Genomic DNA, 48,506 nt, shown 5'->3' on the forward strand with positions numbered 1-48,506 from the left:
TTGTAAGACGGAAGCAGTTTTCCCCTTAATCATAGGTGCCAATGCTTTCTTATCTTTTGCTAATTGTTTTTCCCAATGTTTTAGCCATTGGTTTGCTTTATGTTGCTCGTTAACAAGTTGTGCTAATTTTTTAGTAGTGTCTTTATAAGATGATTGATTCGCATCGAACACATAGGTTGGGGCAATTTTTTTCAATTTCCCATAATTTTTATCGCCTTTTGACGTAATAATTAAATCGGGTTTTACTTTGGCAACTTGCTCTACACTAGTATTATCTATACGTTTAATGCCTTTTGTGGCCTTGTTTAACACTTTATTTTTAGCAACAAATTTTGGTACGGCAATCGGTTTATGGCCAAATTTTACTAAAGCACCTACATATGTGGGATGTAATACAGCGATGCGCTTAGGATTTTTAGGTATTTTAACTTTATTGCCGTCATCCATCGTTACTGTTCGCATGGCTTTCGTATTGCTATGATCTTTAGCGCGCTCATGATTATCATTTGAGTTACAAGCAGCTAAAAATAATATGGTACATAACGTTAATATGATAAATCTTTTCATTTCATCACCCTTTATTTAAAAAAATATGTATTGATAATCGTTATCAATTATAGCATAATTTTAAATATATTTAACTTTTAAATAAATTTAATTATTAGAATTTTAAAGGGGAGTTATCATGAATAAACGTCGACAGGTCTTTCAAATGGATGGCTTTGAAATTACCATTCAATTACCAAAGGATTATGGTAAGCAGAAGGTTAAAAGATATGCTGCACTCATTGTTCATGATGGCGATATGTTATTTAAACGGTGTAATAAAGATATGATTTTTATCGGCATTCTTTCTAAAGAACGTACAAAAGACTTTACACCGTGGCCGGCAAAAGTTGGCACAAGACTTAATCAAGGCCAAGCGTCTAGGTATCTCACTTGGTTAACGACACAATTGTTACCTTATGTGAGAGAACAGTATCGTGTATCATTAAATAATCAGGATATTGGCATTGCTGGTGCATCTTATGGTGGACTTGTGTCACTTTATGCATTGTATACCATGCCGCAACAATTTGGGAAATACATTTTGATTTCCCCTTCAGTATGGTATCCGGAATTCATAGATTTTATGAAGCAACAGCAGGCGATTAATGCGTCAGTACATGTCTACTGGTATGTAGGGATGAAAGAAGGCATTAAGCATACACAGATTGTTAAAGACATGGTTGGTAACAGTTTGTTGGGAAAAGCAATATTAGCGAATGATTTAGCAAACGAGACGTCGACATTTAAATTTCAAACAGCTAAGCGTGGTATTCATCGGCAGCGATACTTTAAAAAGTTTTTCAAACGTGGTTTGAAGGAAGTGTTTTAACATGAGTAAATAGTTAATATCACAGCACTGTAAATTTAGTATCGTTTCTTATTGAGCTTGTCAGACATGGATATTTAACTTGTGCTATTATAATGAGAATAGTAAATAAAGGAGTTAATATATGGAAAGACAACCAATACAACGACATTTAGAAGAGAAACGCGCAGGCTTTCATGAATTGTTTTTTGACTTGATTTTTGTCTATGCGATTCAAAAAATTGCGCATGTTATTTTACACACACATGGCGGTACCATTTCTGCCGATTTGTTTTTTAAATATATTATGATGAGTTTAATCTTATGGATATTATGGTCACACCAAACATTCTTTACGAACCGTTTTGGTAAGACGTCTAAGACCGATGTGTGCTTCATGATGTTTAATTTGTTTGTGCTGATTTTTCTATCGAATAGTTTATATCCAAGTTTTGAAAAGACATTTTTCCCATTCTTTTTATGTGTCACAATCATGTATATGAGCATTGGGTTACAATATCTAGTGCAGCTAAGATATACGCGTTATCCTAATGACTACCAAACGTGTAAAGCTTTTGCTATCGTCGCATTTACGGTAGCAGCATTGTCGTGCTTATCACTTATTTTACCGACACATATTCACTATTATAGTGCCTTTTTAGGTGTCTTTGTAGCTGGCACAGGCTTAATTCCATTTAGAAAATATTTATATCAATCACCAGTCAATATGATGCACTTAGTTGAACGTTTTTCATTACTAACGATAATTATTTTTGGAGAAGTGCTTGTCGGTTTAGCATCTACCTTTAGTATTAAACATTTTGACATTATTTATATATTTCAATTTCTAATTTTGGTTAGTCTATTTGGGATTTATTGGCTAGTCACTGAAAACTATATCAATCACCAGCATAAGTCGATAGGATTTTTACTTGTGTATACACATTTGGTGATTAATATTGCATTAGGTATGTTAAATACAGCACTTGTATATAGTAATAGTAACGAGCTGTATCGTTTCTTTGAAATCAACTTATTATATGTAAGTATAGTGCTATTTTTAGCAGGACTATGGTTTAATTCATCATATTTTCACGCACATTTAAAAATAGTAAAACCAATTGTCTATCAAATTATAATTATTATTGTGGCATATATGATGAGTATCGTGTTTATCAATGTAGGACATGTCTTTGTAATTGTTACAGCAATTGCGACGTGTTTAATTTTAGCGATATATTATTTAAAAGTAGCCGAATAGTACGCATACTCAAAAACTGACGAAGTCTTTAAGGGCATTCGTCAGTTTTTTCATTAATAGATACGATTATGGCTTGCGTGAGTGGTTAGATAGATAAAGTAATTAGAAAAACAAGGGTAGTTGTATCCTTTTTAAATGGTGTCACAGCATATAACATGATATTTTAAAGAAAAGAGATAAAAAAGGTGGATTTAAACGGTGAGACAAATAAAAGGCTTTGTACTTCTATTATGCTTATGTATGATGTTTAGTCCATTAACTACCTATGCAGCAAAAACGCCCACACAAATCGCTGAAGCGGAAAAGCAACATATCGCTCAGCACTACAATCCTAAAAGTATGATTGTAACTACGCAACAAGGACAAATTCTTTACGACTATCATCAGCATGACAACGTAGATCCAGCATCAATTACCAAGCTAATGACTATTTATTTAGTATTAGACGACATAGATAAAGGTAAAATTAAATTAACTGATGAAGTAAAAGTTTCAGGACGATATGCCAAAATGTCACGCATACCGGGATTAACAACCTTTCCATTGATTAAAGGTAAAACATATACGATTAAGCAATTATTAAAACAAGGTGCATTAGCGTCAAGTAATGCAGCAATGTTGGTGTTGGCAGAACATATTGATGGCAACTCATCTGATTTCACACATCGTATGAATCGTAAGGCGCAAGCATTGCACATGAGACATACGCATTTTAATAATCCTAGTGGTGCAGATAATAGATTAATAAAGCCCTTTGCACCGTCAAAATACAAGCAACAACATTTCTCTAAAACGACTGCGAAAGATATGGCTGTATTAACACAACAATTAGTAAAGCAACATCCTAAAGTGTTGAAGATTACAAGACTGACGTCCGATAAACAACATGGTCATATGCTTAAAAACACTAATTTATCATTACCCGCACAAGCTGATGGTTTAGCGGGTGCTGATGGTTTAAAAACAGGTACCAGCAATCACGGCTATAACTTAGCGTTAACAGCTAAACAAAATAACTTAAGAATTCATTCAGTGCTATTTCAAGTACAGCCATTTGCTGATGAACGAGCAAAACATGTGCGTCAACAACTTTCTAATATCATGGTTCGACGTGCTTTCAAAAATTATGATTATCGCAAAGTGCTTAGTAAAGGTCAGCATCGTATTCAAGGGAAAATGTATTATGTGAAGAAAGATTTATATGATGTTGTACCTAAAGATCACAAAGGTTATCAGTTCAAAATCAATCACGGTAAATATGTGCATTTAACGTATCAACGTTCATTTTTACCGGGAACACACCCGCCAAAAGTAGAAGTGGTTAAAGTATCCGGGATGAAACGGCCCATAGTCATCAGTCTATGTATAAGTGGTGGACTAATTATAGCGTTTATCTTTACAATTACTATGATCAAAAATAGAAAAAGAATATAAAGTAAAATAAACAAACACAGCAAGTTGGGGTGGGGGCCCCAACAAAGAGAAATGCAACAAGCATTTCCACGAACAACGAAAGTTGGGGTTGGCCCCAACAAAGAGAATTTCGAGAAGAAGTTTACCAGGCAACGCAAGTTGGGTGGCTGAAGTTCTCTCCCTAAGAAGCCAATCATACAAAGTATTATCAATAAAGAAACCAGAGTCTGGGACAACATTATGTTTTAGGCGCTGAATGCTATATTGGCAGTAGTTGACTGGAGTGCAAATACGCTGGATACCAAGCTTTTTCACTCCTAGTCAACTTGGCAGGAGCGGGACTACGAATTCATCATGAATGCTGTTCCGCTCCTTGGTTTTTCTAAAAAGGATGTTCTATTCTCTGTTTCTTTAGCGCTCTTCTAGTTCTGACTCGATGCCTAATAGCTCAAAAGGATTAGTGTTAGCTATTTCAAGCATGACTTGAGCGATATAATGTGAGCTATATTGAACATTGTCATTAATCCAACGTTCAATAACGCCTAAATGCCCATGAATAATAAAGTTTAATGCAATTTCATTTTTAAACGTTAATGAAACATGATTTTTCTCTAATAAAGGTAGGAAAATATTTTCTCGTACCTTTTCAACTAATAGTGAACGGAATCTTGTATTATTCATATTGATAAACAGAACACGAATAAACTCATAATTCATTTCAATGTATTCTAATAACTTATAAAATGATACTTTAAATTCTGAACTGAAAATGGCATCTTCTGAGGATGAATCTCGTTTTACATAATCTAATAACTCTGTAATTGTTTCATCAATGATTGAAACAATAAAGTCATCTTTACTTTGATAATGTAAGTAAAATGTACTGCGGTTGATATGTGATGCTTCAGCAAGTTGTTGTATGGTAATGTCTGAATAGTTTTGAGTGCTTAATAATTGTGTTAAGCCTTTTTTTAAATAGTTATTCGTCCGTTTTTGTCGTTTGTCCATGTTGTTTTCCTCCTTATTCGTCTATCATTTGGAATTTAATCAACACAAATTTTAAAAACGTCTATTATAGTGCAAATCTAGAAATTTTTAATGAGAAATATCAAATGTTTTGTGGTATCTTACATAATAGACAATTTGTCTATTAAAAGATAAACGAAAATACTACAGAAAGCAATGGTTAACACTTAGTTAGATAATGACCTTGCTAAAAAATAAAAAGGGAGTAAGAGATAATGAAGACAATTTTGAGATTTAAATGGCCGATTTCAATATTAGTAATCATTGTAATTGTGTTGTCACTTATTTTTGCACCAAATTTGTCTCAATTGGCAAAAGAAAAGGGTGAAATTAAGCCTCCTGATAGTACATCGTCACAAAAATATGAACATATGTTGAAAGACGTAGGAGCAAATTCTAATTCCATAGTTGCAGTCATCAAAATGAAAGAACCATTAAGTGAACAAGGCAATGACAAAGTAGAACATTTTATTAAAGAAATTAAAAAGATAGATGGCGTTAATCATGTTATATCACCGTATACCAATAAAGATACCTTCAAAAAAGTTGTCTCAAAAGATAAAAAAACAATAATGATTCCAGTTGAAATGACAACAGGTGATTCTGTCAAAGTGGCTGATAAGATTAATAAAATTGACAATCACCCTGGAAAAGTGTACTTAACTAATAATGATTTAGTTACACATGATATTAATAAAGCGACAGATAAAGGGCTACAGAAAACAGAAATTGTAACAGTTGCTTTAATTCTGATCATTCTATTTGTAGTATTCCGCTCTGTTGTCACACCATTTATTCCATTGTTTATTGTAGGTTTATCTTATTTATTTAGCTCTGCAATTATTGCATTCTTAGTAAAATATTGCGATTTCCCAGTATCAGTATATATTCAGCCGTTTTTAGTAGCTTTATTGTTTGGTATTGGTACAGATTATTGTATTTTATTATTGAATCGATACAAAGAAGAGCTGGCCGCGCATGATGATAAGACGAAAGCGGTTTATGAAACATTTGTGAGTGGCGGTAAAACGATACTCATTTGTGGAAGTACAATTTTTGTCAGCTTCTTAGTGATTTTGTTTGCACAATTCGATTTATTCCGCTCTGCAGTGGGTATCGGCGTAGGTGTAGTATGTTTATTAATTATTATGTACACATTACTTCCACTTATCATGGTGTTATTAGGCGAAAAAATATTTTGGCCAAGTAAAAAAGCAACATCGCACAAAGAAAATCGATTTTGGGGTAAACTTGGAAATTTATCTAGTAAACACGCATTCGTTGTCATTTTAGTGATTTTAGCTGTATTTTTACCACTTATTTACTTCACACCAAATAAAATCACATACGATAATACAAATGAAATAAGTAATCATTATGGCTCTGTTAAAGCATTAGATATTATCAAAGATAAATTTGAATTAGGAGAAGCTTTCCCGGTAACCATTGCCATCAAAGATAATGATAAATTAACAACATCTAAAGGGTTAAGTGATTTAGAAACGTTAACGAAAAGTATAAATAAAATCGATAATGTCAAAGGTGTTAATACGATTACTCGTCCAACAGGCACCCCAATTAAGCAATTATCTGCCACAAATCAATTAAATGAAATTCAACAACAATTGACGAAAGCCAATAAAGGATTAGGACAAATTAACAATGGTTTAGGTACAATGCAACAAAAGGTTCAGCCATTGACACAAAGTCAAGTTGTACAGCAACAAATGCAACAAGCAAGTCAAAATCCACAGGCTGGTGTTCAAAGTATTACACAGCAAGCAAGTCAATTATCCCAAGGCTTGCAACAAGCACAACAAGGTAATGAACAAGTCATCGATGGTCAAAAAGAAATACAAAGCTATTTGAAAGGTATGTCACAAGACGATAGTGTTAACCGTTCAGGTATGTATATTTCACAAGATATGCTGAATAATAAAGATATGAAACGCTCAATTGACCAATATAGTGCAAACCACGGTAATGTTGTCTTGCTCAATGTAGAATTAAAACAAAATCCTTATTCTAAGTCAGCCTTTAAAACGTTAAATAACATTAAAAATACAGTAGATAATCAGAAAAATGGTACTGTATTTAAAAATAGCAAGATTGAATACGGCGGTGTTACCTCACAAAACGCAGATTTAGACCACACGATTAATACGGATATGACGAAAGTGATTATATTAATGTCTCTAGTTACATTCTTAGTACTTGTCGTCTTTAAACGTTCTATTATTATGCCGTTGTATATGATGTTCTCAATACTCATTACGTATTACGTTTCTATGGGTATCGCCAATGTGCTATTTGATTATTCGTTTGGTGAAAAAGGCGTACTTTTAGTAGCACCATTCTTTAGCCTAGTTATATTATTCTCATTAGGTATTGATTATGCAATCTTCTTACTCAACCGCTTTAATGAGGAAGTACGCACACATGATATTCATAATGCATTAATAACTGCGATGAAGAAAATGGGTACGGTTATTGTCACAGCATGCATTATTATCGTTGGTACCATTGCGGCATTGTACACATCAGGAATGCTCACACTGATGCAAATTGCGACAATACTCATTTTGGGGCTACTTATATATAATTTATTCATCTTACCATTGTTTATTCCAGCCGTAGTAAGCACGCTAGGTAAAGGAAATTGGTGGCCATTAAAAGGTCCTAAAAAACAGCAACATAAATAGATGAAATAAAAAAAGATACCTCTTAATTGATATGATGCTTGGTCATGTTGATTAAGGGGTATTTTAATAAGATGAGCTGCTAAATAAACAGTGAATTAAGTTATTTTATTAACGTTATAATGTGATAAGCTGTTAAAATTTACTCTTAAAAAGAAGTAGCCAGGAGGTTATGAGCATGGATAGTAAAGTATTAGTGACAGGTGGTACCGGCTTTTTAGGCATGCGTATTATTTCGGAACTATTGAAACAAGGTTATGACGTACGTACAACTGTGCGTTCTATCAATAAACAAGCAAATATTTTAAATACAATGAAAGCCAATGATATTCCAACAGAACGACTCACATTTGTCGAAGCAGATTTATCTAGTGATGAACATTGGGATGATGCGATGCAAGGCTGTCAATATGTGCTAAGTGTCGCTTCGCCTGTCTTTTTTGAAATTCCTGACGATGAGTCAGAAGTAATACGTCCTGCAATCGAAGGTGTGCAACGTATTTTACGTGCTGCTGATCATGCAGGTGTGCAACGTGTTGTGATGACATCAAATTTTGGTGCGGTTGGTTTTAGTAATAAGGATAAATCAAGTATAACGACGGAACGTAATTGGACAGATGAACATGAACCGGGCTTATCCGCTTATGAAAAATCTAAATTATTGGCTGAAAAAGCTGCATGGAATTATGTTGAAAATGCGACGCGTAAAATAGAATTTGCAACAATCAATCCAGTAGCAATGATGGGCCCATCTTTAGATGCCCATATTTCTGGTAGTTTTGATTTAGTCAAAAATTTAGTTAATGGGTCAATGAAGCGCATCCCAAATATTGCATTAAATATTGTTGACGTGAGAGATGTCGCCGATTTGCATATTCGTGCAATGACGCATAATGAAGCAGACGGTAAACGCTTTATTGCCACTGCAGACGGTCAGATTACTATGCCGGAAATCGCAGCGCTTATTAAGAAAGAACGCCCAAATCTAGCACAGAAAGTATCAACAAAACGCGTGCCTAATTTTATATTATCGTTAGGTGCAAAAGTGAATAAGCAAGCGAAAGAGGGCAAATTATTACTTGATATTAATCGTAATGTTAGTAATGAACAAGCTAGGAAATATCTTGGCTGGACACCAATAGCGACACAAGAAGAAGCGATTTTAGCAGCACTTGACAGCATCGTACAATATGATTTGTTAAATAATTAATGATTCATACAACGCTGTAATATAAATTCAAAGATAATGGCACAAAGATGATTTGAAATTAAAGGCGTCTTTGTGCCTTTTTATATTTAATGATTTGTATTGTATGGTTTCACTTTCACAGTGTGCTGTCTCAGTCTAAACAAATATATTGGTAGTAGTTGTCTAGATTGAAAATACATTTATCCCTAGCTTTTTTCAATTCTAGTCAACCTTGCTGGAAGCGGGACTACGAATTCAAAATGAGTGCTATCACGCTCCCATTTGTTTAATATCTAATGTATAAAATTTCTTAAAATGTGTTTTGTTCGATGTTCAGCGGGAAACGTCTATTAACACATAAAAAGGAGTGCAACAACATGAAAAAAGAGAAAACAATCACATTGATTACAGCATCGGTACTATTTTTAGGTGCTTGTAGTCAATCAGATAACCATACCACGACATCGAACCATCAAAAAGATAGTCATCAGGGGACAATTGTATTAAAAGAAGTTAAAACGAAACCTGAAGACGCGATTAAAAAAGCTCAGAACAGTTATAAAAATCAGCAAGTGACCGAAATCTCTTTTGAAAAATCAAATGGAGAATGGGTTTACAAAGTCGAACAGCAAAACCCTCAGAACCATAATGAATCTGAGGTTATAGTTAACGATAAAAGCCAACGTGTCGAGCATAAAAAATCAGAAAAAGGTGATCAAGATCATTCAGATGACCAAGACACGTTTAAATATAGCGAAGTGAAAAGCTATAAATCAGCTATTAAAGCAGCACAACGAGCATTTGATGGTGAGATTAAAGAATGGTCACTCAGTAAAGATGATGGTAAGTTAGTCTATGATATCACGTTACAAAAAGGTAAAGAACAACGTGATATCACAGTAGATGCGCAAACAGGTAAAGTAATAGACAACCAACAAGACGATTAAAAGTTGGCAATCAAAAATAGAAGTTAAAGCTGACATAAGAAACGCGGAGCAAAAGTCAAATTTGATTATTGCTTCGCGTTTCATGCTTGATTATATGAATGATTGATAGTTCAAAACTACATTTTATACATTGCACAATACAACTGTTGCATAACACAACTAAATGAACATTAAACTGTTTTACAAACTAATACAGGTTTACGATTTAGACAAATATTTGATGAAAATTAGTCATAAATCATGTGAAAAAAATCACAATAACCATGCTACAATGCTCTTGAAAACACTTACAACAGAAATGGAGGGCAACTGTATGAAAGAAACATATAAACATACTGATGCTTGGCAAGGTTTTAAAAATGGTCGTTGGAACAAACATGTAGATGTAAGAGAATTTATCCAATTGAATTACAATTTATATGAAGGAGACGATGCGTTTCTAACAGGACCTACAGAAGCAACCCAAACATTATGGCAACAAGTGATGCAACTGTCTAAAGAAGAACGTGAACGTGGTGGCATGTGGGATATGGACACTAAAGTTGCTTCAACAATAACTTCTCATGATGCAGGCTATCTTGATAAAGATTTAGAAACTATAGTGGGTGTACAAACGGACAAACCGTTTAAACGCTCTATGCAACCATTTGGTGGTATTCGTATGGCTAAAGCAGCTTGTGAAGCTTATGGTTATGAATTAGATGCCGATACAGAAAAAATATTTACAGAATATCGTAAAACCCATAACCAAGGTGTTTTTGATGCGTATTCTAAAGAAATGCTTGCTTGTCGTAAAGCAGGTGTCATTACAGGATTACCAGACGCTTACGGACGTGGACGTATTATCGGTGACTACCGTCGTGTTGCACTCTACGGTGTAGACTTCTTGATGGAACAAAAACTACATGATTTCCATACGATGTCTACAGAAATGTCAGAAGATGTTATCCGCTTGCGCGAAGAATTATCAGAACAATATCGTGCATTAAAAGAGTTAAAAGAATTAGGTCAAACGTATGGCTTCGATTTAAGTCGTCCAGCTGAAAACTTTAAAGAAGCAGTGCAATGGTTATACCTTGCTTATCTTGCAGCAATTAAAGAACAAAATGGTGCAGCAATGAGTTTAGGTAGAACATCAACGTTCTTAGATATTTATGCTGAACGTGATTTAAATAATGGAACAATCACAGAAAGTGAAGTTCAAGAAATTATCGATCATTTCATCATGAAATTACGTATTGTAAAATTCGCACGTACACCAGATTACAATGAACTATTTTCAGGTGACCCAACTTGGGTAACTGAATCAATCGGTGGTGTAGGCATTGACGGACGTCCGCTCGTAACGAAAAACTCATTCCGTTTCTTACATTCATTAGATAACCTTGGACCAGCGCCAGAACCAAACTTAACTGTGCTATGGTCTGTACGCTTACCTGATAATTTCAAAACGTATTGTGCTAAAATGAGTATCAAAACAAGTTCAATTCAATATGAAAATGATGATTTAATGCGTGAAAGCTATGGCGATGATTACGGTATTGCATGTTGTGTATCTGCCATGAAGATTGGTAAACAAATGCAATTCTTCGGCGCGCGTGCTAACTTAGCAAAAACATTATTATATGCGATTAATGGTGGTAAAGATGAAAAATCTGGCAATCAAGTAGGACCGGAATATAAAGGTATTGATACAGAAATATTAGATTACGATGAAGTATATGATAAGTTTGATAAAATGATGGACTGGCTTGCAGGTGTCTATATTAATTCGTTAAATATCATCCATTACATGCATGATAAGTACAGTTATGAACGTATTGAAATGGCTTTACATGACACGAACATTATTCGTACGATGGCAACAGGTATTGCAGGATTATCTGTCGCAGCTGATTCACTTTCAGCAATTAAATATGCCCAAGTGAAACCAATTCGTAATGAAGATGGTTTAGTGGTTGATTTCGATATTACAGGCGATTTCCCTAAATATGGTAATAATGATAGTCGCGTTGATGATATTGCTGTCGAACTCGTTGAGCGCTTTATGACTAAGCTACGTAGTCACAAAACATATCGTGATTCTGAACATACGATGAGTGTCTTAACAATCACTTCAAACGTTGTTTACGGTAAAAAGACTGGTAACACACCAGATGGTCGTAAAGCAGGAGAACCATTTGCACCAGGTGCTAATCCAATGCACGGACGCGATCAAAAAGGTGCATTATCATCATTAAGTTCGGTTGCTAAAATCCCATATGATTGCTGTAAAGACGGTATTTCTAATACCTTCAGTATTGTGCCAAAATCACTTGGAAAAGAAGATGACGATCAAAATAGAAACTTGACAAGTATGCTAGATGGTTATGCTATGCAACATGGACACCATTTAAATATTAACGTATTTAACAGAGAAACATTAATGGATGCAATGGAACATCCTGAAGAATATCCACAATTGACGATTCGTGTATCTGGATACGCGGTAAACTTTATTAAATTAACACGTGAACAGCAGTTAGATGTTATTTCTCGTACATTCCATGAACAAATGTAATAGAAGTAGGGTGGGAGTCAAATGATTAAAGGACACATACATTCCGTTGAAAGTATGGGCACTGTCGACGGACCTGGATTAAGATATATATTGTTCACGCAAGGTTGCTTATTACGCTGTTTATATTGCCATAATCCTGATACGTGGAAGATTAATGAGCCATCAAGAGAAGTGACTGTTGATGAAATGGTTAACGAAATATTACCATATCAGCCATACTTTGATGCCTCAGGTGGTGGTGTGACCGTAAGTGGTGGAGAACCATTACTTCAAATGCCATTTTTAGAAGCGCTATTTAAATCTTTAAAAGCATATGGTATTCATACATGTATTGATACATCAGCAGGTTGTGCCAATGATACCATTGCTTTCAATCGTCATTTTGACACACTACAGCAGTATACGGATTTAATCTTATTAGATATCAAACATATTGATAATGATAAGCATATGGCTTTAACAGGAAGACCCAATACCCATATATTGAAATTCGCTCAAAAATTATCAGAAATGAAACAACCCGTGTGGATTCGTCATGTACTTGTTCCAGGTTACTCAGACGATAAAGAAGACTTGATACGACTAGGAGAATTTATTAATTCGCTAGATAATGTAGAAAAGTTTGAAATCTTACCTTATCATCAGCTCGGTGTTCATAAATGGAAGACGTTAGGCGTACATTACCAATTAGAAGATGTTGACCCCCCTGATGAGGAAGCGGTAATGGCAGCATATCGGTATGTGAACTTTAAAGGTAAAATCCCAGTACAATTATAATGAATGATGACCTCTCTATATTGCCAATATTTGGTAATGTAGAGAGGTTTAATTTTATGTAAAATACATATAGACCTCTATCTATATAGATGTTAATCTATATATGGATAAAGGAGGATAGCCATGTCATATCAATCGTTAGCAGTAAAATTAAAGGTATGTGCAGATGCGACACGCTTAGAAATCTTAGACTTACTATCATGTGATGAGTTGTGTGCAGACAATATTTTAAAATACTTTAATATTTCGCAACCAACACTGAGCCACCATATGAAAGTGCTAGTTGCACATCATTTTGTAGAAGTACGTAAAGAAGGTAATAAGCGAATGTATCGCTTAAATCAAGAACATTATCAACAGTTAATACAGCAGCTAAATCAGATTCACCAATCTAATCCGATGTGTATTTGTAATGATCTTGAGCGAGGTGGAAGTCAATGATAACTATGCTAGCGATCCTTATATTTATAGTGACGATTATTTTTATTATTTGGCAGCCAAAGGGCTTAGATATTGGTATCACTGCATTGATGGGTGCCATCATTGCTTTATTAACAGGTGTGGTCAGCATTGGAGATGTTGTTAAAGTTACTGATATTGTATGGAATGCGACGTTAACTTTTGTCGCATTGATTATCATCTCGTTAATTTTAGATGAAATTGGCTTTTTTGAATGGGCAGCATTACATATGGTACGTGCTTCTAATGGTAAAGGGGTAAAGATGTTTATCTATATTTTACTTTTAGGTGCAATCGTTGCAGCTTGCTTTGCTAATGACGGTGCAGCCCTCATTTTAACGCCTATTGTCTTAGCTATGGTACGTCATCTTGGCTTTAAAGAAAAAGTCATTTTCCCATTTATTATTGCATGTGGTTTTATTGCAGATACGACATCATTGCCTTTTACCGTCAGCAATTTAGTGAACATCGTTTCAGCTGATTTTTTTAGTTTGAGTTTTATGGGTTACGCAATTAGAATGCTAATACCGAATTTCTTTTCCCTTTTTGCAAGTATCATTGTGTTGTGGCTTTATTTTAGAAAAACAATTCCTAAACATTTTGATCATTCACAATTAAAAGAACCTACAGCAGTGATTAAAGATTATCGATTATTTCGTTGGTCATGGCTTGTACTCAGTGTGCTATTTATAGGTTATATACTAAGTGAATTTTTACCTATACCGATATCATTTATTGCTGGAACGATTGCACTTGTTTTCTTAGCATTAGCACTGCAATCGCATGTTGTTAATACAACAAAGGTGGTCAAAGGTGCACCATGGAATATTGTTATCTTTTCCATAGGAATGTATTTGGTTGTTTTTGGTTTGAAAAATGTAGGCATTACAACATTATTATCACATGTATTAGTGACGATAGCACATCATGGCCTCTTTACAAGCATTATGGGTATGGGCTTTATGTCAGCAATATTATCTTCTGTGATGAATAATATGCCTACCGTGATGATTGATGCGATAGCTATCGACCAAGCAGCTGTAGTAGGAATAGTTAAAGAAGGCATGATTTACGCTAATGTGATTGGTTCTGACTTAGGACCTAAAATGACGCCTATTGGTTCCCTTGCCACATTGTTATGGCTTCATGTCTTAAGCCAAAAAGGGATGAAAATTTCTTGGTGGACGTATATTAAGACAGGGGTTGTGATTACATTACCTGTCCTCTTTATCACATTAATAGGTTTATACATCACTTTGAAGTGGCTATAATCTCAAAAATGATGTCATCTCTGTATAATTCGTTTATCGTGTTGGAATGCTTGTATATGATTGTCAAACACGATAGGATAATAAATTTGATTCAAGAAAATGATGTTAAGCTTACGTTATAAAGACAGAAACAAATAAGGAGACAAAGGTATGATGGACTTAGCTATTAAAGGGAAATCTCTCACTAAAGTTATCAATGGACAAGTGATTTTTAGTGATATGACGATTGAATTTCCTAATCAGAGCATTATCCAAATCGTTGGGGCTAATGGTTCGGGTAAAAGTGTTACTTTAAAGATGTTAGCACAAATATATAAACCAACAGTGGGAAATGTAACTATTAATGGGCAAGTGAGTTATGCACCTGATCATTTACCTAAATCCATAACATTAACGGTACAACAATATCTATTATTTGTTGAACAACTTTATGAAGTGCAACATAGCTGTTTCGCTTTAGATGATTTAATTCAACGTTTCCATATTGAGGCATTTTTATCACAACCGATTAAACAATGTTCAAAAGGGACGCAACAAAAATTAAACCTAATACAATGCTTATTAAAACAAGCAGACATTTATATTTTGGATGAACCTTTTTCAGGATTAGATAAACAATCTGTTTCAGTGCTAACATCTATATTGAAGTATTTGAAACAATATGCAACAGTAATATTAACCTCACATGATGAAGCGCAGCATTACGGATTAGTCACACACCAATTTAAATTAAGTACACAGCGTCTCATGAAACTAACGGAACAGGCTCAAGTAAGTTATAAAATAATTGAAACACAATTTGTTAGCCAAATAGACTTAAATGAATTAGTAAGAGAGTTTGATATGGAAATCATTGAACAGCACTCAACGTGTACTTTAATAAAAGTTAATCAACAACAATGTAATCATCTTCTAAAAATATTAATAGATAAACAATATGATATAACAACAGTGAAGGAGTGGACATAATGGGCGGTCTTGTCATCTATCAATATAAGAAATTTATTACAGCATATCAATACATTGCCCCTTGTATGTTCTTTCTAACTGCGCTTATCATGCTTTATTTTTATTCAGGACAGCCTATTCTCTCAAGCTTTGCTAGCAGTGCTATTATTTTATTGTTCATCATGACATGGTTAACTACAATAATTTTAAATTTAGAAAATATCGAAGAACAACAATTGTTGTTTGTCCAATTGAATGGGAAAAGGAAATACATTTTGGGTAAATTGGTATTTAGCTGTCTAGTGTCTATACCTTTCATATTATTTGCTGTGGCATATCCAATTGTGACGATGAGGTTTGAGCAACATCTTTCAGTTTCTAATATTCTTTTAGGAATATACATTCACATAGCATTAGCGCTATTAGGAATTGTTTTTACATTATTGTTAAAAGTTATTCAAGGTTTATCTCAAAAGTATCGCTGGTTAGTACTGGTGTTGATATATTTAATTTCAATTTTGAAGATACCTCTGATACAAAATTTTTCAATATTAAAATTTATCTTATGGGTCTTTCCACCCGTGAGTGAGTTATTATCCGTTTATAACAAAGATGTATCTCAATTATTGAATATGCCCTTTGCCATTCTGAATGTTTGGTTTGCTTTATATATTTGCGTGCTAATTACTTTAATCTTTGTGTTTGTAAGTCGCACAGAATACCGTTAATAATAGATATCCAGATTAGAGAGCGGGTTATATTCATTGATTGTGCGTAACATGTCAACTTGTGGGAAATAGTGACCACCAATTTTCATGATGATGAATAAACCCAAAGCCACCATTGCGAGACAGAAAAGTGTTGAAATGATATTTTTCAATATTGTCATAGTACTTCACCTCAAATGATTTATTATAATTTGATTATATAAATGGTTATATGTATGAGCCTTTATCTAATCTTTCAAAATATTAGTTTCAGCTTACAAGTTTGAAAGATATGTTAAAATGAGCTGGTTTTTATGCGTATTTATTGTAATTTTACTTCTTAAGGCTAAACTAGTAAGTGAGAGATAGATTAATAATCTTAAGGAGTTGTTTATTATGTCAAAAACAGCAGTAGTTACAGGTTCAGCAGGTGGATTAGGTAAAGGCATTGCAGAACGCTTAGCGAATGATGGTTTTAACGTAGTTATCCAAGATATTAATGGAGATGTTTTATTAAAAACAGAAGAAGAATTCAAAGGTAAAGGCTATAACGTTGTTGCTTTTAGAAGTGATGTATCAGTGAAAAAAGAACAACAAGAATTGGTTAGATTTGCAGTAGCTGAATTTGGTCAATTAGATGTGTTCGTAAACAATGCTGGTGTTGATGCAGTAAGTCCATTTTTAGAAGTTGATGAAGCGCAACTTCAACGTGTGTTTAATATTAATGTTTTTGGTATGGTTTATGGCACACAAGCAGCAGCAGAACAATTTAAAAAACAACATACTAAAGGTAAAATCATCAATGCCTGCAGCATTGCCGGACATGAATCTTATGAAATGTTAAGCACATATTCAGCTTCAAAACACGCGGTGCGTTCATTTACACAAGCAGCAGCAAAAGAGTTAGCGCAAGATCATATTACAGTGAACGCTTATTGTCCAGGTGTTGCTAAAACAGAAATGTGGGATCGTATCGATGCTGAAATGGTACGCTATAACGACGAGTTACAACCAGGTGAAGCTTTTGCTGAATTTTCAGCTGCAATTAAATTAGGACGTTATCAAGAACCACGAGATGTGGCTAATCTAGTATCATTCTTAGCATCAGATGATTCAGACTATATTACAGGTCAAGCTATTCTTACAGATGGTGGATTAGTATATAGATAAATTATAAGTTACAAAGTGAAGCGGATAACTGTAGGATTTAGTAGGGTTTTACCAGTTGAAAATAAAAATAACTAAAACTTATAATTATTTATTTTAGTAAAAAGCTTTACTTATCATGAAATATACGTTATAGTTAGTCTATCGTAATAAAAGTTCGTGAAATTGTAGTGTGTTTATCTAGAATACTCTCTTTTTTATACATGATTTTGTTACAAATATTAGTGCAAAAGCACACGGAGGTATTCTATATGAATAACGGTACAGTAAAATGGTTTAACGCAGAAAAAGGTTTTGGTTTCATCGAAAGAGAAGACGGAAATGACGTATTCGTACATTTCAGTGGTATCGCTGGTGAAGGTTACAAAACTTTAGAAGAAGGTCAAAAAGTTGAATTCGACATTACTGAAGGTCAACGTGGCGACCAAGCTACTAACGTTGTAGTAATGTAATTAACCATTATAGAAAGAGCCTAGAACATTCAATGTTCTAGGCTCTTTTGTGTTTTTATGAGTCAAATCGAATCATAATTGCTGCACCATGGCTAACAATTTGATAAAAGTGATATTCAAGTTGTGCTTTGGCTATAGGATGCGGATCTTGAATCCAATGTTTGACTAAAGAAATTCCTGCACCTGAAACATAGCTCATATAATAAGAAAATGGCATGCCTTCAATCGTATCATCTTCATTTTTATATTGACTTAAATGATTATAAATAAGGTTATAAAGTTTTTCTTGAATCATTGATGCTTTACCAATTTTAAATAAGATGCTAAATACATCTCTATGATTATCAATGTGCTCGATTAAATAGGTGATGATGTTTTTAAGCATGATGTTGTGTTGTTGTTGATGTTGTTCAGCAATAAAATATTGTAAATCTTGTATGAGTTTATTCTCAATTTCTTCTAATAAATCATATTTATCTACGTAATAACTATAAAACGTACTACGATTAATATCAGCAGTTTCAGTTAATTGTTGTATAGTTAGCTTATCAAACGACGTTTCTGTTAGTAATTGTAAAAAGGCATGGTGTATCGCTTGTTTAGATTTTCTAATTCTACGATCTTGTGCCACATACTCCCTCCTCATTCCAGTCTAATTATAAACAGTTTTGACTCCTATGTTGATTTTCAAACAAATTGCGATGGTCTGCTTGTTGTTAAAAATGATACAGTGGTTAGAATGAAATTGTAATTAAAATGCAGAAACATGAAAGGGATGACAAACGATGGAAAAAGATATGTTAGGTAATCCACAATTAACAGTTACACCATTAGAACAGATTAAAGAAGGAACTAATCATATAGTCGTTGATAGTGTTCAATATGGAAATCAAGAAATGATAATGGAAAAAGATAGACCAGTGACAATGGAAGATGGTACACAATTATATGTGAATATATTTAGACCAAATAAAGAAGGGCAATTTCCTGTTGTTATATCTGCAGATACCTATGGAAAAGATAATAAACCTAAAATCACAAATATGGGACCTATGTGGCCAACAATAGGTACAATTCTAACGTCAAGCTTTACACCTGAAGAATCACCGGATCCAGGCTTTTGGGTACCTAATGATTATGTTGTTGTAAAAGTAGCTTTAAGAGGTAGTGCTAAATCAGTTGGTGCACTTTATCCTTGGGGATTATCAGAAGCTAAAGATTATGCTCAAGTCATCGATTGGGCTGGCAAACAACGATGGAGCAATGGCAATGTAGGGACGAATGGCGTATCTTATTTAGCGGTGACGCAATGGTGGGTTGCTTCTCTAAATCCAACGCATTTAAAAGCTATGATACCGTGGGAAGGATTGAACGATATGTATAGAGAAATCGCCTTTCATGGTGGTATTCCAGATACAGGATTTTACCGTTTTTGGTATCAAGGTTTAGTGCAAAGATGGCCAGACATGGATATTGAAGATTTAATTGCTGCACAACAAAATCATCCGTTGTTTGATGAATACTGGCAAGCTAAACAAGCGCCATTAGCTCACATTCAAATACCTATGTTTGTCTGTGCGAGTTGGTCTACACAAGGCCTCCATAATCGTGGCACATTTGAAGGATTTAAACAAGCATCATCACAGCATAAATGGTTGAAAATTCATGGACGTAAAGAATGGGAAACATATTATGCACGTGAATCACTAGAACAACAAAAATCGTTCTTTGATTACTACCTTAAAGGTATTGATAATGATTGGCCTGAAACACCACGTGTAAGTTATGAAGTACGTGATAAATTTTATCAGGGTTATCACAACACAGCGACAGCATATCCATTACCACAGATGAGTGAAAAGCCGTTATATTTAAATGCACAAGATATGTCATTACAAGCGCAGTTACCAGAAGAAACAGTTTCAGTAAGCTATTTAAGTGATGATTCACTTGATGATGAAGTGAGATTTAGTAAACGTTTTACTCACAATACTGAAATAACTGGAAATATGAAACTCAAGTTATGGGTAGCAACAGAAGAAGCAGATGATATGGACTTGTTCATTGGCATAAAGAAAATCAATCGTCAAGGAGAAGAGGTACATTTTCCTGATTTTAATCATATTGAAAATGGACAAGTGGCAACTGGATGGTTACGTGTATCACATCGAGAATTAGATATTGAAAAATCAACAGCACTACAACCTTGGCATCACCATATGAAAGAACATAAACTTGCACCTCAAGAAATTGTTGCTGTTGAAGTAGAAATTTTGCCATCTAGTACGCTATTTAAAAGCGGAGAACAATTACAAGTTGTGATAAAGGGTAGTGAAGTCGTTAAAGGCACAAGCACACCAGTACCAGGAATGAAGACACGCTATGAACATCAAGATACAGTCAATCATGGTTTAAATCACATATATACAGGTGGCAAGTATGACTCGCATCTATTAATTCCATATCAATTATTAGAAGATTAAGGGATAAACATAAAATAAAAAAAGGGCGGGACAGCATTCATAACGAATTCGTAGTCCCGCCCCGGCAAGGTTGACTAGGATTGAAACAAGCTTGGTATCAGTGTGTTTTCAATCCAGTCAACTACTGCCAATATATAGTTCATAGCCTAATACATAATTTTGGCCTAAACTTTTTTTCTAGGAATGATGTCTCGCATGTTTTTTCTTGCCGACACGTAATTGCCAATAGGTAAACATACGTAATAGATATTCCATTGGTCCATACCGCCAATGACGTTGATACCAAGAAGCAACTAGCACTTGAAGAACATAAAGAATAATAAAGATACCAAACATCATTGTTACATGGTCGCTGCCGAATTGTCCTAAGCCATAGCCATAAAAAATCATAGTGCCAATCACACTTTGTATTAAGTAAAAGGTCAGTGACATTTTACCAATATGTTCTAAACCTCGGAATGTAAAATGTTGTGGTAATTTTTGATACATATATTTAAATAAACTCATATAACCAAATGCGAGTATGATACCGAACACTTCCGTGAAATTTTCAGCAATTGTTGGATGTTGAACCCAGAGTACTGCTGATTTGCCGATAAGTGCTAGGGGTATAATCCATATCCATAATTTAGAGGACCACCAATCAAGCGCATCTTTTTCGAACCAACCACTTTTAGATAAATAGACACCTAATGTAAATAATGGCACTTCCATTAAAGGAATAAGAATAAAAATGAGTAGGAAAAAGATTGACCCTAGTTGATCTTCGAATAAAGCAAATTTTGGATCTTCAACTGTTTCATCAACATGACGAATATCTGAATAACTACCTTCACTGTAAATCTTTGTAATCTTTGATACATAATTTGCTGTGTCATGTTTGCTAGGTGTTGTTTGCATACCATTATCACCGGAAAATGGCATGACAATAAATAGTACGAGCAATAATCCAAAAATAATGAGCGTAAAGTATTTAAAAGCACGTTTCCCCATATGAATGAAAGGAATGACAAATAGCATAGAGAAGCCATAACCAAATAATATATCTCCACCCCATATGTAAGATGCATGTAAACCTCCAATAATCATCAGGAAAAAAGCACGACGAAAGAGTTTTAGTTTCGGACGTTTAACACCTTTTCGTTTCATGGATTGGTATAATTTATCCATAGAAAAGCCAAAAAGCATAGCAAAGATAGGCATAAAACTACCTACAAAAAGAATATTAATAATATTAAAAACACCGTGGTTGAATGGACTTAAATGAAAATGATCAATATATAATTGTCCAGTTAAATCAAATTGAAATATAAGTAAATTAGCTATAAAAATCCCTAATAAGCTAAATCCCCTTAGCGCATCTGCAACTTTAATTCGTTTCAATATTATTCACCTCTCCCATACCATAACGTACACACATAAAAATAAAACTAAATGCAGCTTAATTCTTCCTTAAATATTAAAAGGACCAATTTGTTATATAGTGGTTAATGCATATCTTTTAAGGGAATAGGTAAATTATTAACTAAATGTAATTAATTCTTTTATAAATTTACGTTATTCAACATAAAGGAGGATGTGAAGATGAACGGTATCAAAGTGAGCAAGAAGCTGTGTCGTATTGCTTTACCTTTAATCGGTGGTCAAATTATTGGCAAAATCACCGTAAAAAATGCACGTCGGGATTATAGTAAAAATGTTAAACCACCATTATCACCACCGGGCTATGTTTTTCCGATTGTCTGGCCAACACTTTATTTAAGTATGGGTATTGCTCATGACATCATTTCACAACAAAAACAGCATCAAGCAGCACAAGCCACATATTACTTGCAGTTAGGTTTAAATTACTTATGGTCATTACTTTATTTTAAATATAAATTACGTGGTGCAGCCCTCATTGACAGTTATATTTTATTTAGTGCAGTTGTTGCGACCGCCGTCCAATTCTATCAAAAACATCGAATTGCGGGTTATTTATTAATTCCTTATATTTGTTGGTCAGCGTTTGCTTCATACTTGGCGACAGGTAATTGGTTACTCAATAAAGATAATCCAGATTATACGGCAGGACACCATGCGTAAAAAATCCGTTATTTGGCTCATCATAGGCAGTGGTATTTATTGGTTTGTGCTTCAGATGTTGGTTGCCGTGTGGGGAACACGTTTAAGTACTACATTTTTAATGAAGTGTGATTTCTGTTTTAAGTCATTCGCATTCGAACGTGAAGGAGATTTTTGGAATGATGTCTTTCAAGTCAAACGCTGGAAAGATCATTTGCCAAAGGGACATCGTTTAAATCCGGCAATTTATAATAAATCGACTCTAATGGCGCAACCGTCAGCGCAAGATATATATGATTTTATTATAGAAACACGGCGTGCAGAATTTGTTCATGGAATAGCGATGTTACCAATGTTTGTATTTCTTGCTGCGCCGAAATATATAAAAATACCACATATGACATATGCTTTATTAGCAAATTTACCATGTATGATTGTGCAACGTTATAATCGCCCTAAGCTCGAGCGTTATTATCATAAATTGAAAAACAGATAGGAAGTGAGTGTATGCCAATTAAAAAAGTAGTTGTGATTGGTGGCGGTCTTGGCGGTATTTCCGCTGCGATTCGGATGGCACAGAGTGGCTACCGTGTCGATTTATATGAACAAAATGACCATATCGGCGGAAAGGTTAATCGTCTAACTACCTCTCAATTTGGTTTTGATTTAGGACCATCTATTCTTACTATGCCTTATATTTTTGAACAGCTTTTTCAACACAGTGGTAAAGAAATGAGAGATTACGTAGATATAGAGCGATTGCCATTGCAATGGCGTAGTTTCTTTCCATCTGGGGAAACGATAGATTTATATGATAATGTTGCTGATACTATTGATAATAATTCAACTCTGACAGCACAAGATCGACAAGAATTAATGTCATTTTATGATTACGCAGAACGCATTCATCGTTTTACGGAACAAGGCTATTTCCGCTTAGGTTTAGATACCTTACCAGAAATTTTGACTTACCACGGGCCGTTTAAAGCATTGCGTGGCTTTGATTATTTTTCTACTATGCAACAAGCTATTAATAGACGTGTATCAAATCCACAATTGAGAGATATGTTAGGGTACTTTATTAAATATGTTGGTTCATCTTCATATGACGCACCAGCCGTGTTATCAATGCTTTATCATATGCAACAAGAACAAGGCTTGTGGTATGTCAAAGGAGGAATGCATCATCTGGCTCAAGCACTTGAAACGTTAGCGCGTGAAGAAGGCGTTCATATTCATACTGGTGTAGGTGTAGAAAACATTCAAACGTCATTTGACAAAGTTGTAGGTGTGAGACTAACAACTGGAGAAAGCGTCGAAGCGGACTATCTCATTTCAAATATGGAAGTTATTCCGACATATCGTGAATTACTGCATTTTAGTGATAAAAAGATTGAACGTTTAGAAAAGATTTATGAACCTGCAAGTTCAGGTCTTGTACTACATTTAGGTATTGATAAGTACTTTCCACAGCTTGCACATCATAACTTTTTCTTCACAGCAGATTCAAAGCGTAATTATCGTGAAGTCTTTCACGACAAAATATTACCGTATGATCCAACAATTTATTTAGTGAATGCGAATAAAACCGATCCAACTCAGGCACCTCAAGGTTATGAGAGCATTAAAGTTTTACCGCATATTCCATATATTCAAAATCAACCTTTCTCTCAGGAAGATTATCTGCAATTAAAAGAACGTGTTTTGGATAAGTTAGAAGCTATGGGATTAGATGATTTAAGAGCGCACATTGTGTTTGAGGATATGTGGACGCCTGAAGATATAGAACATCATTATCGTTCTAATCGTGGTGCTATTTATGGCGTTGTGGCAGATAAAAAGAAAAATAAGGGCTTCAAGTTTCCAAAGCAATGTGCTTATTTTAATAATCTATTTTTTGTTGGTGGTTCTGTAAATCCGGGTGGGGGCATGCCTATGGTTACTTTAAGCGGGCAACAAGTAGCGGATAAAATTAATGCTATCGAACACGGTGAAAGGAGAGACTAAAGTGAAATGGATTAGTTCATTAACTATGCTATTTACGTTCTTTTCTATCATTAGTGGTAAAGTTATGTATGGTCGACGCCATCCATTGACACATAGTAAGATTCATTCATCAAAACAATTGGAATTATCCGTTATTGTTCCAGCGCGTGACGAAGCGCAACGCTTACCACGCTTATTAAAGTCATTAGCACAACAAACCGTTTCTGTAGAAATGATTGTGATGGATGATGGATCCACAGATCAAACTGCTGAAATCGCACGCGCAGCTGGAGCTTCTGTCTATTCAGTTCAAGCTGATAAACCGTCATTATGGCAAGGTAAGTCATTGGCTTGTTATCAAGGTGCGACCTACGCATCAACTCCACTATTGTTGTTTGTTGATGCCGATGTGACATTAACATCCCCTAGAGCAATTCAAGCACTCATCGATACTTACTACCAACAAGATTACCGAGGTTTGTTAAGTGTCCAACCTTATCATTCTACTATACGACCTTATGAAAGTTTATCGGCGCTATTTAATACATTGACAGTAGTTGGTACGAATCAATTTTCATTAATAGACGGACAGCAGACTACGCGCATGGCCTTTGGGCCTGTTGTCTTGACTAATTCAACTGATTATAAGTCCACACAAGGACATCAACAAGCTAAACATCATATTATTGAAGGGTTCGCATTAGGTCAAGCATATTCACAACAAGGCTTACCAGTAAATTTATATGAAGGACAGCAAGATATTCAATTCCGAATGTATGAAGATGGCATTCAGTCACTCGTTCATGGATGGGTTAAACATTTTTCTGTTGGTGCTACTGCAACTTCGCCAAAGGTTATGACAAGTATTGTTATATGGTTAATGGGATCGATTATTACAGCATCAGGCTTAATACTTAGTTTGTTAGTAAAGCCGATATCTAAAGTTAACATGGGGATATTATATATTCTTTATACAATGCAATTTATACGCATACATCGACGAGTAGGTCATTTTTCACGTTGGATGTTATGTTTGCACCCTATCTTATTTATCTTTTTTAGTGGTGTGTTTTTATCATCATGGATACAGTCTTACTGTAAGCGAAGCGTTATATGGAAAGGCCGAACGTATCATTTGTGATGTTATAAATATTTAATACAAGGAGGGTGCACGAGATGACACTAGATGACCATTTTCAGTACTGCCATCAACTGATGAAGCATCATTCTAAAAGTTTCTCCTATGCCTTTGATTATTTACCAGATAGAGAAAGACGTGCAGTATGGGCGATTTATGCTGTATGCCGTGTGATTGATGATAGTATCGATGTTCATCATGATCCACAATATTTGCAGTACATACGACAAGATATTATGGCCATTGAACAACAACAGTTGCATCCTGAATTTCAAAGCGATGCGCGAATCATGCACGCATTTTCAAATGTCGCACATACATTTAAAATGGAATACCCAGCATTTTACAAGCTTATTGATACAGTACGCAAAGATCAATATTTTGAGCAATTTGATACCGATGAAGCTATGTTAGATTACTGTTATGGGGTTGCGGGAACTGTTGGAGAAGTATTAACACCTATTTTAGCACAACAGCCAACTACAGAAACGTTTAGAGTCGCACGAAAATTAGGAGAAGCTTTACAATTAACTAATATTTTACGTGATGTTGGAGAAGACTTTGAACAGGGACGTATTTATATTAGTAAAGAACGGTTGGCGCACTTTAATATTGATATTAAACAACAATATCAGCAAGGTGTGACATCGAATTATATTAAGATGTGGGAAGCATTAGCTTATATAGCAGAACAAGCCTACCATGATGCGCTGTCGAATATTCATGTGTTTAATAAGCAAGCGCAACCTATTATTGAGCTAGCTGCAGTGATTTATGCGAGCATTCTTGATGAAGTTAGAAAGGCAGGGTACACATTACATCAACGCGTGTATGTATCCAAAGTAGATAAGGCAAAATTTTATCGACGTATAAAAAAGAAATATCAAGGACAGGTGGAATAGCAATGAATATAGCAGTAATTGGTGCAGGCGTGACTGGTTTAGCATCCGCGGCAAGATTGGCAGCAAAAGGTCATCAAGTGACATTGTTTGAGAAAAATGATCAACTTGGTGGGCGTATGAGTCAGTTTACTAAAGATGGATTTACTTTCGATATGGGCCCTACAATTGTGATGATTCCTGAAGTCTATAAAGCAGTATTTGAAGCATGTGGCAAAAACTTTGAAGATTATGTAGAGATGACACAATTACCTTATATTTATGATGTCTATTTTGCTAAGGATGACAAAGTTCGTGTACCTACTGATCTAGCTCAATTACAACAAATGTTAGAGCACATCGAGCCAGGTTCAACACATGGCTTTATGTCATTTCTTACTGATATTTATAAGCGTTATGAAATTGCACGCAAATATTTTTTAGAGCGTACGTTTCGTAAGCCTAGTGATTTTTATAACTTAACGTCATTAGTGCAAGGTGCTAAATTAAAGACATTAAATCATGCAGATGATTTAATTGCACAATATGTTGATAATGATAAAATCCAAAAACTCTTAGCTTTTCAAACGTTATATATTGGCATCGATCCCAAGCGTGGGCCATCACTATATTCTATTATACCGATGATTGAAATGATGTTTGGTGTGCATTTTATTAAAGGCGGCATGTACGGCATGGCGCAAGGTTTAACACGTTTAAATCAAGATTTGGGTGTCGATATTCGTTTAAACGCACAAATCGATGAAATTATTATAGACCCAAAATATAAACGAGCCGATGGAATAAGAGGCAATGGTCTTGTTGAGCGCTTTGATAAGGTATTATGTACTGTTGATTTTCCATATGCAGCACAACATCTTATGCCTGAACATAGCCCTGTTAAAAAGTATCCGCCACAAAAAATAGCACAATTAGATTATTCATGTTCTGCATGCCTAATGTATATTGGTATAGATCAAGACTTGAGAGACAACCTGTTATTACATAATGTGATTTTTTCGGCAGATTTTGAACAAAATGTGAAAGAAATATTTAATGGTCAATTGTCAAAGGATCCATCATTATATATTTATGTTCCAGCAGTAGGTGATACGACGCTAGCGCCTGAGGGACAAACAGGTATATATGTACTTATGCCTACTGCAGAGTTGAAAACAACAAAAATAGATTGGCAGGATGAATCGATAGTAGCTCGCATCAAGGAAATCATTTATCACAAGTTAGCAACGATAGAAGCCCTTGAAAATATTAAACAGCATATCGTATCAGAAACAATTTTTACACCGTTAGATTTTCAACGAGACTATCATGCGCAGTATGGTGCAGCATTTGGCTTAATGCCAACGCTCGCTCAAAGTAATTATTACCGACCGCCAAATGTTGCTCGTGACTATCACGATCTATATTTTGCAGGTGCAAGTACACATCCAGGTGCAGGTGTGCCTATTGTTTTAACCAGTGCAAAGATTACTGTTGAAGAAATATTGAAAGATATTGCAGCAGGTATATAGTAAAAGAATTAGAGCGGGCTAGAATTCATTGTGAATTCGTAGTCCCGCCCCGGCAAGGTTGACTCGGATTGAAAAAGCTTAGGATAAGTGTATTTTCAATCCAGTCAATTACTGTCTATATAGAGTTCAGAGCCTGAGACATAATTATGCCCCAGACACATACCATTGTTAATTAATAGCGTTTAGTTTTAGGTAGAAAAAGTGCAACACAAAGAGAAATGATACCAATACAAGCGATAATAATAAATTGAAGTGAAAAGCTTTGTATGCGTGCTATATAAATATTAATAATTGGTGCAAGTGCAGTTCCTAAAAATAAAATAAAGGTATTTACAGATAAAAAGAATCCTTGATTACCGTTGACTACAATACCTACATTTGAGATGACGGAAGGGACACAAAATGCAATTCCTGCAATAAACATGACACTCCACATCACAAGTAAAGTAACATTTGTAGTACATGCCATACCTAATAACGATATAATACTAATCATTAATGATGTGAGGATGACATTTTTGACGCCGATACGATCGCTTAAACGTCCTGCAAGTAAAGCTAATAGCATGCCGAAGATGCCGTATAGCTTTGCATTAATCGCAGTTGTTTGGTTCCCGCCGACAATATCTGAAGTGATATAGGCATTAAATATATCATACATACTAATAAACATCGTTAACAAGGTTAGTGATACAAAATAACATAGTAAGACCATTTTGTTCGTTTTAAAGGCTTTAAAATTAGTGAAAAAGCTAAGTAAACGAATATGAGGGTGGTAGACTGGACTTTCAGGAACTTTTTTATAAATGGCCACAGCTAAAATGAGATAAAGTATTGTTAAGGTAAAATACACGCTATGCCAATGTGTATAACGTACAATAATTTCACTTAAGTTTTGACCAATTACACCAGATAACATAAAGCTTGTACTAATAAAACTAATGGCTGTTACACGCTTCACTGGTGAATAGTTCTCAGTTACATAGGTAATAGATACTGGAGAAAATGCTGCAGCACAGATGCCTTGCAGTGCGCGTAGAATAATTAATAAGATAAATGACCGCACAAAGCCAATCAGACAGCAAATAATGACTAAGCCCACTAAGCCACATAAAATGGTACGAATACGACCAAATTTTTCTGAAATAGTGCCATAAAATAAGCAGCTTACAGAATAGGTAATTGAGAAAACAACACCATTTAATGTAGCAATCGATTTTGGAATATCGAAGTCTTTAGCGAATGCTACGGTTAAAGGAAGCGCTGTATATAAACTACACATCACAGCGATGCCGGTGATGAAGAAAATAGTTGTAATTTGATTATATTTCAATGATGGTGTCATCATTTAACTCCTTTCAAATATTAAATTGTTCGCAATGTTCATATTATCCCACGTTTCATGACTTTTCTAAAGGCCACATTAAAAAGAGGCAATAGTAAAAAAATTCAAAGAAGTAAGTAAATCTTAAAAGAAGAAAACTGACAACAAAGTCAATTTAGACAATTCATCTCCATCTTGCATTGTTTGTAGAAATGTTTATGATATTTCTTTGTTCTGTGCGCTATTCAGTTTTTTGTATATAAAGTGTTTGAATTCGTTGTTTCTTGTTCAGTTTCAACTTTGACATACGTTTGCCGTTCGAAGTTATGTAAAGTAGGTTGAATTAAGCGCGTAGGATGTGAAGCATATACCATATTTTTTTATAATACATTTTATGATATGTTTAAAGTATAAGTTAATTATATATTTTAAAAAGTGTTATTAAACAAAGAAAGGATGAGGAATATGAAAAAAGTATTTCTAGCAAGTTCGGTGGCACTCATGTTATTGACGGCTTGTCAAAACAGTGATTCATCACAACAAGAAAATCAAAAAAAGACGTCACAAGCTGATAATAAGAAAGATGAAAAGCACACATCTAAACATCAAACGGAGAACAATGAGAAACAAAATAAAACATCAGGCCAACAACACAGTGATAAAGAAGATAAGGGACAAACTAAATCGTCAGCAGGACAATTATCAGATAAAACGAAACTTGCATTAATTTTTTATGCTGATCCAAAAGGTAAATATTCACTAACCAAAAATGAAATATTAACAGGCAAATATAAGCGACAAGGGACAGGTGACAATGATGTGAAGCAAATTGTTGACTTTGGTCTAGTTCCTTATGAAAATATAAGTCAGGCACCTGATGGAATGAAATTCTACATGGTTTATCCTGATAAAGGTAGCTATCGCACAGTAGTAGGGGTAAATAATGATAAGATTTATATTGGTGCTACACAAAGTCCAATTCGCAATTATCAAGATGCTTTGAAATCTGGAGATGAATACGATTTAAATAAAGTATATACAGAGAATAAAAATAATCGTTCATTACCTGAGATGGAGAATAAAATTAAAATAACACAAAAGGATCCACGTATGGATGAATCAGATACTGAGAGAAAACAGCGCGAATTAAAAGAAAGCGGCACTGAAATGGCACATGCACGTAGTCAGCTATTTGACCAAATTGCTCAACTTGAAGGAGCGCCTGCTAATAAAGATTATCTGTGGGATAATATTAAAATGACGAAAGATAGTTGGTCAATCAATTATCGGAATCAAGATGGCGAAATTCTAGGTACTTATAAATTGCAAGGTAAAAAAATGATTAAAGAAGATCAAAATGGTAATCAAATCAAATCGGCACCAATCAAAAATGATTCAGCATCATAAAGCAGATGTGGTTATGCCAAAAAGGTAGGTATATATGACAAAACACTTACAAAACATGCAATCTTTAGCTTTAGTGAAAGAACTACTACAAGTTAATCATAGTAATACATCTATCGAAATCAAGACAGAACCGTGGAATGTGGATTATGAAGCATTTAGGTGCGAGTTAAAAGGGCAAACTTATATGAGTAGACGCGCACATAAAACACCTAAAAAACGAGGATATTTCTTTGCGATGTGGTGTAAAGATGACGATAATAACAACAGACCATATCAAGATGCTGAATTTCCAATGTTTTTAGTCGTCAATGTTATTGATGGACAACGGTTTGGACAGTTCGTATTTCCTCGAGAGGTTCTAGTTAAACAACATATCATATCGACAACATCACATAAGGGGAAAATGGCTTTACGTGTCTATCCAACATGGGAAGAGGACCTTAATCCATCAGCTGCTAAAACACAACATTGGCAAGATAAGTATTTTACAAATCTAACTATTGAATGAAGGTTAAATATAATCAATTGGCAAGAATATTACTTTGAAATTGTTTAAGATACAACTGCATTATACGAAAACGCCTATCACGAAAGGAGTTAGAAATTGTCCTTTTGTGATAGGCGTTTATTAATACTATAAAGCATTATGATAATGTTCATAAGTCCATTGTTTATCATTTAAAACATCTCGATAAAATGGATGTTGACCGATGAGTTTAATGTTATCAGCTAATGCTTCTACCTCATCTAAATGGTGTGTCGTTAAAATGATTAAACAACTGGATTTCATTTGGTTTAACAGTTGGTGAATATCATAACGTGATTTTAAATCAATACCAACAGTAGGCTCATCTAAAATTAGTATTTTAGGTTGACTTAATAAACCAATTAAAATATTAATTTTGCGTTTATTCCCGCCTGATAATGTAGATACACGTGCCTTCATGTCAGTAAAGTTTAATAATTTCAAATAGTGGGCTATGGTATCATCATCAACAGGTTTGTCACACAATGATTTAAAAAATTGAATATTTTCTTGTGCACTCATATGTTCAAATAAAGCAATATCCTGTGGCACGTAGCCTACTATATTTCTAATTTGACGTTTTGATAGCGTCTTACCAAAGTAATCAATGGTACCTGAATTTGGTTGTTCAATCCCTGAAATCAAACGCAATAATGTCGATTTCCCAGCACCATTTTCTCCGAGCAAGACAGTCAGTTGATTGTCAGCAAATTGCATATTTAGCTGTTCAAAAATGTGTTTACGTTTATAACTTTTAGAAATAGCATGTAATTCGATCAATGTGTCTCACTCCTTTACATTTGAATGCTAATAAATAGAATAGCTATCACGATTGACCAGACAATAGCCATAAATAATCTATGGCTGAGTGTATTAACCTTAAATAATAAGCTTGCGATACCCCATTCATAGATAAAAATAACAGCGAATGATTTAGCATAAAAGAATAAACTTAATGGCTGGTGCATCAACCACTGAATCATCATCATTACGAATAAAAGCAAACATGTATGTGTCACGATATAAGTGCCATAAAGTTTGAGTCGACTGTGATTAAATTGGAATAATCGCCCAAGTGGCGCATTTTGTTTTAATCTTTGATGAAGTACAATTTGAATTGCACTGATCATGAGTACCCATGCAAATATTAAACTAATCGAAAGCGAGTGATTCGCTGATGAATGAATCGCAACATTTTTGAATTTTGATGTTGGTGTATTATTCTTATAGGCTTCTTTAATTTTGTCTATACTTTGGTGGTGATGATTTTTATCTAAGTGTTCTTGAATAATATGCGGTATTTGTTGTTCATATAATGAACGACTAACGATTTCTAATGCAATATTACCAATAAAATCATCTCGTCCATAGAGTTGAATCGATGACTTCAAACGGTTTTCGGCTAAGCGCTTATCAAAATCTTTTGGGATTTGTAAGCTGATCATAGCTTCCTTTTTCTTAACTGCATCATCAATATAAATATCGTCTGCAGATATGGATTTAACCGAAACAAATCGTGTATCCGAAATGTGCTTGATCAGTTGTTTTGAGTCATTACTATGACTCATATCTTGAATAGCAATAGGTATCTTAAAGTTTTGACTAGCCATTTTTTGTCCGGCATATAATAAGCTTAGTGCTGCACCAATAATGATGAGCAGAAGAACATATTGTAGCCATTGTTTTCGAATGACAAGTTGAATGTAAGGTTTCATCGACGATACCTCCAAACAGCGACCACACAGAGTGCCAATGCCACAGCAATAAAGCTGATATAAAAGGCTGGATGTGTATCTAAAATAAAGTTATTTAATGTGATTTCCAACATTTGATTTGTTACTAAACTAAACGGTTGTGTTGCCAATATACTGTTAAAGCTATGTTGGAAAAAGATTGTTGGCACCGTTATGCCTGAGAATACGATAAAGATAAGCGTTAATACGCATTTTAAAAGTAAATTCATCCAGTTTTTACTAATAAGCTCAATTAAGATGAGCAGCATGACTAAGAAAGTCACGAAATAAGTGAGCTGAATTGCTACGGTTGGCCAATTATAACTTTCAAAAGACCCGTCTAATGTATGGTTAATCCATAGAAAGCCAAGGATTGCCCAAATCATTGAATAGAACCATGCAATCGCACCACGAACAAATGTTAACTTTTCAAATGAGAAGTGAAAGAGTTGCAATCGTTCTTTCAATGCCGTTTCTTGATTCATTTTGAGCACAGAAAATAACGATAGACAAAGTATAAAAATGGATAGTAAGTATCCAGTAACGACATAGTAACTGCCTGTATCATAAACCTTTACTGGTTCGTAATTAAAAGCATTAACACGATTCAATCCGGTAAATAGTAAATCAGTCATTAGCATAACCATGTCTTGAGATGATGGCTTCTCAGTTAAGTGTGTGTAGCTTAAAATACCTCCCATAGATAACATTAAGCGATCATAAACTGAATGGGTTAATTGGCTAATAACGACACTCTTTGTAGACTGTTGGTCGTATGTATATACTGTGATAGGTAATTGTCCTTGATGATAAAAGGCATGTGTCATACCTTTGTCAAAAACAAAATAGCCATCTAATTCATGTTTGGATAGACGTTGTTTAGCTGTTTTCTCACTGTATTGTTTTAAGGTAACATGTTTCCCAAAATTACTCCCTTTACCCACGGAACCTAAAATAAGCTGTGTTTCTTTTGAATGATCCTTATCCACAATGCCAAGACGGAAACCTTTATCTTCTTGATTGGCATATTGAACTGCCGTCAAAGCCAAGACTAGTGATAGGACAATCAATATTAAATAGACAAATAAATACCACTTCTTTAATAAAAAAGAGTGGTAGATATGAAACAATTGTATTGACTTCATTTGACCACTCCTTCCATATTTAATCATCGTGTGAGCATGCACTGCGATATGATTGTGTAGGGATTTATTATTGCAGTAGATGTGAGTCTTGGACTAGGCTCTAGACTCTAAATTGGCAGTAGTTAACTGGATTGAAAATATCGCTTATACCAATATACCAAGCTTTTTTCAATCCTAGTCAACCTTGCCAGGGCGGGACTACGAATTCATAACGAATTGTGTCCCGCTACCATCTTTGCTTTTCAGCTCATCACAGTTAACGCGTAGGTCGTAAACGTTTAATCATCTGTTACTTTTTTAATGATAGATTCTAATAGTTTTTCGCCATTTTTGCTTATTTCTTTATCTAATTTGTCAAGTTCTTTAGATGAAAGTTCACCAATATCTTTGGCTTTATCCGTATCAAAACTGATGTCTGCTTTTAACTTCGTATCACTGTTTAAAATAAAGTTAATTGGCTCGTCTTGAAGTTTGATACCAACTGTTAATTTTTGTTTTTGTTGGTTATTTTTCACATCTGTATCTAAGCTGTTGTCAAAAGTAAAGTCTTGTTTAGTTCCAGCATTGTCAAATGTGATTGTACCTTTATCATGACGTTTTGTACCGTCTTGTTTTTCTTTGTTTTCAAATGTCAATGTAGATTTATTGTAGTTGTTATCGAATGTAGCATCGTATTTATCTTTATAGTTATCGTCTTTACCAGTAGATTTACCTTTTAATGAGAATGAACCATCGTCAGTAGTGAATTTATAATCTAATGCAAGTTTGTCATCAGTGATGCTATTGTTACCAACGATTTTTACTTTTTTGTTATCTTTATCTGTTAATGTAATGTCACGTTTTAAGATTTCATGATGTTTTTCGTAAATTGTGGATGTGAATTCAATAAATTCTTTTTCTTTTGCATCTTCGGCTTTTTTGAGTGCATCTTCAATTTGTTTTTTGTATTCATCTTTAGACATTTGATTTTTCACAAGTGATTGTAGTTCTTTATCATCTTTAGCTTTTTTAAGGATGGCTAAAGTAAGTTTTTTAGTATCAGCACGGTCTAATTTTAATGTGACTTTGTTTGCTTTTTCTGTCTCACCGTCGACTTTAACTTCTTCTTTGCCTTCTTTTTTAAAGTTATCATCTTTTAAATGATCGAAGACAATATCTGTATAGCGTTTAATAATTGTATCCAAATCTTTTTGTTGTGTTTGTGTCGAACCTAAAAGTGTATTTAGATTTAAACTTTGATTCGTCACTCCTGATGATTTAAGCTGCTCTTCATCTTCTCCAGATATTTCTGCATATTGTTTCACTAACTCAGAATTTTTAACTTTGTAGTCACCTTTAAATAATGGTGCTGTAAAGTATTGAAAATTCTTATCTGCAGCCCATTGGAAATTACCCACTTCTTTATCTGCAATTGTAGGATTTACTTTGATTAATGATTTAGTATTTTTATCGTCATGACCAATAGAAGCTGTAATTTTTGTTGCATCAATGACTGATTTAGGCAATCCCATACTTTCAATGAGTTCTTTAGAAGCATCTGCACTCAAAGACATGTTTGATAAATAAGAATTATCCTTCATCTTTTCTTGGAATTTAACTTCATTATCAAAACGGTCATTAAAATAATTTTGGAATTTTTTTGCTGTTTTTTGTTCGCTCAGTAAGTATGTATTTTTTGGTGTGTTTGAAAAAATTTTATATGCACCAAATCCAATACCTGCAACGATAAGCAATATCACTACTGCTGAAATAATAATTTTAAGTTTTTTTGACATTGTGCGCCTCCTAAATAGCTTATATTAATGTTCTAATTTAATGATTTTTTTGCCTATTTCCTTGGTAGTATAACCATCAGGATTTTTGGCTTCAATCGTAATAGGTTTTTTGTCATCTTTAATTTCAAAGAATCTCACACCTGTTACTTCACCATCTTTGTTAATGTTATTGCGCATATCCTCGCCGTACTTTTTGTACAAGTCTGAGTCTTCAGCAAAACCGGTCTCTAAACGTTTTTGAACGTTTTTCGTGTCATTATAGACGTCAAATGCTTCAATAAAAGCCGTACTAGCCGTAATTTTTTCGCTAGATTTATTTTTGACCTTATAGACAATGGCTAAATTAGGATTTTTACTATCTGCATATTTATCTGGCTTAACAACCTTTGTTTCCTTAATTTCAATATCAAATTTATTTGATGTAAATTTATTATCTTTGAATTTAGCTGTAGGTTTGTTTTTGGCTTTTTCTAAACAAGAATCAACTGATTCTGATTTGTCAGTAGCCGACTTGCTTTCAGACGATTTTTTCTCAGAACTATTTGATTCTGAATGCGATTTTGATCCACATGCTGTAAGTACTAATGATGAAATGAGCAATAAACTGAATAATCTCTTCATTATATCCTCCCCAACTTATATAGAATGATGTAAGACTGAAAACAATAAATCGTATTAAAGTAGTATTATTTATGTGTTTTCGAAAATAGTATACCATTGATGTTTTTAAAAGGTAACACTTTTATTAAATTTCGTATACAAAGAAAATCTTAATTTATATAAATGACTATTCAATTTAACTCTAGTATCATTTATATATCTAAAATAATTTTTAATAATTTAAGAAAGGCCTTGCCCATCATTTGAACAAATGTTAATTAAATTCAGACAACATAAATTGTATTTAGTCAGTCCATTTTGACATTGTTATTCATTGAAAACTGTAGTACAATACAAAACGTAATAATTACGATTAAGAAATATTAAGGAGAAGAATATGAAAAACAGTTATGAACAGTGGTGGCATAAAGGACAAGAAGATGATGACACGATGGCACGTGATCATCATGATGCTTGGGATAGAACAATTGATGTCATCGCTAAAGAAGATATTATTGGAAAAACGATTTTGGATTTTGGGTGTAATCAAGGTGGCTTTTTACGACAACTATATCAAAAGGTTCCATTCAAGCAAGGTGTAGGTATTGACTTAGCTCGAAAATCTTTGCAGAAAGCAGAATTGCTAAAAGGAGATTTACCATTATCGTATGTCTTAACCGATATGCCAAGTGATACTGGCCTACAGTTTGATACAGCGATTAGTACGTCTGTATTGTATCTTATCGATGATATTCCCCAACACGCAAAAGAGTTAAAACGCGTATTAAAGCCTCAAGGTGTTTACTATGCTACGTTTGCAGATTTAACCGATAATCCAAGTTGTGATTATATGGCACAAGTCATTAATACATATGGCGCAACGCCTTCACAAAATCATTCGCTCAAACACATTGTGGACAGTTTTGTTCAGGAAGGCTTTCAAGTTAGCGTAAAGAGGGAAATGGTGCCAGACGAAATTGACTTAACCCATTATAGTGATTTTTATTTATCGCCGAGTGACTATTTGCGTACACTTTTCCAAGAATCTTACGTGATTAAAGCAACAGTGAAAGAAGGATAGTCATTATGATGAAACGACAATTATGTGCTTTAGTAACTGGGGCATTAATATTAACATCTGGTTGTTCGCAATCACAGCACAATCATAAACAAGTCACGTTGTCATTGCCAACTGAAGCAAAAGCTGCGAAGCTGGATGCACAAGGCTATGATGCTGCAATGCCAGTTTATAGTGCTGTGTATGATGCCCTTGTGCAGTATGATAAAAAGAAAACATTTAAACCTGGATTAGCACAAAAATGGGAGGTTGAAGATGGGGGTAAAACTTATCGTTTCCATTTGAAAAAAGGCGTTAAATTCTCTGATGGTAGTGATTTTGATGCGCAAGCGGTAAAATTCTCAATTGAACGTGCCAAAGCAATGAATAAAGAGACGACAGTTGAAACACTCAAACAATTAAAAAGTGTCGTCGTTAAAAATAAACATACAGTTGAAATCAACCTCAAGACACCATCCAACCAAGTGTTGAATGAATTGACACAAGTAAGGCCATTACGAATTATGAGTCCACACGCGGTAAAAGACGGCAAGGTAACAGGTCAATTTAAAGAAGCGATTGGTACGGGTGCGTTTAAAATAGGCGACGCTGGCAAAGAAAAAACAACGTTAAAACCTAATCCGTATTTTAAAGGCAATAAACCACTAAATTATGATTTAGTCTTCCAAACAATTGAAGATGGTGATGCTCGTCAATCCGCTATTCAAAGTGGGGCAGTTGATATTACTGGCGGTGCCTTGGGTATGTTGACTGATGCACAAATTAAACAAGCAAAATCTACCCAAAAGTTATCGGTATCAGAAAATCCTAGTACAGTCAGCCATTTTATAGCTTTTAATCCAGAAAATAAACAATTGCAACATAAAGATTTAAGACAAGCTATTAGTGAAAGTATTCAGACAAAAGCGCTATCATCTCAACCATTAAAAGGCCTATTTCAACGAGATGTACAATATGTAACGGCGCAAAATCAACAGCAACATCGTTTTGATAAAAAAGCGGCACAACACGCATTTGAACAGGCAGGCTATCATCGCAACAAGCAAGGCATGTATGAAAAAGATGGTCAAGTATTAACATTTAATCTAGTGATTCAAACTGCAGAATTTCCGAATTGGAAAGATAAAGCTGAACAAGTTCAAGCCAATCTTAAAGCGGTTGGAGTTAAAGTAAATATTAAGCACTTAGATGCCCAATCGTATTACGATACTTTATGGACAAAGAAAGATTATGATTTGATTTTCTATCGCACGTATTCGGATGCATTAATGCCATATAACTTCATGAACTCAGTGTTTAAAAATAATGGCGATAAACCAGGCGTTTTAGCTAATGATAAAGTCTTAACGCAACAGTTAGAAGCATTTCCTAAAGAAATAGATAAGCAATCACAAAAAAAGGCTTTTAATCATATCTTTAAGCACTTTAATCAACAATATTATGGTGTGCCTATCGCGTATCCAAACGAAACATTCGTAACAAGTGACAAAATAAAGTCCTTTAAATTTTCAGGTCTAACGGATGCACCTGTAGACTATAAAAAGCTGGAAGTTAATCAATAATGTGGCAGCGTACATATAAATTATTTGGCTATCTTATTGTAAGTTCGCTTATCATTTTTATTTTAGTAGAACAAACGGCAGGTAACCCAGCCATTTTATATTTACAACGCCATGGCTATACTCAAATGACACAACAACAAATTGATATGGCACAACATCATTTGGGGTTAGGACGCCATATTTTGTTGCGCTATTTGGATTGGTTAGGTCATGCATTAATTGGGGACTTGGGGTATAGCTTTAGTACGCAAGAACCTGTTATGAATCTCATTGCTAATGCACTTAAACCTACATGGATATTAATGAGTTGGGCTACAGTACTCATGTTACCTTTAGGGGTAGGATTAGGCTACTGCGTTGGTATGCTGCCACATGCTCGTATAGCACAAAGCTTACGCTATATTTCCCAGGTGATAACATCGATGCCAGAATATTGGATAGCCATTGTCGCTATTTATTATATGGGTGTCAAATGGCAGTTACTTCCTTTTGTAGGTAGTGCATCTTGGCAAAATTACCTATTGCCTGTTGGCATCATGATTATAGTAGAAGGAAGTCATCTCTTATTGATGACAGCGCATCTTATTGCGCAGACTAGACAGGATGATACCTACCAATTAATAAAGTTACGACAAGCAACTTGGAAGGCACGTATTTATTGCCAATTTAAAGTTATCTTCGCGCCATTGATGACGATTGTCGTCAATAGTATTATTCATTTGTTTAGTAGAGCTGTAATCTTAGAAGTGATCTTTAGTATGTCGGGATTAGGAAAACTGCTAATTACAGCAATTAATCAACGAGATTATCCACTTATTCAAGGCATTATTATGTTGATTATTGTCGTCATTATGTTGCTTAATTATTTGGGAGATATATTGATATTAAAAAGTGATCCTCGAATTCAGCGATTGCGTGCTAATAAATCAAAAGTGAGAGGTGCACGATGAAATATTCACATGTTAATTGGCAATGGAGGATCATAGGTGTCAGTCTCATAGGAGCACTGTATATTGCTGTTTTTGGGTGGAATAGTAAACCTAGTGAACACTTAGCGCCGCCTTCTTTGCAACATTTATTGGGAACCGATCAGTTAGGCAGAGATATGTTTACACGTATGATTATAGGAAGTGGTGTTACTTTAGGTTTAACCGTCGTCGTAGTGGTTTTAAGTGTCAGTATAGGTTTGATTTTTGGCATGATGGCAGGCCTAATGGGACGTTGGTTCGACAAACTATGTATGTTCGTAGCTGACTTATTATTAGCAATACCCTCATTCATTATTGCGCTCGTTATTTTAGGGCTAGTTAGTGATTCAATGATTGGGTTATTATGTGCATTAGTTATAGGCTGGCTAGGGCGCTATTTACGTTATTTTCGTAATCTTACACGTGATATTCAAAAAGAACCATTTATTCAATACGCAGTTTTAAGTGGTAATTCTAACGTTCAAACGCTGTATGCGCATATGTTACCACATTTATTAAGTAAAATTATGGCGTTAGTAACGGCAGATTTTGGAAAAATAATGCTGAGTATTTCAGGATTAGCTTTTTTAGGTTTAGGTGTTAAACCGCCTATTCCCGAACTTGGCACTATTTTATTTGACGGTAAAAGTTATTTAACGATTGCACCATGGTTATTCTTCTTCCCTGGTATTTTGTTAGGAGGTTATGCCTTATTATTTCAAATCATCAACAACAAAATCATCAAGTAGATCGAATAATACAAGTTAAGTCATTGAGTATCTATCATAAAGATAAAACCTTGATTTCATCGTTATCGCTTGAGGTAGAACGGTACAGTTTTCATTGTATTGTTGGTGAAAGTGGTAGTGGTAAATCGCTATTGGTTCGCAGTATTTTACACATGACTGATGATCAGTTGACATATCAAGGTAATGTGGACATTGATTTACTACATGCCGATGCCATGTTTCAAGATGCTAATAGTAATTTGTTTCAAAATATTACAATCAAGCAGCATATTGCAATGTTATATGATGCAAAAAAATCAACACTATCACGAGCAGAACAATATCAAGAGGTAAAAACAATGATGACACGTTTAGGTTTAGAACAACCTGAACAACTTTTACAATACTATCCGTTCGAACTAAGTGGCGGTATGGCTCAACGCGTGGCATTTATACTGTCATTAATTCGTAATCCACAATGTTTGATTTTAGATGAGCCGACAAGTGCCTTGGATGTGCAAAATCGTACTAAGTTTATGCAGCAGTTAATGCATATTATTTCAGAAAGAAAGATGACGGTTATTTTTGTGACACATGACTTGAGCTTAGTAAAAGATTACGCTACGCATGTCAGTATTATGCAACATGGTCAAATTATTGAAAGTGGGCAGGCGCAACAGGTGATGCATCATCCTGAGCGACACTATACACAAACACTGATTCGTACAGCAGAGCGGAGGGAAGCTTATGCTACAGGTTGATCATATTAATAAAACGATACAAGGGCGCATAATATTGGAAGATATTTCTTTTGATTTAGCACAAGGGAATCTTATTATCAGTGGACCAAGCGGATGTGGGAAATCGACATTAGCACATATAATTGCAGGATTAGATAAACAATATACCGGTTCTTTAAGATTAGATGGAAGGTTAATGCATGATTACAAAACGAAACAATGGATGCGTGATATTCAATATGTGCCACAATATCAGCGTACAAGTATGGATCCACGACAAACCGTTGAAGCGGTATTAACCGAGCCGTTAAAACGGTTTGGTATACCAAAGACGTTACATGCTTCACGTGTTGATAACGTTTTATCGCAATGTCAATTATCTTCACAATTGCTACAACAGCGTGTATCCACATTGAGTGGTGGTCAATTTCAGCGCGTATGGATTGCCAAAGCGTTAATCATTCAACCTAAACTATTGATTTTAGATGAAGCGACAACGAATTTAGATGTTGTTAATGAAGACTTAATTTTACAAATGTTGCAATCACTTACGGATATACAATTGCTGATTATTTCTCATGACCCTTATGTGATTCAACAATTTGAAGCACAGCATCTCTCTTTAACACAATAAATAAAGTTATTCACTGTTTCACGTGAAAAAGGGGGCGGGACTATGAATTCATAGTCCCGCCCCGGCAAGGTTGACTGGATTGAAAAAGCTTGGGATAAGGCTTATTTTCAATCCAGACAACTACTACCAATATATATCGTTTATAGCCTAAAACATAATTATGGCTCAAACTTTTTTATATTTAGCTTATTTATTTTGTGAGGCGAAAGCTTCTGCAATGTTCGCAAGTTTTTCAGGCGCATCCTCAGCTGCCATTGTAACTTCGACATAATGCATGACATCACTTTCTGCATTTATCTCATCAAATGTTCGTTTTAAATCATTTGAAGTGTGTACATCATGTATGGCTACATTATCGCCACCAAACACTGCTGGTAAGGCTTTGTAGTCCCACATATGGATATCATTATAAGGTGCTTTCATGCCATGAATAAGACGTTCTACAGTATAACCATCATTGTTGATTACAAAAATGATTGGTTTTAACTGGTTACGAATCATCGTTGATAAACCTTGAACCGTTAATTGTAGAGAACCATCACCAATAAGTAAGATATTTCTACGCGTTGTATCAGCCATTTGACTACCTATTGTAGCGGGCAAAGTATAACCAATAGAACCCCAAAGCGGTTGGCCGATAAAGTCAACATTTTTATATAATGCTAAGTCGTAAGCACCAAAGAAAGATGTGCCTTGCTCTGCAAGTAAAACATCATCAGGCTGTAAGAAGTCTTGAATCATATTAAAGTATGTTTCTTGTGTAAGTGGCTCATCTGATAATGTGTAAGAATGTGCTTTAGGTCTTACATATGATGAATACGTACCTTTGTTATGGTAATCCATCTCTAATAGCCCATGTAACATATCAGGCAATGAGACCTCGTTATTTTGAGTATCTCCTAGTTTGAAATTGTGATGATTAATCATGACGACATCTTCAATGTCAAAGTCGTAAGAGAAACCGCCTGTTGCTGAATCCGTAAGTTTAGCACCTATATTTAATATCGCATCACTGTTATTTACATAGTCACGTACATTATCTTCAGCAAATTTACCGTCAAAAATACCAAGGTAATGAGGGTTTTCTTCATTAAAAGCGCCTTTACCTAAAGATAATTGAGCGACAGGAATGTTGGTCTGATTCACGAGTTGTTCAAGCGCATCATGAAGATGGAAACTATTGATTTCATGACCTGCAATAATGACAGGGTTTGAAGCGGATTGTAGTTTTTGTTGAATGAGTTTAATGTATTCTGAAACATCATGTTGTTTTGGATTTTGAAGTTTAAATGGTTCTGTAACTTCAATTTCTGTCATAGCTACATCAATTGGTAAATGGATGTGAACAGGTCGACGCTCTTGAAGGGAAGCATTAATTAATCTTGGTATTTCAGTTGTCGCGTTCTCTGGTGTAATGTAACCTTGTGCAGTTGTAATATGTGAAAACATTTTTTGATAATCATCAAAAGTACCTTCACCTAATGAATGGTGGACATATTTTTTTGCTTGTTCTACGGCACGTGTTGGCGCACCTGTAATGGCAATGACAGGCACACGCTCCGCATAAGAACCGGCAATGCCATTAACAGCACTAAGTTCACCAACACCAAAGGTAGTTACTAAAGCGCTTACACCTTTGAGGCGGGCATAACCATCTGCAGCATAACTCGCATTGAGTTCATTTGTATTGCCAACCCATTGCAAATGTTCATGAGCAACAATGTCATCTAAAAATGCCAGATTAAAGTCACCTGGAACACCAAATACTCTATCTGCACCAGCTTGATAAATTGCGTCCATTAAATATTGTCCTACACGTTGTTTCATAATTCATTCCACCTTTATCTCTTTTTTCTACACTTTGAATGATAATACTTTTTTATTGATAGGTCAACATAATTGACCTATCGAAAATATTTCGAACTTTAATGACGTGAGACCAAAAGTTTACTATAATGACGTTATTCTACTTTATAGAAAGTGACGTAAAAATGATGAACAAAAATGATTATGAACACATGTTATTTTATTTTGCCTACAAAACCTTCACATTAACTGCAAATGAAATTATCGAACAATATGGTATGAGTCGGCAACACCATAGATTTCTTTTCTTTATTAATAAATTGCCCGGTATTACCATAAAAGAATTATTGCAGACATTAGAAATTTCTAAGCAAGGTTCACATGCGACACTGAAAAAGTTAAAAGATAAACAATTAATTTTTGAACAACCTTCTAAACACGACCGGCGTGTGAAACAACTTTATACAACTGAAGAGGGTGAAGCCTTGATTGCCACTTTAAACAAAGCACAAGATGAGTTAATACAGCAGACAATAAAAAAAGTTGGTACGGATTGGTATGCGATTATGGAAGAATTGGCTTCCTATCGACAAGGATTTAAAAATGTAAAACACCTTAAAGATGAATAAAAAAGCACACAGCAGAAATGGTTTAGTATACGTATAATATACGGTTAACAAAATATTAAGTCAGACTTCGGGTTGTGTGCGCGTACTGTGCACGGTCACTAACAATAAAAAATTGAACGCGCGCTTATTCTCAAAGAGGGTAAGCGCGCGTCATTTGTCAGTAGTTATTGATTATAAAACATATATTGAGGTGATGGTTAATAACCAATGCTACCATAAGTAATATCGACATGTGTAACTCTGTTGTTATGGTTTACGGTAAATAAGACACGTGGTGTCTCCAGAGATGGTCGATAATCATAGACTGCTTTTACTTTTTTACTAGGTTTCGGTGGACCGACCTTTTTTAAAGCTTTACCGTAAGCATTTTTGAGTTGTGCTGTTGTGAGTTTACCTGTTACATCAAATGAGACGGTTGAAGCACTTTTACCTGATTTAGTAACTCCAGAAAAGGTTTGATCATAAAGCTTTACAGTTTTAGTTCCTTTTGTTGGTACAATTTTTTTGCCGTTAAAGGTAATATTTTTATATTTTATACCATTTTTGAACTCATGAGTTAACAAGAAACTAGGGTTATAACCTGCATATCCATGATAAGTATAATATGGAGTTATTGCTGCATGGGATACATGTTGAGCATTCGTACTAATCGCATTTACGCCGAGGACAGAACCGAAAACAAGGGTACTAGATAATACTAACTTTGTCATTTTATTCATGTTCGTTCACTCCTTAAATTTGATATAGCAGTTATTACATCTTCATATTACAAAATAGTTACAAAAATTGCAAACGATTACAAAAAATGTAAAATGACATAGTTGTATTTAGTTTAAATAATTTTTCTTAAATTAACCTTAAATATACAATCAATTATCAATTTAATACATATTTTATGTTATGGTCATACTGTATCACTTTTTATTTAGATGTAGCTAATGATGATATGAGAATTGGCTTAAAGTGTTACTTATTATTCAATGGAGGAGATGACAGAGTGAGCGTTTTAACAGTAGATAACATATCGAAGAAAATAAATTCGAAAACGATTCTCCAAGATGTTTCTTTTAACTTGGAAAAAGGTGAAATTGTAGGCCTTGTTGGTGCGAACGGCGCAGGTAAAACGTCATTAATGAAAGTTATACTTGGATATTCCAATTACCAAAAAGGACACTATAAAGTTGTTGATAGTGGCAGTAAAAGAAGTAGTATAGGTGCTTTAATTGAAAGCCCTGGAGTCTACCCATTTATGTCTGGATACGATAATTTAAAATTGTTAAATGAATCGAAGGATAATTCAGATATTGATGATATTGTCACTAAATTGAAAATGAAAGACTATATACATAATAAGGCTAAAACATATTCACTAGGTATGAAACAAAAGCTCGGTATCGCAATTGCTTTTTTAAATGACCCAAAGCTGATTATATTGGATGAACCTATGAATGGTTTAGATCCTAGAGCAGTTAGAGATGTGCGTAATCTTATTTTAGATAAAGCACAGCAAGGTATTACGTTCTTAATTTCCAGTCATATGCTAAGCGAATTAGTAAAGATAACAGATGCTATTTTAATTATTGATGAAGGTAAAATCGTTAAAGAAACAACGCGGGAAGAAATTGAGCAACATGATGCTGAAAATTTTGAAACGGTGCTCTTAGACATTATTGATAAGGAGGGCGACGCATAATATGGGTTCTTTAATTAAACAAGAATGTTTCAAATTAAGTAAAAAGAAATCGACGTGGATTTGGCCAATCGTTATTATAGCAATAATGTTTACATTACTTTTCATTTCCCAAAATAGTGATATCATGTCTAGCGAAGGCCTTATTCAAGGTGGTTTTTCAGGATTTTATTGGGTGGTCATTTTAATGATTGTACAAGCAAGTACGATTATTTCAATGGAATTTCATTATGAAACAATTAAAAATGTATTGTACCGTAATTATTCACGTACGAGCATTGTTATTAGTAAGGTTATTACATTAGTAATATATTCACTTATCTGCTTTATTGGGGTCATTGCTGTGACGTTACTCCTATATGCTATTAGCTTTAATGATATTGATTTATTGGCTCCACACGGTAGTCAGCCACCACTGTTAAATGAAATGTTACTTTTAGCAGTAGCTGATTTTGTAACCATGTGGCTTGTGCTAAGTTTGACTTTACTGATTTCATGTGCGATGAAAGGTCCGACACTTTCGATTACTATAGGCATCTTTTTTTATTTTGTAATGTCATTTGTCGCAGCATTATTAACATATTTTAATGGCAAATGGGAATGGTTTAAATGGAATCCGCTAAATATGATTATGTTACCTCAACAAATTGTAGATAATGATTTTAAGGAAATGAGTCACTTAGAATTACATGAATTGTTTATTGGTAATATTGTTTATATCGTTATTTTCTTAGTATTATTAGTTTTTGTTTTTAAAAAGAAAAATGTGTAACTTCGATATATAGATAAAAGTCAAAGCTATCGTTTGTGAGAAGTGTGTCACAAGCGATAGCTTTATTTAGTGTTAAAATTTTTATTAATTATTAAAAACAAGTCCATCTATTATTGGGATATACGCATATACCAAACTAAACATACTATTGAGATGTTATCTCAGTTTATAAAATGTTTATGACTGAATTACTCTTGAATACTAAACTCTGCTGACGCTTCGAATTTCACTTCTTTACCTAACATAACGCCACCAGTTTCTAAAGCTTGGTTAAAGCTAACGCCATATTTTTCTCTATCAATTTTACCAGAAACCACAAAGCCAGTAACTTGTTCACCGTTCATAGGATTTTTACTTACGCCATTAAATTCTAAATCGAATGTTTCTTCGTGTGTTTCGCCTTTAATTGTTAAATCACCGACAACTTTATCGTCTTTCACTTCTTTAGTTACAAAAGTGATTTTGTCATATTCATCCGTTGCGAAGAAATCACCTGATCTTAAGTGGTTATCTCTATCTTCATTTTTTGTATCTATAGATTTAGGGTCAATTGTAGCAGTTGCTTTTAATGAGCTAAGATTATTAATGTCACCTTCAACGGTTACATCGATGTCATTAAATGTTCCTTTTACTTTTGATACCATTAAATGTTTGATTTGAAATTCAATACTGCTGTGTACTTTATCGAAATTAAATTGAGTCATAAATAAATACCTCCTAATTTTATTTTAATATATTTTGTATATTTGATATAAATAATGTATCACATGTTCTAAACTTTGTACACTAAAATGTATCGAAATGCGATTAATTTAAAAACATTGTCACTATTGACTTAACCCATTTATGTAAACTTAAACATAAAAACTACAAATCAAAATGTGTTGTATGGCGTAGTTTATCGTAGTATGTATAGTTTCTATTAAACTGTTAATTTCAATATGGATTATTTTGCTATCTAATTAAGTAACTGATTTATTGTGATGGTAGCAGTTATATTTGTAGTAGGTCTGAATAGTAAATAATAATAAGGTGTAAAATGTTACAGTTTTCACAATACTTCGTATTGAATGGCTTC

At 34.3% G+C, this 48,506-nt stretch carries 46 protein-coding genes (1 of these 46 only partly in view); 32 read left to right on the plus strand and 14 right to left on the minus strand.

Features of this window, described 5'->3' with window-relative positions:
* Positions 1–567 carry the 5' portion of an ABC transporter substrate-binding protein gene (locus HMPREF2597_RS03075; RefSeq protein WP_002460827.1) on the minus strand. Its footprint begins 354 nt before the window's first position, so 567 of the gene's 921 nt are visible here — the first part of the coding sequence; the start codon lies at positions 565–567; its stop codon lies beyond the left edge, outside the window.
* A gap of 118 nt (positions 568–685) precedes the next feature.
* Between HMPREF2597_RS03075 and HMPREF2597_RS03080 the strand changes: the two genes are divergently transcribed.
* From HMPREF2597_RS03080 to pbp4, 3 genes are all read left to right on the plus strand, one after another.
* The gene (locus tag HMPREF2597_RS03080) at positions 686–1,378 is read left to right on the plus strand and encodes an alpha/beta hydrolase (protein ID WP_002479088.1); all 693 of its coding nucleotides are present in this window, start codon (positions 686–688) and stop codon (positions 1,376–1,378) included.
* Positions 1,379–1,499: 121 nt separating this feature from the next.
* The gene (locus tag HMPREF2597_RS03085) at positions 1,500–2,615 is read left to right on the plus strand and encodes a low temperature requirement protein A (protein WP_002479087.1); all 1,116 of its coding nucleotides are present in this window, start codon (positions 1,500–1,502) and stop codon (positions 2,613–2,615) included.
* Positions 2,616–2,813: 198 nt separating this feature from the next.
* A complete protein-coding gene (pbp4, locus tag HMPREF2597_RS03090; RefSeq protein WP_002479086.1) occupies positions 2,814–4,049 on the plus strand; it encodes a penicillin-binding protein PBP4 in 1,236 nt (411 codons plus the stop codon).
* Between the two features lie 390 nt (positions 4,050–4,439).
* On the opposite strand, the gene HMPREF2597_RS03095 is transcribed toward pbp4, so the two are convergent.
* A complete protein-coding gene (locus HMPREF2597_RS03095) occupies positions 4,440–5,036 on the minus strand; it encodes a TetR/AcrR family transcriptional regulator (protein ID WP_002460823.1) in 597 nt (198 codons plus the stop codon).
* 233 nt (positions 5,037–5,269) lie between these two features.
* Between HMPREF2597_RS03095 and HMPREF2597_RS03100 the strand changes: the two genes are divergently transcribed.
* From HMPREF2597_RS03100 to HMPREF2597_RS03140, 9 genes are all read left to right on the plus strand, one after another.
* Positions 5,270–7,756, plus strand: a complete 2,487-nt coding sequence (locus HMPREF2597_RS03100) for an MMPL family transporter (RefSeq protein WP_002479085.1) — start codon at positions 5,270–5,272, stop codon at positions 7,754–7,756.
* 175 nt (positions 7,757–7,931) lie between these two features.
* Positions 7,932–8,963: an SDR family oxidoreductase gene (locus HMPREF2597_RS03105; protein ID WP_002460821.1), complete on the plus strand. Its 1,032-nt coding sequence runs from the start codon at positions 7,932–7,934 to the stop codon at positions 8,961–8,963.
* Between the two features lie 356 nt (positions 8,964–9,319).
* A complete protein-coding gene (locus HMPREF2597_RS03110) occupies positions 9,320–9,889 on the plus strand; it encodes a PepSY domain-containing protein (protein ID WP_002479084.1) in 570 nt (189 codons plus the stop codon).
* A gap of 313 nt (positions 9,890–10,202) precedes the next feature.
* The gene (gene pflB / locus HMPREF2597_RS03115; RefSeq protein WP_012990671.1) at positions 10,203–12,449 is read left to right on the plus strand and encodes a formate C-acetyltransferase; all 2,247 of its coding nucleotides are present in this window, start codon (positions 10,203–10,205) and stop codon (positions 12,447–12,449) included.
* A gap of 21 nt (positions 12,450–12,470) precedes the next feature.
* Complete coding sequence (gene pflA, locus HMPREF2597_RS03120; protein ID WP_012990672.1) at positions 12,471–13,226, plus strand: pyruvate formate-lyase-activating protein; 756 nt, start codon at positions 12,471–12,473, stop codon at positions 13,224–13,226.
* A 123-nt stretch (positions 13,227–13,349) separates the two neighbouring features.
* Entirely contained in the window at positions 13,350–13,667 is a 318-nt protein-coding gene (locus HMPREF2597_RS03125) for an ArsR/SmtB family transcription factor (RefSeq protein WP_002460816.1), read from the plus strand.
* Complete coding sequence (gene arsB / locus HMPREF2597_RS03130; protein WP_269146989.1) at positions 13,667–14,956, plus strand: arsenite efflux transporter membrane subunit ArsB; 1,290 nt, start codon at positions 13,667–13,669, stop codon at positions 14,954–14,956. The genes HMPREF2597_RS03125 and arsB overlap by 1 nt, the downstream gene beginning before the upstream one ends.
* A gap of 150 nt (positions 14,957–15,106) precedes the next feature.
* A complete protein-coding gene (locus tag HMPREF2597_RS03135; RefSeq protein ID WP_002479080.1) occupies positions 15,107–15,925 on the plus strand; it encodes an ABC transporter ATP-binding protein in 819 nt (272 codons plus the stop codon).
* Positions 15,925–16,632, plus strand: coding sequence for a hypothetical protein (locus HMPREF2597_RS03140; protein ID WP_002479079.1), 708 nt, complete (start codon positions 15,925–15,927; stop codon positions 16,630–16,632). The genes HMPREF2597_RS03135 and HMPREF2597_RS03140 overlap by 1 nt, the downstream gene beginning before the upstream one ends.
* Here HMPREF2597_RS03140 and HMPREF2597_RS03145 read toward each other — a convergent pair.
* Complete coding sequence (locus HMPREF2597_RS03145) at positions 16,629–16,793, minus strand: hypothetical protein (RefSeq protein WP_002460814.1); 165 nt, start codon at positions 16,791–16,793, stop codon at positions 16,629–16,631. The two genes, HMPREF2597_RS03140 and HMPREF2597_RS03145, sit on opposite strands and share 4 nt — an antisense overlap.
* A gap of 214 nt (positions 16,794–17,007) precedes the next feature.
* On the opposite strand from HMPREF2597_RS03145, the gene HMPREF2597_RS03150 reads away from it, so the two are divergent.
* Positions 17,008–17,781, plus strand: a complete 774-nt coding sequence (locus tag HMPREF2597_RS03150; protein WP_002460813.1) for an acetoin reductase — start codon at positions 17,008–17,010, stop codon at positions 17,779–17,781.
* A gap of 248 nt (positions 17,782–18,029) precedes the next feature.
* Positions 18,030–18,230: a cold-shock protein gene (locus tag HMPREF2597_RS03155; protein WP_002479078.1), complete on the plus strand. Its 201-nt coding sequence runs from the start codon at positions 18,030–18,032 to the stop codon at positions 18,228–18,230.
* A 55-nt stretch (positions 18,231–18,285) separates the two neighbouring features.
* Here the strand turns inward: HMPREF2597_RS03155 and HMPREF2597_RS03160 are convergent, their stop codons facing one another.
* Positions 18,286–18,861: a TetR/AcrR family transcriptional regulator gene (locus HMPREF2597_RS03160; protein ID WP_002479077.1), complete on the minus strand. Its 576-nt coding sequence runs from the start codon at positions 18,859–18,861 to the stop codon at positions 18,286–18,288.
* 154 nt (positions 18,862–19,015) lie between these two features.
* On the opposite strand from HMPREF2597_RS03160, the gene HMPREF2597_RS03165 reads away from it, so the two are divergent.
* A complete protein-coding gene (locus HMPREF2597_RS03165) occupies positions 19,016–20,713 on the plus strand; it encodes a CocE/NonD family hydrolase (RefSeq protein WP_012990674.1) in 1,698 nt (565 codons plus the stop codon).
* 177 nt (positions 20,714–20,890) lie between these two features.
* Here the strand turns inward: HMPREF2597_RS03165 and HMPREF2597_RS03170 are convergent, their stop codons facing one another.
* The gene (locus HMPREF2597_RS03170; RefSeq protein ID WP_002479075.1) at positions 20,891–22,096 is read right to left on the minus strand and encodes a DUF418 domain-containing protein; all 1,206 of its coding nucleotides are present in this window, start codon (positions 22,094–22,096) and stop codon (positions 20,891–20,893) included.
* 201 nt (positions 22,097–22,297) lie between these two features.
* Here HMPREF2597_RS03170 and HMPREF2597_RS03175 point away from each other — a divergent pair, with 201 nt between their 5' ends.
* Genes HMPREF2597_RS03175 through HMPREF2597_RS03200 form a run of 6 tightly spaced genes read left to right on the plus strand, consistent with a single transcriptional unit; the run spans position 22,298 to position 28,311 of the window.
* Positions 22,298–22,798 (plus strand): TspO/MBR family protein, encoded by a 501-nt coding sequence (locus tag HMPREF2597_RS03175; protein WP_002479074.1) that lies wholly within the window; start codon positions 22,298–22,300, stop codon positions 22,796–22,798.
* Complete coding sequence (locus HMPREF2597_RS03180; protein ID WP_002479073.1) at positions 22,791–23,273, plus strand: glycosyl-4,4'-diaponeurosporenoate acyltransferase CrtO family protein; 483 nt, start codon at positions 22,791–22,793, stop codon at positions 23,271–23,273. Before HMPREF2597_RS03175 ends, HMPREF2597_RS03180 begins: the two co-directional genes overlap by 8 nt.
* 11 nt (positions 23,274–23,284) lie before the next feature.
* Complete coding sequence (locus HMPREF2597_RS03185) at positions 23,285–24,784, plus strand: phytoene desaturase family protein (RefSeq protein WP_002479072.1); 1,500 nt, start codon at positions 23,285–23,287, stop codon at positions 24,782–24,784.
* 1 nt (position 24,785) lies between these two features.
* Entirely contained in the window at positions 24,786–25,904 is a 1,119-nt protein-coding gene (locus HMPREF2597_RS03190) for a glycosyltransferase family A protein (protein WP_002479071.1), read from the plus strand.
* 35 nt (positions 25,905–25,939) lie between these two features.
* Entirely contained in the window at positions 25,940–26,803 is an 864-nt protein-coding gene (locus HMPREF2597_RS03195; RefSeq protein ID WP_012990676.1) for a phytoene/squalene synthase family protein, read from the plus strand.
* 2 nt (positions 26,804–26,805) lie between these two features.
* On the plus strand, positions 26,806–28,311 hold the full coding sequence (locus tag HMPREF2597_RS03200) for a phytoene desaturase family protein (protein ID WP_002479069.1): 1,506 nt from the start codon (positions 26,806–26,808) through the stop codon (positions 28,309–28,311).
* A gap of 172 nt (positions 28,312–28,483) precedes the next feature.
* Here HMPREF2597_RS03200 and HMPREF2597_RS03205 read toward each other — a convergent pair whose 3' ends face one another.
* On the minus strand, positions 28,484–29,656 hold the full coding sequence (locus HMPREF2597_RS03205; protein WP_012990677.1) for an MFS transporter: 1,173 nt from the start codon (positions 29,654–29,656) through the stop codon (positions 28,484–28,486).
* Between the two features lie 444 nt (positions 29,657–30,100).
* Here HMPREF2597_RS03205 and HMPREF2597_RS03210 point away from each other — a divergent pair, with 444 nt between their 5' ends.
* The gene (locus tag HMPREF2597_RS03210; RefSeq protein WP_002479067.1) at positions 30,101–31,042 is read left to right on the plus strand and encodes a hypothetical protein; all 942 of its coding nucleotides are present in this window, start codon (positions 30,101–30,103) and stop codon (positions 31,040–31,042) included.
* 34 nt (positions 31,043–31,076) lie between these two features.
* Positions 31,077–31,550 (plus strand): MepB family protein, encoded by a 474-nt coding sequence (locus HMPREF2597_RS03215; protein ID WP_070817151.1) that lies wholly within the window; start codon positions 31,077–31,079, stop codon positions 31,548–31,550.
* A gap of 126 nt (positions 31,551–31,676) precedes the next feature.
* On the opposite strand, the gene HMPREF2597_RS03220 is transcribed toward HMPREF2597_RS03215, so the two are convergent.
* From HMPREF2597_RS03220 to HMPREF2597_RS03240, 5 genes are all read right to left on the minus strand, one after another.
* Entirely contained in the window at positions 31,677–32,348 is a 672-nt protein-coding gene (locus HMPREF2597_RS03220; protein WP_002460794.1) for an ABC transporter ATP-binding protein, read from the minus strand.
* Positions 32,349–32,362: 14 nt separating this feature from the next.
* Positions 32,363–33,283, minus strand: a complete 921-nt coding sequence (locus HMPREF2597_RS03225; protein ID WP_002479065.1) for an ABC transporter permease — start codon at positions 33,281–33,283, stop codon at positions 32,363–32,365.
* Positions 33,280–34,446: an ABC transporter permease gene (locus tag HMPREF2597_RS03230; protein ID WP_002479064.1), complete on the minus strand. Its 1,167-nt coding sequence runs from the start codon at positions 34,444–34,446 to the stop codon at positions 33,280–33,282. Before HMPREF2597_RS03230 ends, HMPREF2597_RS03225 begins: the two co-directional genes overlap by 4 nt.
* A gap of 278 nt (positions 34,447–34,724) precedes the next feature.
* Complete coding sequence (locus HMPREF2597_RS03235; RefSeq protein WP_002460790.1) at positions 34,725–36,221, minus strand: DUF6583 family protein; 1,497 nt, start codon at positions 36,219–36,221, stop codon at positions 34,725–34,727.
* 24 nt (positions 36,222–36,245) lie between these two features.
* Positions 36,246–36,842 carry a DUF5067 domain-containing protein gene (locus tag HMPREF2597_RS03240; RefSeq protein WP_002460789.1) on the minus strand — a complete coding sequence of 199 codons (597 nt, stop codon included), beginning with the start codon at positions 36,840–36,842 and terminating at the stop codon, positions 36,246–36,248.
* Between the two features lie 376 nt (positions 36,843–37,218).
* Here HMPREF2597_RS03240 and HMPREF2597_RS03245 point away from each other — a divergent pair, with 376 nt between their 5' ends.
* From HMPREF2597_RS03245 to HMPREF2597_RS03270, 6 genes are read left to right on the plus strand one after another with little or no spacing between them, the layout of a single operon-like run.
* Positions 37,219–37,902 carry a class I SAM-dependent methyltransferase gene (locus HMPREF2597_RS03245; RefSeq protein ID WP_002479063.1) on the plus strand — a complete coding sequence of 228 codons (684 nt, stop codon included), beginning with the start codon at positions 37,219–37,221 and terminating at the stop codon, positions 37,900–37,902.
* 5 nt (positions 37,903–37,907) lie between these two features.
* Complete coding sequence (locus HMPREF2597_RS03250) at positions 37,908–39,461, plus strand: ABC transporter substrate-binding protein (protein ID WP_002479062.1); 1,554 nt, start codon at positions 37,908–37,910, stop codon at positions 39,459–39,461.
* Positions 39,461–40,411, plus strand: coding sequence for an ABC transporter permease (locus HMPREF2597_RS03255; RefSeq protein ID WP_002479061.1), 951 nt, complete (start codon positions 39,461–39,463; stop codon positions 40,409–40,411). The genes HMPREF2597_RS03250 and HMPREF2597_RS03255 overlap by 1 nt, the downstream gene beginning before the upstream one ends.
* Positions 40,408–41,178: an ABC transporter permease gene (locus HMPREF2597_RS03260; RefSeq protein WP_002479060.1), complete on the plus strand. Its 771-nt coding sequence runs from the start codon at positions 40,408–40,410 to the stop codon at positions 41,176–41,178. The genes HMPREF2597_RS03255 and HMPREF2597_RS03260 overlap by 4 nt, the downstream gene beginning before the upstream one ends.
* A gap of 23 nt (positions 41,179–41,201) precedes the next feature.
* A complete protein-coding gene (locus HMPREF2597_RS03265; RefSeq protein ID WP_002479059.1) occupies positions 41,202–41,918 on the plus strand; it encodes an ATP-binding cassette domain-containing protein in 717 nt (238 codons plus the stop codon).
* A complete protein-coding gene (locus HMPREF2597_RS03270) occupies positions 41,905–42,531 on the plus strand; it encodes an ABC transporter ATP-binding protein (protein ID WP_070817152.1) in 627 nt (208 codons plus the stop codon). Before HMPREF2597_RS03265 ends, HMPREF2597_RS03270 begins: the two co-directional genes overlap by 14 nt.
* 186 nt (positions 42,532–42,717) lie before the next feature.
* Here the strand turns inward: HMPREF2597_RS03270 and HMPREF2597_RS03275 are convergent, their stop codons facing one another.
* A complete protein-coding gene (locus HMPREF2597_RS03275; RefSeq protein WP_002460779.1) occupies positions 42,718–44,358 on the minus strand; it encodes an alpha-keto acid decarboxylase family protein in 1,641 nt (546 codons plus the stop codon).
* Positions 44,359–44,522: 164 nt separating this feature from the next.
* On the opposite strand from HMPREF2597_RS03275, the gene HMPREF2597_RS03280 reads away from it, so the two are divergent.
* Positions 44,523–44,966, plus strand: a complete 444-nt coding sequence (locus HMPREF2597_RS03280; protein ID WP_002492441.1) for a MarR family winged helix-turn-helix transcriptional regulator — start codon at positions 44,523–44,525, stop codon at positions 44,964–44,966.
* Between the two features lie 197 nt (positions 44,967–45,163).
* Here HMPREF2597_RS03280 and HMPREF2597_RS03285 read toward each other — a convergent pair whose 3' ends face one another.
* Positions 45,164–45,685 (minus strand): immunodominant staphylococcal antigen IsaB family protein, encoded by a 522-nt coding sequence (locus HMPREF2597_RS03285; RefSeq protein WP_002460777.1) that lies wholly within the window; start codon positions 45,683–45,685, stop codon positions 45,164–45,166.
* A 278-nt stretch (positions 45,686–45,963) separates the two neighbouring features.
* On the opposite strand from HMPREF2597_RS03285, the gene HMPREF2597_RS03290 reads away from it, so the two are divergent.
* Positions 45,964–46,659 carry an ABC transporter ATP-binding protein gene (locus tag HMPREF2597_RS03290; RefSeq protein ID WP_002479058.1) on the plus strand — a complete coding sequence of 232 codons (696 nt, stop codon included), beginning with the start codon at positions 45,964–45,966 and terminating at the stop codon, positions 46,657–46,659.
* A gap of 1 nt (position 46,660) precedes the next feature.
* Positions 46,661–47,428: an ABC transporter permease gene (locus HMPREF2597_RS03295; protein ID WP_002479057.1), complete on the plus strand. Its 768-nt coding sequence runs from the start codon at positions 46,661–46,663 to the stop codon at positions 47,426–47,428.
* A 188-nt stretch (positions 47,429–47,616) separates the two neighbouring features.
* On the opposite strand, the gene HMPREF2597_RS03300 is transcribed toward HMPREF2597_RS03295, so the two are convergent.
* The gene (locus HMPREF2597_RS03300; RefSeq protein ID WP_002479056.1) at positions 47,617–48,132 is read right to left on the minus strand and encodes a YceI family protein; all 516 of its coding nucleotides are present in this window, start codon (positions 48,130–48,132) and stop codon (positions 47,617–47,619) included.
* Between the last annotated feature and the right edge of the window lie 374 nt (positions 48,133–48,506).

Source organism: Staphylococcus sp. HMSC063A07, assembly GCF_001836955.1.
GTDB classification, from domain to species: domain Bacteria; phylum Bacillota; class Bacilli; order Staphylococcales; family Staphylococcaceae; genus Staphylococcus; species Staphylococcus lugdunensis.

Bases quoted from the DNA above. Each gene is read 5' to 3' on its own strand.
- HMPREF2597_RS03155 (WP_002479078.1), top strand. From the start codon at position 18,030: ATGAATAACGGTACAGTAAAATGGTTTAACGCAGAAAAAGGTTTTGGT.
- HMPREF2597_RS03185 (WP_002479072.1), top strand. From the start codon at position 23,285: ATGCCAATTAAAAAAGTAGTTGTGATTGGTGGCGGTCTTGGCGGTATT.
- HMPREF2597_RS03085 (WP_002479087.1), top strand. From the start codon at position 1,500: ATGGAAAGACAACCAATACAACGACATTTAGAAGAGAAACGCGCAGGC.
- HMPREF2597_RS03300 (WP_002479056.1), bottom strand. From the start codon at position 48,132: ATGACTCAATTTAATTTCGATAAAGTACACAGCAGTATTGAATTTCAA.
- HMPREF2597_RS03165 (WP_012990674.1), top strand. From the start codon at position 19,016: ATGGAAAAAGATATGTTAGGTAATCCACAATTAACAGTTACACCATTA.
- HMPREF2597_RS03125 (WP_002460816.1), top strand. From the start codon at position 13,350: ATGTCATATCAATCGTTAGCAGTAAAATTAAAGGTATGTGCAGATGCG.
- HMPREF2597_RS03095 (WP_002460823.1), bottom strand. From the start codon at position 5,036: ATGGACAAACGACAAAAACGGACGAATAACTATTTAAAAAAAGGCTTA.
- HMPREF2597_RS03145 (WP_002460814.1), bottom strand. From the start codon at position 16,793: ATGACAATATTGAAAAATATCATTTCAACACTTTTCTGTCTCGCAATG.
- HMPREF2597_RS03280 (WP_002492441.1), top strand. From the start codon at position 44,523: ATGATGAACAAAAATGATTATGAACACATGTTATTTTATTTTGCCTAC.
- HMPREF2597_RS03245 (WP_002479063.1), top strand. From the start codon at position 37,219: ATGAAAAACAGTTATGAACAGTGGTGGCATAAAGGACAAGAAGATGAT.
- HMPREF2597_RS03225 (WP_002479065.1), bottom strand. From the start codon at position 33,283: ATGAAACCTTACATTCAACTTGTCATTCGAAAACAATGGCTACAATAT.
- HMPREF2597_RS03255 (WP_002479061.1), top strand. From the start codon at position 39,461: ATGTGGCAGCGTACATATAAATTATTTGGCTATCTTATTGTAAGTTCG.
- HMPREF2597_RS03250 (WP_002479062.1), top strand. From the start codon at position 37,908: ATGATGAAACGACAATTATGTGCTTTAGTAACTGGGGCATTAATATTA.
- HMPREF2597_RS03150 (WP_002460813.1), top strand. From the start codon at position 17,008: ATGTCAAAAACAGCAGTAGTTACAGGTTCAGCAGGTGGATTAGGTAAA.
- HMPREF2597_RS03200 (WP_002479069.1), top strand. From the start codon at position 26,806: ATGAATATAGCAGTAATTGGTGCAGGCGTGACTGGTTTAGCATCCGCG.
- HMPREF2597_RS03135 (WP_002479080.1), top strand. From the start codon at position 15,107: ATGATGGACTTAGCTATTAAAGGGAAATCTCTCACTAAAGTTATCAAT.
- HMPREF2597_RS03230 (WP_002479064.1), bottom strand. From the start codon at position 34,446: ATGAAGTCAATACAATTGTTTCATATCTACCACTCTTTTTTATTAAAG.
- pflB (WP_012990671.1), top strand. From the start codon at position 10,203: ATGAAAGAAACATATAAACATACTGATGCTTGGCAAGGTTTTAAAAAT.
- pflA (WP_012990672.1), top strand. From the start codon at position 12,471: ATGATTAAAGGACACATACATTCCGTTGAAAGTATGGGCACTGTCGAC.
- HMPREF2597_RS03110 (WP_002479084.1), top strand. From the start codon at position 9,320: ATGAAAAAAGAGAAAACAATCACATTGATTACAGCATCGGTACTATTT.
- HMPREF2597_RS03270 (WP_070817152.1), top strand. From the start codon at position 41,905: ATGCTACAGGTTGATCATATTAATAAAACGATACAAGGGCGCATAATA.
- HMPREF2597_RS03195 (WP_012990676.1), top strand. From the start codon at position 25,940: ATGACACTAGATGACCATTTTCAGTACTGCCATCAACTGATGAAGCAT.
- HMPREF2597_RS03235 (WP_002460790.1), bottom strand. From the start codon at position 36,221: ATGTCAAAAAAACTTAAAATTATTATTTCAGCAGTAGTGATATTGCTT.
- HMPREF2597_RS03275 (WP_002460779.1), bottom strand. From the start codon at position 44,358: ATGAAACAACGTGTAGGACAATATTTAATGGACGCAATTTATCAAGCT.
- HMPREF2597_RS03210 (WP_002479067.1), top strand. From the start codon at position 30,101: ATGAAAAAAGTATTTCTAGCAAGTTCGGTGGCACTCATGTTATTGACG.
- HMPREF2597_RS03180 (WP_002479073.1), top strand. From the start codon at position 22,791: ATGCGTAAAAAATCCGTTATTTGGCTCATCATAGGCAGTGGTATTTAT.
- HMPREF2597_RS03260 (WP_002479060.1), top strand. From the start codon at position 40,408: ATGAAATATTCACATGTTAATTGGCAATGGAGGATCATAGGTGTCAGT.
- HMPREF2597_RS03080 (WP_002479088.1), top strand. From the start codon at position 686: ATGAATAAACGTCGACAGGTCTTTCAAATGGATGGCTTTGAAATTACC.
- HMPREF2597_RS03140 (WP_002479079.1), top strand. From the start codon at position 15,925: ATGGGCGGTCTTGTCATCTATCAATATAAGAAATTTATTACAGCATAT.
- HMPREF2597_RS03105 (WP_002460821.1), top strand. From the start codon at position 7,932: ATGGATAGTAAAGTATTAGTGACAGGTGGTACCGGCTTTTTAGGCATG.
- HMPREF2597_RS03175 (WP_002479074.1), top strand. From the start codon at position 22,298: ATGAACGGTATCAAAGTGAGCAAGAAGCTGTGTCGTATTGCTTTACCT.
- HMPREF2597_RS03295 (WP_002479057.1), top strand. From the start codon at position 46,661: ATGGGTTCTTTAATTAAACAAGAATGTTTCAAATTAAGTAAAAAGAAA.
- HMPREF2597_RS03215 (WP_070817151.1), top strand. From the start codon at position 31,077: ATGACAAAACACTTACAAAACATGCAATCTTTAGCTTTAGTGAAAGAA.
- HMPREF2597_RS03240 (WP_002460789.1), bottom strand. From the start codon at position 36,842: ATGAAGAGATTATTCAGTTTATTGCTCATTTCATCATTAGTACTTACA.
- HMPREF2597_RS03205 (WP_012990677.1), bottom strand. From the start codon at position 29,656: ATGACACCATCATTGAAATATAATCAAATTACAACTATTTTCTTCATC.
- HMPREF2597_RS03100 (WP_002479085.1), top strand. From the start codon at position 5,270: ATGAAGACAATTTTGAGATTTAAATGGCCGATTTCAATATTAGTAATC.
- HMPREF2597_RS03285 (WP_002460777.1), bottom strand. From the start codon at position 45,685: ATGAATAAAATGACAAAGTTAGTATTATCTAGTACCCTTGTTTTCGGT.